Here is a 57,671-nt window from a genome sequence, read left to right as displayed (position 1 = left end):
GGCTGGTGAACTGATCGGCTTCTGGCCGCTTCAGGGCTTACAGAACACGACGACCCCTTCCGGTGCGAGCGGGGAGGGGTTTTTGTTTGTCCACCTCGTGCGCTAGGACGGGGGATATCCTGACATGAGGCAAGGATGGCGCTCTACGATACCATCGGTGTGGATTACGATCGCTTGCGTCGGCCCGATCCCCGGATCGCGCGATTGATACACGCTGCTCTTGGAGACGCTGGGACAGTCTTGAATGTCGGCGCCGGAGCGGGTTCGTATGAGCCGGCCGACCGAAAGGTGACCGCCGTCGAACCATCGCTGGAAATGATTGCCAAGCGGCCCTCGACGGCCGCACCTGCGGTTCAGGCGAGTGCCGAAGCATTGCCCTTTGGCGACGGCGCGTTCGATGCAGCGATGGCTATACTGACGGTGCATCATTGGGCTGACAAGGCCAAGGGCCTGCGCGAGATGCGTCGCGTGGCTCGTGGCCCGGTGGTCATCCTGACCTACGATCCTGCGCAACGTCCATGGCTGACGGAGTACTTGCCGCAGTTGGCGGCTCTCGACGATGCGCAGATGCCGCAGATGGCATTTTATGAGAACCAGCTCGGTCCAGTCAGCATCGCGCCGGTGCCCGTGCCGTATGACTGCGCCGACGGGTTTCTGTATGCTTTCTGGCGTCGGCCGGAGGTCTATCTTGATGCTCGGTATCGCAGGGGCAGTTCGTCATTCTGGGCGCTCGGAGATTCGTTGGCGCCGGGCCTGCAGATGCTGGAAGACGATCTGGCGTCAGGTGTCTGGCGCACACGCTATTCTGACCTGTGTGCATCCGACACGTATGATGCGGGATATCGGCTCGTGATCAGCGGGCGCTAGGGTCGGGTCGATCCCCGGATCACCAGTTTCACCGGCACGCGTCGGCCTGAGCCTTCCGTCCCGTTGATCTTCGCCAGAAGCTGTTCAACCAGCAAGGTGCCGGCCATCTGGAAGTCAGGTTCGATCGAGGTCAGGGGTGGGGTAGACCAGGCACCGGCTCGGATACCGTCGAACCCGATGATGCCAACCTTGTCCGGGACCGAAAGCCCGCGCGCCGTCAGTTCCTTGAGGGCGCCAAGAGCCATGTCGTCGCAGACGGCGAAGATCGCGTCGAACGGGGTTCCGCTCTCGACCAGGGCGATTGCGGCCCGGCGGCCCTGTTCTTCGCGGGCGAGGCCGCTTTCAACTTGTTGCAGGACAGGTTCAAGGCCGGCTGAACGCATCGCTTCGGCGTAACCTTCGTAGCGTTCCTGAAACTGGCGCTGGGGTGAAGTGGCCGAGCCGATGCAGACGATCTGGCGGTAGCCGCGCACCAGCAGGTGGCGGGTGGCCAGCGTTGCGCCCGAGAGGTTGTCACTGCGCACCCACGGCATGTCGTTGTCTGGAGAACCCCAGCAGGTCCAGTGCGTGCCATCCGGCATGTCGCGGAAGTAGTCCCACGCCTTGGTGTTGGTCGTGGTTCCGATCACGATCATGCCGTCGGCCTTGCGGCGCTCCTGGAAGTGGCCCCAGAAGTTCTCTGGTGCATCCTGGAACGAGACAAGGGTTTCGTAGCCCTTGGCCGAGGCGGCGGCGCAAGTGGAGCCGAGCAGCGAGAAGTAGAAGGGGTTGATGTCCTTGCGGTCCTGCGCCTCCCGACAGATCATCACGACGGCGAGCGTGCCGGTGCGGCCACGGCGCAAGCGGGCGGCGTTTTCGTCCACCTGGTAGTTCAGGCGGCGGGCGGCTTCCATCACGCGCTGGCGGGTGGGTTCGCTGATCGATGTGTCACCGGCAAGGGCGCGGCTGACGGTCGACTGGCTGACGCCCGCCGCTTCGGCCACGTCGAACGACGTTACGCGGATGATCTTTCTCTCGCCGGCCATGCTACCCCCAAGTCAACTGTCGCTTTAGCATGATCGGCGTCAGCGGAAAGTGTCCTTGGCCTTGCGCAGGGCTGCAAACGTCTCTGCAGGCGACGTCCCGCCCCAGCGCTCGGCCAGGTCGGCGTCGTCGGCGCGCAGGAAGGGGTTGGCGGCCAGTTCGGCGGCAAGGGTGGTCGGCACGGTCCACTCGCCGCGCGCGCGCTTCTCTTCCACGCCACGGGCATAGGCAGCCAGCGCTGCGTTGTCCGGATCGGCGAAGAGAGCGAATCGAGCGTTGGACTGCGTGTACTCATGCGCACTGTAGAGCGTCGTTTCCGGCGGTAGGGATTTGAGCCGCGAGAGGCTGGCCCAGAATTGGGGCGGGGTGCCTTCGAACATGCGGCCGCAGCCCAGCGGGAACAGCGCGTCGCCGACAAAGGCCACTGACGCGGCGGGCAGGTGATAGGCGCAGTGGCCCATGGTGTGGCCGCCGACGTCAATTACTGAGGCCGTAAAGCTGCCAAGTTGTACGGTATCGCCTTGGCTCACGGTGCGGTCCACGGCGGCGATCTTTCCGGCATCGTCCTCCGGCGCGATAACGGTGCAGCCGGTGGCGGCCTTGATCGCCTCGTTCCCGCCAGCATGGTCGGGATGCCAGTGCGTGTTCCAGATCTGGGTGATGCGCCAGCCCTTCACATCGGCCTCGCGAAGGTAAGTCTCTGCATCAGGCGTGTCGATGCAGGCGGTTTCGCCGCTTTCCGGATCGTGGACGAGGAAACCGTAGTTGTCGGACAGGCAGGGGAACTGGTGGATCTGTAGCGTCATGAGGCAAGCTTAGCGCCGCCTTCCGGACAAAGCAAAAGCCCGCCCGGATTTCTCCGGACGGGCCTTGCTTTTCGTAGCCAGAAGGCGGTGAAGCTTACTGCTTCGCCTTCAGAGCGGCGCCGAGGATGTCGCCCAGCGAAGCGCCGGCATCCGACGAGCCGTACTGTTCCACGGCTTCCTTCTCTTCGGCCAGCTGACGGGCCTTGACCGAGAAGTTCGGCTTCTTCGAACGATCGAAACCGGTAACCATGGCGTCGAGCTTCTGGCCGACCTGGAAGCGGTCCGGACGCTGTTCGTCGCGGTCGCGGCCGAGGTCGGAGCGCTTGATGAAGCCGGTTGCGCCGTCTTCGCCAGCCTGCACTTCGAGACCGCCATCACGGACTTCGAGCACGGTGACGGTGACGACTTCGCCGCGACGCAGCGAGCCAGCGCCAGCAGCCGAAACGCCACCAGCAGCCGGAGCGCCCTTTTCAAGCTGCTTCATGCCGAGGCTGATGCGTTCCTTCTCGACATCGACGTCGAGAACCACGGCCGAAACCTGCTCGCCCTTGCGGTGCAGAGCCAGCGCGTCTTCGCCCGAGATGCCCCATGCGATGTCCGACATGTGGACCATGCCGTCGACGTCGCCATCGAGGCCAATGAACAGGCCGAATTCGGTCGCGTTCTTGACTTCGCCTTCCACGGTCGAACCGACCGGGTGCTTTTCTGCAAAAGCTTCCCACGGGTTCTGCTGGGCCTGCTTGAGGCCGAGGCTGATGCGGCGCTTGTCGCTGTCGACTTCCAGAACCAGCACGTCGACTTCCTGCGAGGTCGAGACGATCTTGCCGGGGTGGACGTTCTTCTTGGTCCAGGACATTTCCGAAACGTGGACGAGGCCTTCGATGCCGGCTTCGAGTTCCACGAACGCACCGTATTCGGTGATGTTGGTGACAGTGCCGTGCAGCTTCGCGCCGACCGGGTACTTGGCGGCGACGCCATCCCACGGATCGCTTTCAAGCTGCTTCATGCCAAGGCTGATGCGCTGCGTATCCTGGTTGATGCGGATGATCTGCACCTTGACGGTATCGCCGATGGCGATGACTTCCGACGGGTGGTTGACGCGCTTGTAGCTCATGTCGGTGACATGCAGCAGGCCGTCGATGCCGCCGAGGTCCACGAACGCACCGTAGTCGGTGATGTTCTTGACGACGCCGTCGATGATCTGGCCTTCCTTGAGGTTCTGGATCAGGCCCGAGCGCTGTTCGGCGCGGGTTTCTTCCAGTACCGCACGGCGCGAAACGACGATGTTGCCGCGGCGGCGGTCCATCTTGAGGATCTGGAACGGCTGCGGCATGTCCATCAGCGGGGTCACGTCGCGGACCGGGCGGATGTCTACCTGCGAGCCGGGGAGGAAGGCAACGGCGCCGTCGAGGTCGACGGTGAAGCCGCCCTTCACGCGGCCGAAGATTACGCCTTCAACGCGCTTGCCTTCGCCGAATTCATTCTCGAGCTTGTCCCATGCGGCTTCGCGGCGGGCGCGGTCGCGGCTGAGCATTGCTTCGCCGTCGGCGTTCTCGACGCGGTCGACATAGACTTCGACTTCGTCGCCGACCTTGAGTCCGTGCGCCTGGCCGGGGGCAGCGAATTCGCGCAGGGCAACGCGGCCCTCGCTCTTCAGGCCCACGTCGATGACGGCCTTGTCGTTTTCGATGGCGGTGATGGTGCCCTTGACGACGCGGCCTTCAAAGCCACCGTTGGCGGCTCCGCCAAGCGATTCGTCAAGCAGCGCGGCGAAATCGTCGCGCGACGGGTTGGTAGCCATTATCCAAGCTTCCTGTTTCAAAGTATTCCGGCCAGGCGGTTGTTTCCGCCGGTCTTTCCTCCACGTACCGCCCCATGCGGGCCGTGGGCCAAAAAGGGCCGAACCGCCCCCGAAGCCGAATGCTGCCGAAGGCATCCGTTTGGCCAAGAGCCTTCACGGACGGGCGGCGCTTAGGCGCATGGCCTATGAAAAGCAAGGAAAATGGGCGCTGTCGCCCTATGACAGCTTTGACAATTGCTTCTCAACCAGCGCAATCGCGGTCGCCACGGCCATTTCCTTGGTCAGGGTCGACGTATCCAGCAATGCAGCACCTTCGGCCTGCCGCAGCGGCGCTTCGGCACGGTTGCGATCGCGCTCATCGCGGGCTTCGAGGTCGGTTTCGATTTCGGCGCGCTCAACGTCCTTGCCAAGCTGCTTCATTTCCACCCAGCGGCGCATGGCGCGGGCACTTACGCTGGCGGTGACGAAGAGCTTGGCGTCGGCGTGGGGGGCGATGACGGTGGCGATGTCGCGGCCGTCGAGCACTGCACCGCCGGGTTGGCTGGCGAACGCCTGCTGGCGCTGAAGGAGTGCGGCGCGGACGGCAGGATGGATCGAGACGCGGCTGGCGTAACCGCCAGTTTCTTCGCTGCGCAGTTCGGGGTCAGCCAGCAGGCTTTCCGGAAAGGCGCATGCGGCGAGTGCTGCTTCGGGATCGTCCGGGTTACCGCCGCTCAAGAACACTTGCCGCCCCACGGCGCGATAGAGCAGGCCAGTGTCGAGGTGGGGCAGACCGTAATGCACTGCCAGTGCCTTTGCGATGGTGCCCTTGCCCGAAGCTGTCGGTCCGTCGACGGCGATGATCACTTGGGATTACTCCGGTTTCGGAAGGCCTTGACCAGCCCCCATATCGCAATTGCCGCCCAGAAGAACTCCAGCACGAACGAGGCGGGATTCATGTTGAACAGCAACGAGATTGTCAGCAATGCAGCGCCGAGCAGATTCACGCCGTGCTGGACGAAGGGGTTGGGGCGGTCTTGCCGGGTGGCGTAGCCATAGGCGAAGATGATGCAGGCGGTGCCGCAGAAGCCGACGAGGTTGGCCAGATCGTGGCTGGTCAACGCGTCGCGCCCTCGAGCAGGCTCTCGAAGACCGGGAAGCTGGTGGCGATGGGGCGGGTGTCATCGACCTCGACGCCGCGCTTGCTGGCGATACCTGCGATGGCCATCGACATGGCAATGCGGTGATCGAGATGGGTGACGACGCTCGCGCCTTCCGCCGTGCCCGGAAGCGGATCGCCGCCTGTGCCGTCGATGATCAACCCGTCCTCGGTTTCGGTGACGGTGGCTCCGGCCAGTTCCAGCGCGGCGCGCATCGCGCTGATGCGGTCGCTTTCCTTGACGCGCAGTTCCTCGAGCCCGGTGGTGACTGTGCGGCCCTTGGCGAGCGCGGCGGCGACGAACAGGATCGGGAATTCGTCGACCATGCTCGGCACCACAGCGGGATCGACGTCGATGCCGGTGAGCAGCGAATGGCGCACACGCAGGTCGGCCACGGGTTCACCGCCAACTTCGCGACGGTCCAGTTCCTCGATGCTGCCGCCCATCAGGCGCAAGACGTCGAACAGCGCCGCACGGGTGGGGTTGAGGCCGACGTTCTCGACCACGAGGTCCGAGCCCTCGACCAACAGCGCAGCGACGACGAAGAAGGCAGCAGACGAGGGATCGCCGGGCACGACGATGTCCTGCGGTTTGAACTCTGCCTCGCCGCGCACCTTGATTATGCGGGCACCGTCATCGGCGACGTCCACGGTCAACTCGGCGCCAAAACCGCGAAGCATGCGCTCGGAGTGGTCGCGAGTGGGGATCGGTTCGATCACCGTGGTGATGCCCGGCGTGTTGAGGCCTGCCAGCAGGATAGCGCTCTTGACCTGCGCCGAGGCGACTGGGAGGCGGTATTCGATCGGCACTGCAGGAGAAATGCCACGCAGCGTAAGAGGCAGGCGGCCGCCGGGGCTGGCGGTAAATTCGGCGCCCATGGTCGAGAGCGGATCGATCACGCGGCCCATCGGGCGCTTCGACAGCGAGGCATCGCCGACGAAGGTCGCGGTAATCGGGTGACTGGCGACCAGACCCATCAACAGCCGTGTCGAGGTGCCCGAGTTGCCCATGTCGAGCGCCTGTTGTGGCTGCAGGAGCCCGCCAACGCCGACACCATGGACGTGCCAGGTGCCCTCGCCGTCACGCTCGATCGTCGCGCCCATCGCGCGCATGGCGGCAGCGGTGGAAAGAACATCCTCGCCCTCGAGCAGTCCGGTCACCCGTGTTTCGCCCACAGCCAGCGCGCCGAGCATGATCGAGCGGTGGCTGATCGACTTGTCGCCGGGAACGCGGATGCGGCCCTTCAGCGGGCCATTGGCAGTGAATCGACGAGGGCGCATTTGGGCTGGATCGTGGGAGGACACGGCAAGCGACTTTCGGAGGGGGGGCGGGTAAGGGCGCGCGGCTTTTGACAGCAGCGCGCCGCTATGGCAAGGCGCGCGCTCTCTTGATTCCGCGCAACTGCGGACCCATCAAGTGTGCAGTTTCTCCGCCCGGCGATCTTCCTGTCATGCCGGGCCAGTCTTGAGGAAGTTTCATGGTCAAGCCGGAATGGGGCGCCAAGCATAGCTGTCCGAAGTGTGGCACCCGCTTCTACGATCTGGGCAATGCCGACCCGGTCACATGCGTCGAGTGCAAGTATGCCTGGCATCCGGACCCGGTGCTCAAGTCCAAGCAGCCGATCCCCTATGAGGAGATCCAGAAGGAGAAGGCCGACGTCGCTCCGGACGTCGATCTGGCCGACGAGGATCTGGATATCGATGAGGACGGCGATTCGCCGGACAACGACGTCGATCTGGGCGGCGACGACGATCTTGGCGTTGCCGGTCACGACGGCGAGGACGACGAAGTCTGAGCCATCGGCTCGGCAATCGGGGCCGGTTTACGGACCGGCCCCAAAAATTTTCCGGAGACGGATTTTTTCGTCTTGCCAGTCGCAACAACCTCCCTTAGAGGCGCGGCTCCCGGCGAGAGACACCGCCGGAACGACCTGCCTCCAGCGGCAGGTTCGAATGGAAAATGGGGCCTTAGCTCAGCTGGGAGAGCGCCTGCATGGCATGCAGGAGGTCAGCGGTTCGATCCCGCTAGGCTCCACCATTCCTCAAGAAAGCCGCCTCCGGGCGGCTTTTTCATTTCTGCACGCCATTGGGCACCTTTCGTCGCTGCACCGATTGACGGACGTCACAGGCGAAGTAGCCTGCATGCGATAAGGGCCGCGCAAACATCTGATCAGATCGGAATGTCCGCCATGCGTTTCGTGCGCCGCCTTGCTGCCTCTTGTGTTCTTGCTGCATCCCTGAGCCTCGTATCAAGCCAGGCTGCTGCGCAATTTGGCGGGTTCAGCCTGCCATCTATCCCCAGTGGGGCAAAGCCGCGAACCGATGGCTGTCCCAAGGGCAAGACGAAGGATGCCGGCTCGGCAATTCTAGGCGATTTCCTGGGGCAGCGTATAAACCGCGCCGCCAGCGCCTCTGGCGTGTCGCGATTCATTCCGTCGGCCGAGTTTGCCGACACGCTCACCAATGCCATCGCATGTCGGCTTGACCCTGAGGAGCAGAAGCAGGCCGCAGAAGCCACGGTGCAAGCGACGCGCAGTGACGCGGTGGGCAGCACGGCTTCCTGGACTTCGAATACGCGTGAAAACGTGTCCGGCACTTCCACTGTTACAGCGCGCAATACCGAGTCGGCATCTGCCGCAGCAGGACCACGAGAATGCATCACCGTGACCGACGTGATCATCGTCAATGGCGAGGAGACGACCGCCAGCAAGCGCATGTGCCGCGCCCCGGGTGCTGCGCGGTACACGCTGGCAGCATGATGCGTCGTTTGCTTCTGGTGCTGGCGATTGTGGCAGCGACTGGCGCCGTCAATCCGGCGGCGCTGGATCCTCGCAACCCCACCTGCCCAGAGAAGCCCGACTGGGGCATGGCCAAAGCGATGACGTTGACGCCCGCTGAAAAGGGCGGAAAGCACGTTCTGATTGCCGATGGGATCATCGACGCGCGGCTGCCGATCAGGTTGAAGGCGGCGCTGGAAGCTGATGAGCGAATAGAGGAAATCTGGCTGAAGTCGCGCGGGGGCGACGCAACGGCCGGTAATCTGGCCGGAAAGGTAATCCGTTCCTTTCCCGGCATGTTGACCCGCATCCCGGCTGGCTGGACCTGCTTTTCGTCGTGCAACTTCGTTTTCATGGGCGGTGATCGCCGTCTGGTGGAGCCCGGTGGCGTCTTCATGGTCCACATGTTCACGCACACCGGGGATCGCGACGTGATCGAGATTTCCGTGGATGAGGGTACCGAGGAGACAACCCGGCTTATCGGCGAGATCGAGCAGGCCAGCGCCCTGCTGGCGAGCGAGGACAACGACTTCCTGATCCGCATGGGCATAAGCCGCAAGTTGCTGACCGAGGTAATGTATCGACAGCAGGCGGTGGCCACCAAGGAAAATCCCTCGACGCGCTACTGTCTGAACCAGGAAGAGGTGAGCAAGTACAACGTGATGCCGCTGGAGCAGGCAGATTGATAAACTGCCCGCTCCGGCATCGCGTTATTTCTTGAGACCGATCTCGCGCAGGCGCTCCTGCAGGTAATCGTCCGCCGTGATCGAGATGGGGTAGCGATCCGGATTTTCGGCCGTCACGCACTGCGGCAGGGTGCTGAACGGGAAATCACTGCGCAGATGCAGGAAGAAGGGCATGGAATAGCGGCTGAACTTCGCGCGTTCGCCATCGGGGTTGCGCACGCGGTGCGTGGTGGATGGCAGCACGTGGTTGGTCAGGCGCTGCAGCATGTCGCCGATGTTCACCACCAGCGCCCCCTCGGGAGGCGACACGCCAATCCATTCGCCTTGCTTGGTCAGCAATTCCAGCCCTGCTTCTTCTGCTCCGAGGAGCAGCGTGATCAGGTTGATGTCCTCATGCGCACCGGCGCGGATCGCGCCTGATTCGGCATCGGGAACCGGCGGATAGTGCAGCAGGCGCATCACCGAGTTGCCATCTTCGATGGCTGGATCGAACCAGCGCTCGTCAAGCCCCAGCCACACGGCAATGCGTGAGAGAATGCGGGCGCCGACGCGATCGAATTCGGCATAGAGCGCTTCAAAGGTTTCGCGGAAACCGGCTGGCCGCTCAGGCCAGACGTTGGGAAACATCGACATCGCAGCCAGGGGATGATCTGTTGGCAGATCGCGACCGACGTGCCAGAACTCCTTGAGATCGTGAAGCTTTGCACCCTTGGCGATTTCGGTGCCGAACGGGGTGTAGCCACGCGCGCCGCCAAGGCCTTCAAGGAAGTATGCGCGCTTTTCATCAGCTGGCAGCGCAAAGAAGGCTGCAGTCAGTTCCCACGCGCGGGCAATCAGTTGCGCATCGATGCCGTGGTCGCGGACCATGGCGAAGCCAAAGGTCTGGAAGGATTCACCCAGTTCGCGGGCAAGGGCGTCGGGCTCGCTATCAAGCGAGATCACCGGCAGTGTTTCGAGAGGCATGGTGTTCCAGTTCGCACAATTGTCGCTATGGAAACCGCCTTTAACGGGAATCGCGCGGGGTTTCATGACCAAAATCAACGCTACGCAAATCAATTGGGCCGACACGAGCGGGCGCAATCTCTGGCTGATGAAATCCGAACCTGACGTCTACAGCTACGACGACCTGTTGGCAGAAGGGGAGGGCACGTGGGACGGCGTGCGCAATCACCTCGCAGCACGCAATCTGCGGACGATGCAGGCGGGCGATCTTGCATTCTTCTACCATTCGAACATCGGGATCGAGGTCGTCGGCGTGATCGTGATCAGCGAGGGCGGTTTGACCGATCCTACCGATCCCGAAGGCAAGTGGGCCGCGGTCAAGGTGAAGCCGGTGACGAAGTTGCCAAACACGGTCACGCTCAAGCAGATCAAGGCAACGCCAGAGTTGCAGGAGATGGATTTGATCCGCCTGTCGCGGCTATCGGTGGGTGCGGTGCGGCCGGACGAATGGCATCTGGTTCTCAAGATGGCCGGTGCAATCTGATCGGAACCTCCAACGCGTTCGAACGTAGTCATCTCCGAACGGGCGGAAGGCATTTCCGCCAATTTTTCAAGGAGATCCGTAATGGGTGAACTGACCGATCGCGCAAAGGGCCTTGCCAACGAAGCCGCTGGCAACATCAAGCAGGCTGCGGGCAAGGCGACCGACAACGCAAGCCTGCACGCTGAAGGCATTGCCCAGGAGCGCAAGGGTGAAGCCCAGCAGGCCAAGGGCAAGGTCAAGGGCGCACTTGGCGACGAAATCTGATCGAGTGCGGATGTCTTGACCGGCAAGCCGGTCACACTTCGCAGTTCGTTAGGGCCGCTCCTCCAAGGGGCGGCCCTTTTGCGTTGTCCCGCAGTGATACGGGGCCGAAAATCACAGGGGAGTGGGGATACCGAAAGGTAAAAAAAGCGTTACGCCGTCATCATGACCAGCAAACTCGCCCCAGTCGCTTACGGCACCGCTCGCCATCCCTTTCGCGCCAGCCTGCCATTGCATGCGCTGCGCGAAATGCCGCGGCTCGAACCTGAGGTCATCCAGGCGATACGCCGCGCCGAGCAGCGACTGCAGGAGGCCGATATCCGGTCGCAGCCAGTGGATCTGCGCCGTATCACCATGCAGGACTTGCGCGACTTCCTGATCGCTTATTGCGCCTGTTTCCTTGCGGTAATGGCTTTCATCGCCTGACTGGCCAAGCGCACGATCTTAGCTGATTGCGCGCGCGGCTTTCTCGGCACGATAAAGCAGCCAGCCCAGCCAGGCTGAAACCACACACATTGCTGCTCCCAGAAGCAACTGGTCGACAAGCGGCACGGCCAGTGCGCTCAAGGCGCCTGCCAGCAGGGCCCCTGCGACCATTGCACCGGAGTTGACGATATTATTGGCTGCAATGGTGCGGGCCGTTTCGGACTTGTCGACGACGGTCGTGAGGAAGGCGTAGAGAGGCACGACGAACATCCCGCCAGCCACGGCGATGCCCAGAAGGCAGAGCAGCAAGGGGATGGCAAGGGGCTGCGCCACGAACAGGGCCACATCCATCAAAGGCTTTCCGTCCATGTCGGGCCATGAAGCGCAGACCAGATGGAAAGCCACCACGAACAGACCCATCACGATTACAGACGCCGGAGAATACCGCGCCGAGACCGTTCCCTTCAGGAGGGCGTTGATCGAAACCGATCCGATCGCGATCCCGACCGAGAACATCACCAGGAACAGGCTTGCGACTTCCTTGCTGGCGTGAAGCACGTTCTTGGCAAGGGGTGGGAACTGGATGAACAGCACGGTCCCGACCGTCCAGAAGAAGCTGATGGCCACGATTGCCATGAAAACCTGGCGATGCCGCATGGTATTGCGGATCAAGCGCCAGGATGCAGTGAACACGTTATGGTCGATTTTCTGCGCTTCGACCAAGGGAGGGGCAGGTGGAACCTGGCGGCCCGAAAGATACCCCAGCAAGGCAGTCAGGACGACACCGACGGCCGCAGCTTCGACAGGTATCCACCCGGCAAGGATGGTTCCGGCCAGAATGGCAATGTAGGTTCCGGCCTCGACAAGCCCTGTCCCTGCCAGGACTTCGCCATCCCGGAGGTGTTGCGGCAGGATGGCGTACTTGATCGGTCCGAAGAACGTCGAATGGACACCCATCGCCAGAAGGGCAGCGAGCATCAACGGAATGGCGACCGCTTCGACTTCGAGGTCCAGCCATGCCATGACGAGTCCCGCCCCGCCGACCACCATGATGGCGATCTCGCAGCCCTTGACCACTCTGATGATGCGCGCCTTGTCGCGCATGTCGGCCAGTTGTCCGGCCAGCGCAGACAGGAGGAAGAACGGCAGGATGAACAGGCCTGAGGCAATTGCCGAGAAACGTGCCTCGGCCGCTTCCGAACTGTAGACGTTGTAGACAACGTACAGGATCATCGCGTTCTTGTAGAGATTGTCGTTGAAGGCCCCCAGAAGCTGGGTGACGAACAGCGGCAGGAAACGGCGCGTGCGCACCAGATGCGTCGATGTTGTCATTTGGTCCGTTGCCAGCGTCTTATCGCCTGCACCCTTAGCCCGCTGGACCGCGTCGGCAAGTGCTTTCGATCAACGGGCGGCAGGGCGTGAATGTTGCGATTCCGTTTGACTCGAATGCGCGCTATGCCGTGAACCGATGCTGACTCTACCTAACCTGCTGACCTTGTCGCGGATCGTTACCGTACCCTTGCTCGCCGGATTGCTGTGGTGGCCGCAATGGCGACTGGGCTATGGGCTGGCATTCGGCGTCTATTGCCTCATGGGCATCACCGACTACTTCGACGGCTACCTTGCACGTGCGCAAGGCACGGTGAGCAAGCTCGGTGTTTTTCTCGATCCTATTGCCGACAAGATCATGGTCGCCGCCGTCATTCTCGTGCTCACGGCACAAGGCGTGCTGCGCGGTCCCTACGTCGGCGACATGCACGTGATTGCAGGCCTGGTGATCCTTCTGCGCGAAATCGCCGTATCGGGCTTGCGCGAATTCCTTGGCGGCATTCGCGTTTCGGTTCCGGTCAGCCGGCTAGCCAAGTGGAAGACGACATTCCAGATGATCTCGCTTGGCGCGTTGATTTTGGGGCAGGCCTTGCCTGGATGGCTTTTGCCGGTTGGCGGTTTGACGGTGAACGTGCCTCATACGGTCGGTTTGACGACGCTTTGGGGGGCGGCCGCGCTGACCGTCATCACCGGCTGGGATTACTTGCGCGTCGGTCTCAAGCACATGGACTGAAACTGGCTGCGTGCGGACGTTCAGCCGGCGCGCAGTTCCTTTGCAAGCATTCGGAACTCATCGGCGCGAGGGCTGTTGCGGCGCCAGACAAGTGCAATGTCGCGCCAGGCATGGTCGGCCTTCAGGGGACGGGCGACGATCTGGGTATCGTGCAGAATCCCCGCGTCGATCGCCATTTGCGGCAGCATGGTGAGCCCGAGGCCGTTGTCGACCATCTGCACCAGCGTGTGCAGGCTAGTGCCGATCATCGTCGCGCTGGCACGCATTTCGGGGCGATTGCAGGCGGCTAGCGCGTGCTCCTTCAGGCAGTGGCCGTCCTCAAGCAGAAGCAGGCGATTCTCGTCAATCAGGTCGGAGGTTATCGTTGCCGGTGGATCACGCGGATCATCCTTGGGGAAGGCGACCAGCAGTTCGTCCTTGAACAGGACCTCGGCTTCCACCTCGCCGGTCGCGTAAGGGAGGGCAAGCAGAACGCAGTCGGCACGACCGTGGTGAAGCGATTCGATGGCCGCAGCGCTTGGTTCTTCGCGCAGGAATAGCTTTAGCTGGGGACGCTCCTTGCGCAATCGCGGGAGAATGCGCGGGAGCAGGAACGGCGCGATGGTAGGGATTACGCTCATGCGGAGCTCGCCCGCCAGCGGAGCGCCGTGGCTTTGCACCAGTTCGGAAAGCTCTTCGGCTTCACGCAGAAGGCGATGCGCCTTGGCCACGACTTGGTTACCAAGCGGCGTGAAGCGGACAACGCGCCGCGTGCGCTCGACGAGGACGACGCCAAGCAGCGATTCGAGCTCGCGCAAGCCGGCCGACAGGGTCGATTGCGACACGAAACACGCATCGGCCGCGCGTCCGAAGTGCCCATGCTCGTGCAGAGCCACGAGGTATTGCAACTGCTTCAGCGTGGGCAGGTAGGTGCTCATGGTGGACTATTCATCCAATTGAACGGCAACTTCGGGCTGTGCGGGTGATCCACCGATATCATCGATGTGCGCCATTTTCAGCCTGCCGTTCACCACCGCAAATGCCAGCTTGCCTTCGACCAGTTCCAGCGCGTCTCGGCCGAACTGCTCGTAGCGCCACCCTTCCAGGATGGGGAGGTTCTTGCGCTGGCCGGCTGCCAGCAATTCGAGATCGTCGGTCCGTGCGAGCAGGCGCGCTGCGATGTCGATCTCGCGGCTGCGAATCTTGAGCAGGAGCTTGAGCAGGTCGGCGACGAGCGCGCCTTCCTTGCCGAGCGGTGCGCCGCGTGGCGCCTTGGGCGGCATCTCGGCGTCGCTCAGCGGCTTGGCATCGGCCAAGGTCTGCATCAGGCGGCGGCCGATATCGTTGTCCTTCCAGCCTGTCGAGAGCCCTCGCACCTTGGCGAGGTCTTGCTGTTCCTTCGGCGGGTGGCTGGCGATATCGGCCAGCGTTTCATCGCGCATGATCCGGCCGCGCGGAATATTCTTGTCCATGGCCTCACGCTCGCGCCATGCAGCCAAGGCCTTGAGGCGGCCAAGAACGGCCGGATTGCGGCCCGGCGCGCGAATTTTCTGCCAGACGGTATCCATGTCCGTCCGGTAGTTCTCCGGATCGGCCAGCTTCTCCATCTCGATATCCAGCCACTCGCCGCGTCCGGTCTTAATCAGGCGCTTCAGAAGCTTGGGGAAGATCTTTGAAAGGTGGGTAACATCGCCGATGGCGTATTCGATCTGTCGCTCGGTCAGGGGGCGACGCGACCAGTCGGTAAAGCGTGCGCCCTTGTCGATCGAGAAGCCGAGCCAGGATTCAACCAGATTCGAATAACCGATCTGTTCGGACTGACTGACCGCCATCATCGCGATCTGCGTGTCGAAGATGGGGTGTGGGGTCTTGCCGGTGAGGTTGTAGATGATCTCCACGTCCTGCCCACCTGCGTGGAAGACCTTCAGCACCTCCTCGTTCTCGCACATCAGCTCGAGCAACGGTGATAGGTCAATGCCCGGCGCCAGCGGATCGATCGCTGCGGCTTCCTTGTCATCGGCGATCTGCACCAGGCACAGTTCAGGCCAATAGGTGTTCTCGCGCATGAATTCGGTATCGACCGTGATGAAATCGGCCTTTGCCAGACGCTCGCACAATTCGGCCAGAGCGTCGGTCGTCGTGATCAGGGGATGTATCTTCATCGGTCTTTTCTGTATGGCGCGCCGGTAAGGGCGACCCGGTGGTGCTCCCGTCAGGGAGCGCGGCTTGACAAAAGCGCGGCCATCGCCTGTTAGCCGCCCATTCCCCCTGCCCGATTGCAGACCGATTGGAAAGAGTTTCGATGCACCTTTACCGTTCCCATACCTGCGGCGCCCTTACGCGCGGTGATGTCGGGCAGACCGTCCGCCTTTCAGGCTGGGTGCACCGCAAGCGCGATCATGGCGGCGTGCTTTTCGTCGACCTGCGCGATCACTACGGGATGACCCAGATCGTCGCCGATGCCGACAGTCCGGCGCTGCCGATCCTGGAAGCGCTGCGCGTGGAATCGGTCGTCACCATCGACGGCGAGGTCAAGGCGCGCTCCGAAGGCACGGTCAACGCCAACCTGCCGACGGGCGAGATCGAAGTCTTCGCGCGCGGAGCAACCGTGCTTTCCGCCGCCGAGGAACTGCCGATGCCGGTGGCGGGCGAGCAGGAGTATCCGGAAGACATCCGCCTGCGCTACCGCTTCCTCGACCTTCGCCGCGAGACGCTGCACGCCAACATCGTGACGCGCACCAAGGTCATTTCCGACATGCGCCGCCGCATGGAAGGTGCAGGGTTTACCGAGTATTCGACCCCGATCCTCACCGCGTCCTCGCCCGAAGGTGCGCGAGACTTCCTCGTGCCGAGCCGCATCCATCCCGGCAAGTTCTACGCGCTGCCGCAGGCACCGCAGCAGTACAAGCAGTTGCTGATGGTCGCAGGGTTCGACCGCTATTTCCAGATCGCACCGTGCTTCCGTGACGAAGACCCGCGTGCCGACCGTCTGCCGGGCGAGTTCTACCAGCTCGACCTCGAGATGAGCTTCGTCACCCAGGAAGAAGTCTGGGAGACGATGGAGCCGGTGATCGGCGGGGTGTTCGAAGCCTTCGCCAATGGCCGTTCTGTGACGCCGACCGGCAGCTTCCCCCGCATTCCCTATGCCGAAGCCATGCTCAAGTACGGTTCGGACAAGCCGGACTTGCGCAACCCGATCATCATTTCGGACGTCTCGGAGGAGTTCACCCAGTCGGGCTTCGGCCTGTTCGAGAAGATCGTCGGCGGCGGAGGGGTCGTGCGTCTTGTTCCGGCGCCGGGCACCGCGGACAAGAGCCGCAAGTTCTTCGACGACATGAATGACTGGGCGCGTTCGGAAGGCCACGCAGGCTTGGGCTACGTCACTCGCAAGGGTGGCGAGTTCGGCGGCCCGATCGCCAAGAATCACGGCGCCGACAAGATGGCTGCGGTGTTCGACAAGCTTGGCCTCGGCCCGGACGATGGCTGCTTCTTCGCCGCGGGCAAGGCCGAACAGGCCGCGAAGCTTGCCGGTTCTGCCCGCACCCGCGTCGCTGACCAGCTCGGCCTGATCGACAAGGACCGCTTCGAGCTGTGCTGGATTGTTGATTTCCCGTTCTACGAATGGGACGAGGACAACAAGAAGGTCGAGTTCAGCCATAATCCGTTCTCGATGCCGCAGGGCGGGATCGACGCGCTGAACGGCCAGGATCCGCTGACGATCAACGCTTTTCAGTACGATCTCGTCTGCAACGGCTTCGAGATCGCCTCGGGTTCGATCCGCAACCAGTCGCCCGAAACCATGGTCAAGGCGTTCGAGATCGTCGGCCTGTCGAAGGCTGACGTGGAAGAGCGCTTCGGGGGCCTTTACCGTGCCTTCCAGTATGGCGCGCCGCCGCATGGCGGCATGGCTGCTGGCGTCGATCGCATTGTCATGCTGATCTGCGGGGCACAGAACCTGCGCGAAATCACGCTGTTCCCGATGAACCAGCGTGCCGAGGACCTGCTGATGGGGGCGCCGTCGCCTGCAGCACTGAAGCAACTGCGCGAGTTGAACATTCGCGTCGTTGAACAGCCGAAGGGATGAGCCGGGACGGGCGCGCTGTGGGTTGATCCACACCGCCCCCCTTGCCAGCCCGCAATCCGTTCATTAGGGCGAAAGCCAACACAGAACACCCACCGCTTTCCTTCGAAGGGGCATTTCATGAGCGATACCGCCGACCGCGTTAAGAAGATCGTTGTCGAGCACCTCGGCGTCGAGGCTGACAAGGTCACCGAAGAAGCCAGCTTCATCGACGATCTGGGCGCTGACTCGCTCGACATCGTTGAGCTGGTCATGGCGTTCGAAGAAGAATTCGGCGTCGAGATCCCTGACGATGCGGCCGAGAAGATCTCGACCGTTTCGGACGCGATCAAGTACATCGACGAAAACAAGGGCTGATCGCCCACATCCCCCTATTGCCCTGAGCGTGTCGAAGGGCTGCCAGTGCGCTTGACGCCAGGCAGGGGAGGACTTCGGCAGGCTCAGCCCTAAACCAGGGGCTGGGCCTGTTTGCTTATTTTCCGGAGAATTCAATGCGTCGTGTCGTCGTAACCGGACTTGGCCTCGTCACCCCGCTCGGGGCGGACGTGGAAACCGTGTGGAAGAACCTGCTCGCCGGCAAGAGCGGGGCAGGGCTGATCACCAAGTTCGATACAACCGACCAGAAGTGCAAGATCGCCTGCGAGGTGAAGCCGGCAGATCACGAGTACGGCTTTGACGCCGGAAAGCGCGTCGATCACAAGATCCAGCGCCAGGTCGATCCGTTCATCGTGTTCGGCATCGATGCTGCTGGCCAGGCGCTTGAAGACGCCGGCCTTGTCGACATGGACGACGATCTCAAGATGCGCACCGGCTGCTCGATCGGCTCTGGCATCGGCGGTCTTCCCGGCATCGAGAGCGAATCGATCGTCCTGCACGAGAAGGGGCCCGGCCGCGTTTCTCCGCACTTCGTGCACGGTCGCCTGATCAACCTGATCTCCGGACAGGTATCGATCAAGTACGGCCTGATGGGGCCTAACCATGCGGTTGTGACGGCCTGCTCCACCGGCGCGCACTCGATTGGTGACGCTGCGCGCATGATCAAGGACGGCGATGCCGACGTGATGCTGGCAGGCGGCGCGGAAAGCACGATCAACCCGCTGGGTGTGGCCGGCTTTGCGCAGGCCCGTGCGCTCAACTGCAGCTATAATGACCGTCCCGAAGAGGCGAGCCGTCCCTACGACAAGGACCGCGATGGCTTCGTGATGGGCGAGGGCGCCGGCGTCGTCGTGCTTGAAGAGTACGAGCACGCCAAGGCGCGCGGCGCGAAGATCTATGCAGAAGTCGTCGGTTACGGGCTGTCGGGCGATGCCTACCACGTGACTGCGCCTCACCCCGAAGGCAAGGGCGCCGAACTCGCCATGCGCATGGCCATGCGCAAGGCCGGCATGGAGCCGGGCGACATCGACTACGTCAACGCCCATGGCACTTCGACCATGGCTGACACGATCGAATTGGGCGCAGTAAAGCGTGTGCTGGGCGATGACCTCGCGGGCGCGTCTATGAGCAGCACCAAGTCGGCCATCGGCCACCTGCTCGGCGGTGCCGGTGCAGTCGAGACAATCTTCTGCATTCTCGCCATCCGCGACCAGATCGTTCCGCCCACGCTGAACCTTCACAATCCCGACGAGGGCACCGAAGGTGTCGATCTGGTCCCGCTCAGGGCGCGTGAGCGCAAGGTTCGGGCAGCGCTGAACAACTCGTTTGGCTTCGGTGGCACCAACGCCAGCGTGATCGTCAAGGCGGTCGAGGACTAAGGACGCCAACGATGGCCCGCCGTCGTCGATCAAGGCTGCCGTTGCTTGCGGCAGCCGCCGTTGTGCTGGGCCTGTCTGGTTGGGTTGTCGGCGGCTGGTATTCGTCCGGACCGCTCGAGAAGCAGGTCGAGTTCGACGTTGCGGAAGGTGAAGGTCTGAGCCTGCTGGCTGACGATCTGCAGGAGCAGGGTGTCGTCGGCTCGGCAACCATGTTCAAGCTTCGGGCGAGGTTGCTCGGCGGCGGAACGGAAGTGAAGGCCGGCTCCTTCCTCATTCCCAAGGCCGCCAGCGAAGCGACGATTCTTGAAATCCTCAAGGGCGACAAGGTGATCCGCCGCCTCGTCACCATTCCTGAAGGAATGCCCTCGGTGCTTGTGGCGGAACGCCTGATGGCGAACAAGGACCTGACTGGCGCGGTTTCGGCACCGCTTGAAGGCAGCGTCCTGCCAGACAGCTATGACTGGCAGAAGGGTGAGCCGCGCACCGCTGTGCTCAAGCGAATGCAGGCCGCCATGGACAAGACGCTGGCCGAATTGTGGGCCAAGCGAACGCCGCGCACCGTTGCGAAGACTCCCCAGGAAGCCTTGATCCTTGCCTCGATTGTCGAGAAGGAGACCGGCAAGCCGGAAGAGCGTCGCATGGTCGCCGGGCTCTATTCCAATCGCCTGCGCAAGGGCATGCTACTTCAGGCGGACCCTACGATCATTTATCCGATCACCAAGGGCAAGCCGCTCGGTCGACGCATCCGCCAGTCCGAGATTCAGGCGGTCAACGGCTACAACACTTACACCATGGTAGGCTTGCCCAAGGGGCCGATTACCAATCCTGGGCGCGATTCGATTGCCGCAGTACTTGATCCTGCCGAAACGGACGCACTTTTCATGGTAGCCGATGGGACGGGTGGACACGTTTTTGCAGACACGCTGCAACAGCATAATTCCAATGTTGCCAAATGGTTCGCTCTGCGTAAGGCGCGCGGCGAACTTTAAGCTTGGCTATTGCAGTTGTCAGCGTCGCCGAAGTGCGAGCGAAAGTTTCTTTTCTTTTAATCGTTCGCCAGTAAGCTTCGCGGCGGAGGCACGGGGACAGAGCTTGCTCTGCCCAGTATCCGGGGGAACATTACGGCTATGCCGGGCGTCAGGCGCTAGCAAGATGCCGCGACTTTGCCGAATGTTCCCACTTCTCCCATGCTTTCGTTGTGATTTTGTCCGGTCCCATGCGACAGGCCGATCATGAACGAAAGCCCGTCTCACTCTCCTCTGATCGTCACGGCGTCTCTGCCCAAGGATCTGCAGGCGCATTTCGATCGCCTTCGTCGCGAGAATTTTCCACCTGATCGCAATGTGCTCCAAGCGCACGTGACGCTCTTTCACGCCTTGCCTTATTTCGTGCTCGACGAGGTGCGCAGCGCTCTGGCCACCCTGACAAGTCAGCTGGCGCCTGTGCCGGCCGAGATCGTGGAAATAATGGATCTTGGCGGCGGAACGGCTTTCCGCATCCACAGTCCGGGCATTGACACAGTGCGAGCCAACATCGCCGACAGATTTCATGGCCTCCTGACGAAGCAGGATCAGGCGGGGTTGCGTCTGCACGTTACCATTCAGAACAAGGTCTCAAGGGCGCAGGCGCGCGCCCTCCAGACCGAACTCGCGGCGATATTCAGGCCACGCAATTTCAACTTTGCGGGGCTGTCGGTCAATCGCTACCTCGGCGGGCCGTGGGAGCCTGCAGGGCAGTGGCGCTTTCACGGAAAGGCTGGCAGCCACCCTTGATTGGAACGGCCAACCGGGGCAGGGCGAAGCACCCTTCTTGCTAAGAGCGCTGCTGGACATGACGGATTGGTATGAAGCCGGGCAAAGGCACGTCTGGCTGCCCTATACGCAGATGCAGACCGCGCGTGCCCCCCTGGAGGTGATTTCCGCAACCGGAACGCGGCTGAGGCTGGCCGATGGTCGGGAGCTCATCGACGGCGTCTCAAGCTGGTGGTCAACCGTCCACGGGTATCGGCACCCACACATCGAACGGGCAGTGAAGCGGCAGCTCGAAACACTTCCCCATGTCATGCTGGGCGGGCTTGCGCATGAGCAGGCTTATGTCCTGGCGCGAAGGCTTGCTGAAATGCTGCCGGGCGATCTCGAGCACGTCTTCTTCAGCGATTCCGGCTCGGTCGCTGTTGAAGTCGCGATGAAGATGGCTGCGCAGTACTGGGTCAACCGCGGTCGTCGGCGAATGAAGTTCCTGTGCTTTCGCGGCGGCTATCACGGCGACACCTTTGCCACCATGAGCGTTTGCGATCCCGACGAGGGCATGCACAGCCTGTTCAAGGGCGCGCTCCTTGAGCAGCTCGTCGTCGACTTGCCACGCAATCCCGAAGACGAAGCCGCGCTCGGTCGATTGCTCGAACGTCATGCAAGCGATCTGGCTGGCATTGTCATCGAACCGCTCGTGCAGGGCGCTGGCGGCATGGTATTTCATGATCCTTTCACTCTTCAGGCTCTGCGCCGGCTTGCCGATGAGCACGACCTCCTGTTGATCTTCGACGAAATTTTCGTCGGACTGGGTCGGCTTGGGGATGCCATGTTCGCCTGCGAAATTGCCGGGGTCGATCCCGACATCGTCACGTTGTCCAAGGCTCTTACGGGAGGAACGCTGCCACTTGCAGCAACTGTCGCCAGCAAACGCATCTACGAAGGTTTTCTCTCTGACAAGGCTCAGTCTGCGCTCATGCATGGCCCGACGTACATGGGAAATGCGCTGGGCTGTGCCGCTGCGAACGCTTCGCTTGATCTGTTTGCAAGCGAGCCTCGCCTTGCGCAGGCCCGCGCCATCAGCGAGCAACTGCTTCGTCAACTTGCTCCGGCGAAAAGCTTGCCCGGCGTTGTCGATGTGCGCGTCCGTGGCGCAATTGGCGTCATTCAGTTGGACAGGGCTGCGCCGGCGGAAGAGCTCTCTGCGGCATGCATTGCTCAGGGTATTTGGCTGCGGCCCTTCCGTGACATTCTGTACACCACCCCGCCACTGGTCTCCGGCGAGGATGACGTGCGCGCGATTGCAGACGCCATGGTATCCGCGGTAAGGGAGTGGAGCATCAGAAGCTTCAGCTAAATATCAACAGTCCGACGTGCGAAAAGGGTTGCCTCTCACCGGACGCATGGCTAAACGCCGCGCCTGTCTGGAGACAGGCCGCTTTAGCTCAGTTGGTAGAGCACATCATTCGTAATGATGGGGTCACGTGTTCGAGTCACGTAAGCGGCACCACCTTCTTTAAGGTGCTTTCCCAAGGAAAATCATCGGCTTCCTACCAAAAGGCCTTAGCCTTGGAGGCCTGATTTTGCCTGCTGAAAGGACTTAAACTCGACCGACCCTGACCTGCCACGGGTAATTTCCTCCAGTTGCGATTAGAGTCCGGCCCAGACGAGGACGGACGAGATGAAGCGCAAGAGGTTTACGGAAGAGCAGATCATTGGCGTGTTGAAGGAGGCAGAGGCCGGCGTGAAGACCGGCGATCTGGCGCGGCGGCACGGCATATCCGAGGCGACGATCTACAACTGGAAGGCCAAGTACGGCGGCATGGAAGTGTCCGAGGCGAAGCGGCTGCGCTCGCTTGAGGACGAGAACGCGAAGCTGAAACGTCTTCTTGCGGATGCCATGTTGGACAACGCGGCGTTGAAGGACCTTCTCACAAAAAAATGGTGACGCCCGTCGCACAGCGGGAAGCGGTTGCTCATCTTCGGGATCACGGGATGAGCGAGCGGCGGGCGTGCCGCGTCATCGATGCCGATCGCAAGAGCGTTCGCTACCAGTCCCGGCGGCCACCGGAGACGGAGTTGCGTACGCGTTTGCGCGAGCTTGCCAATGAACGGCGCCGGTTCGGCTACCGTCGGCGGCACATCTTGCTGCGGCGGGAAGGAGAGCTATCAGGCATCAACCGTGTCTACCGACTCTATCGGGAAGAAGGGCTTGGCGTTCGCAAGCGCCGGGCCCGGCGCAGGGCGGTCGGCACACGGGCTCCGATCCTCGTGGCTGCTCGGCCCAATGCCCGCTGGAGTCTGGACTTCGTCCATGACCAGTTCGCCTGTGGCAGGCGGTTCCGGGTGCTCAACATCGTCGATGATGTGACCAGGGAATGCCTCGCCGCGATCCCCGATACGTCGATCTCCGGCCGCCGCGTGGCGCGCGAACTGACCGACATCATCGCCTGGCGCGACAAGCCGGGCATGATCGTCAGCGACAACGTCCTAGGTCGGGAAGCAGCGGCGGAAAACGGCCAGCAGGTCTCGTTGCGCCGATTGCGATCGGCGCTCATTGCGTTCTGATCCAGATGGCTTCCATCGTCAAGGAATGCGCTCTCGGCCATAGCAAACACAGGATCCAGCGGCCGTGCCGGTCGTGGTCTTCACCGTCCTTAAAATGAGATGCGGATGCCAGATGGAAGGCCCGAACATTATCTACAGGGTCGCCGCAGCGCCCTCACGGCACAACAGAGAGGGGTCCTTCCATCTGGTGTCCGCCCGTTCGACGAACGGACGGTACTCGGCTCCCGTCTTGATGACGGCGTGCGCGACGCGCGCCATCTTGGCGGTGAGTGCAGTCATCGCCTTGCGGCGGCGATCGGGGTCGTTGCCATGGCCGGCAACATAGCGGCCAAGCTTATCGCGGAAACTGTTGTCGCGCTGGCGGATGGCGACTTGGGTCGCCATCCAGAAGGTGCGGCGTAACCGGGCGTTACCGTACTTCGACAGCTTGGTCCGCCCGCGGAAAGTGCCCGACTGGCATGTGGCCAGGTCGAGCCCACAAAACTTCAGGAACTGGCGATGATGGTTGAAGCGCCGCAGATCGCCGGCCTCAGCGAGGATTGTGAGTGCATTGATCGGGCCGATCCCGGGGATCATGCGCAGGAGCTGGTAATCGCGGTTCTCGCTGAGCACGGCGTTCGCAGTCCGCTCGATCTCGTCGCGTTGCCGGATCAGCCTGCGCGCCTGCGCGATCACCATGCGGAACATGGCGATCGCGACGGCATCCTCGTCGACCGGTAGTGCGACCGAAGCGCAAGCGGTCTCGTAAATATCGTTGATTAAGCGAGCCTTGGAGACCTTGCGGCCGACCAGCGACCAGGCCTCGCGCGTAAATGCCTCCAGGCCGAGCGATGTCATGCTCACCGGGGTAGGAAACCGCTCGAGCAAGGCCAGGAACCAGTCCGACCGGCTGTTGCCGGCGAACCGCTCGATCTCCGGGAAGTACAGCGGAAGGTAGTGCGTCAGGATCCGGTGCCAGGTCTGGGTCTTTGCCTTGGAAATGGCTTCGTGTGTCTTCGACATCTCCTGCAGATCGTTGATCCCAGCGGCAAGCGGATCGACATAGCGCTGGGTGGCGCCGATCCGCAGCATATGCAGGATCACTTGCGCGTCTTTGGAATCGTTCTTGTCCCAGCCGTTGTGCAAAGCCTCACGGGTTCGGGCCAGCGCAACCGACGAAATCAACCGCAGCTCGAAACCTGCGGCCAGCAAACGGTGCGCCAGGGTGCGATGGTAGTTACCGGTGGCTTCAAAGCCGACGACAATCGGCCGCCCAATCTCTCCGAGGTCCGCTGCGAGGCGATCATAGTCCGCCTTGGTTGCCATCACAGTCATTCGCCGCCGGCGGCCGCCTTCCGGACGTTCGATCAGTACTTCTTGGCGGTGCTTGGACATATCGATGGCTACCAGCACGGCGTTGGCGGGAGTAGGGCTTCGCTTGGTCATGGTCGGTCAGTCTCCAAAGGGTTGAGTCGACAACTTCACTTTAGAGACCTGCTGGCCGATCATGGCCGCCTTGATGAAGCCTGCGGGCGCTACGCGCCCTTGCCTTCATCAAGGCAATCCGGCTCTTCGAGGGACCGGTTCCCAATTTGCTACGGGACCGAGTTCACCGCCAATGCGATTCTGGCCTGGTGCAAGGATCATGAGATCGATTGGCACTACATCGCCCCCGGAAAGCCGATGCAGAACGGCTACGTGGAATCCTTCAACGGACGGATGTGGGACGAACTGTTGAACGAGACGCTGTTCCACGGCCTCGATCATGCCCGCGCCGCGATCCGCGAGTGGGCAGAGGATCACAACGCCTGCCGCCCGCACTCCTCGATCGGATACCAGACCCCGGCCAGCTACGCGGAAACGATTTTTGCAATGGGGTCAGGCATGCCTGACCCCATTGCAAACAAGGCGCTGAAAGGCATTACCACAACCGCCGAGGCTCTAATCAGAGCTGGATGAAAGTCCCGTGGCAGGTCACACTCGACCTGCCGTGCCTCGCAAGGCTTGATCATTCCTGGCTTTGAACGGCTTCTGGATTTTGCACTTCGTTTGTGCTGAAGCCTGATCTCTGGCCGTGGCAAACAGGATCGAGCACCGATTTGACTGCATCAGCGCTGCTAAACCCAGAGACGCTATATGGTGAGCAGCTCGATCGGGAAACGATTGTGAGCATGCTGTCGCTTTTTGAAGCTTCAACTGGAGAGTTGTTGGACAAAGCGCTTGGCGCCTTGGAAGAGGGGCAGCATGAAGCCGCCGCGGCCTCTCTTCACGCGTTGAAGGGCATCGCTTTTGCAGTTGGTGCACAGCAGCTTGCCGCTGAGGTGCAGAAAGCGGAGGCCGAGCCCGATTTAGGGCCCAATTCCGGAAAGGCGGCAGCTGCCAGGCTCCGCATTGTTTATCGGGAAACTGTCGAAGCGGTCGTTAACTACCTGCGGAATGCCCGGCCACCGGCGTAGGCTAGACGCTTCGCACACCGGGGCCGTCAGCCCATTTGCGATTGTCAGCTAGCCGATCAAGCCGAGCTCTCTTGCCCTGAGAAGTGCCTGAGAGCGATTGGTCGCTCCGAGGGCCCGGAAGGTCGCAGCCAGGTGGCTCTTCACCGTCGCTTCCGCGACCCCGAGTTCGTAGGCGATGATCTTGTTGGAGTGCCCTTTGACCAACTCGTTGAGAACCTTGATTTGGGCAGGCGAGAGCAGGGCTGGTGAACTGGCCAGCAAGTGAGGTGTTTCGGTCGGCACAGGTCCTGCGGGGGAAAAGCCAGCTTTCTGCCTCAAGCTGCCAGCCTCATGCTGATTGAAGACATCCCGAAGTATGGTCTCCATCTCGGCGAGGTTTCCAGACTTGGGCCAGAAGCCGGCAGCGCCAAGTTGGAGAGCGCCATCGCGCGTCTCTGGCTTTTCGTCGGCGGTAACGACGACAACCGGCGAACCTTTCGCGATCGAGCGTATCAGCGAAACATTCATTAGACCCTGGCCATCGGGAAGGCCAAGATCGAGAAAGATTGCCCGAAGATCATCACGGTCAACATCATCGAATAAATCAGATATCTTTCCGAACTCTTTGACAATAATTGATGGATCTACCGACTGTATCATCGCTTTCAATGACATTCGGCACAGTGCATGATCATCTATTACCGCGACCTTCGTCACGGGATTGGTATTGCGCGGCACTATTTCGACCCACTTCTATCTTTTTTGCGTAGCTAGATGCTAACGGTTGGTTAACCAGAGCCCCCGTTCACTCATACTTAGGGTGGAATACGTACAAACCCGCTCCGGTTCCGAGCAAATCTGACTAGACCCCACTGCATACGGAAGGACAGGTCATGTCACACTGCACTTCAAAAAGTTTAACATCCGCTCTGGCAATCGCAGCCGCGGCCCTTGCAGCCAACGTCGCACATGCCGAAGGCGTCGAGGCTGGCACGATCATCAAGAACACCGCGCAGGCCAGTTACACCAGTGGCAGTGCCACGAAAACTGTCTTGTCGAACACGGTCGAGATCAAGGTTGACGAACTGCTCGACGTAGCCGTGTCCTCTCAGGGTGCAGCGATGACGTCACAAGATACCGCCGTGTTTACCTTCAAGGTGACCAATACCGGTAACGGAACGGAAGCGTTCAATCTCGTCGCGAATGCCGCGGTGGCAGGCAACGACTACGACATGATCGTTCAGCAGATCGTCGTCGACGACGGCGACGGCATCTACGATCCCACCAAGGACACCGTCCTTTCTACGGGCACACCGACCTCGGCGATTGTGCACGATGGCAGTGTGACTGTGTTCGTGATTGCCAAGCTGCCGGAGGGCGCGGCGGATGGTCAGACCAGCAACATCAAACTGGTGGCGACCTCTGATACCGGCACCGGCAGCGCAGGCACGGTCTTTGCCGCAAAGGGCGACGGGGGCAGCGATGCCGTCGTAGGCGCATCCACGGCAACGCAGGATGCAAGCCAGGCAATCACGGCGAGCATCGCGTCGCTCTCGATCGAGAAGTCGGCCACGACGTCTGACCCGTACGGTGGCACGCAATCAATTCCCGGCGCGGTCATTACCTACAAGATCGTCGCAAATATGACCGGCAGCGGCACTGTCGATGGCGCGTCCATCACTGACGTCATCCCAACCGGCACGACCTATCAGCCGAGTTCGCTCACCTTGCAGGGCACGGGGCTTTCCGATGCTGCCGACAACGACGCCGGCAAGGCCTCGAACACGGATGGAGTTGCGGTTTCGCTCGGCACTGTCGCTGCAGGTCAGACCCGTACCGTGACCTTCCAGGTCAAGATCAACTGAACGAGAGACACCTGACATGAGCATCAAGAAAGCCCTGCTGGTCGCATGCACTTCCCTCTCGCTCGGCATTGGCGCCTCGCCTGTTCTTGCCGAGGTGGCCGATGCAGTCACTCCCGATCCGGTCGTTCTCAAGGGCGATGTGCTGGTGGAGAAGAAGGTCGTCGTAAACGGCGCTGAAACCGTCCAGCTCGTCGAACCGGCCAGCGTCGTCCCTGGCGACCGCCTGTTGTTCCGCACCCGCTACAGCAACACCGGAAAAGCCGCGGTCGATGCATTTGTCGTCACCAATCCGGTGCCGCAGGCGGTAGCTGTCGCGGCGCCGTCAACGGATGCGCTGGAAGTCTCGATCGATGGCGGAAAGTCCTTCGCACGGCTTGCGACGCTTAGCGTTCCGGACGGCAAGGGGGGTATGCGCCGCGCCGTTGCCACCGACATCACGCACATTCGCTGGACGATCCCCCAGATTGCGCCGGGCGCATCCGGATCGCTTGAATACCACGCGGTCGTTCGCTGAGCGGACGAACTTGAGGTCGCGCCTGCCGGCCACTTGAAGCAGGCAATTTGATAACGGGGACACAACAATGAACCGCACAGCAAAGTGGCTGGGCGCGGTGAGCGGTGCTTCGCTCGTCGCGCTCAGCATTTCGCCTGCCTATGCCGCCGGAACGGCTGCGGGCACGCAGATTACCAATACCGCAACCGTCAGTTTCAAGGTTGAAGGCATCAGCCAGAACGCCGTTTCGGGGTCTGACACCTTCACTGTCGATCGCAAGGTCGACCTGCTGGTTACGGAAGTCGGCAATACGACGACCCAGGTCTCGCCGGGCCAGGCACAGGCGGTGACCACCTTCGAAGTCACCAATCTGTCCAACGCAACGCTCGACGTCGCGCTGTCGGCCGCCCAGCTTGCGGGTGGCGCTGCTCCGCATGGCGGAACCGATAACTACGATGTCACTGCCGTGAAGATCTACATCGACAATGGCGATGGCATCTTCAACGCGACGACCGACACGCTGGTCAGCTATGTTGACGAGCTTGGTGCCGACCAGAAGAAGACAGTCTTCATTGTCGCCGACGTGCCGCTTGATCGCGTGACCAACGACGTCGCTGCCGTCACGCTGACGGCGACTGCCGCAGAAGGTGGCGCAGCGGGCACGCAGGGCGCATTGGTCACAAAGACCACCACCGCAAATACTGCCGGCATCGACACCGTATTTGCCGATGGAGCAGGCGCGGCCGACTCTCAGTACGATGGCAAGTACTCGGCACGCGACGATTATACCGTGCTTGCCGCCGCGCTCAGCGTTGCCAAGAGCAGCCGCATCGTGTCTGACCCCGTCAACGGGACGACCAATCCCAAGTTCATTCCGGGCGCCGTCGTCGAATACTGCATTGCGGTCACGAACGCATCGGGAAGCGCCACCGCCAACGATGTGGGCGTCAATGACCCCTTGCCGGCGCAAATCACCTATCTGAGCACCTTCGGCGTCAAGGTCGATGGCACAGTCTCGAACGGGCAGTGCACGGCCGGAACGATCAATGGCACTTACACCTCGGCAACGACCACCGTCGCAGGGGTCATTCCGCAGGTGTCTGCAGGCCAGACAAAGACGCTGATCTTCCAGGCCACCATCAAGTAACGCTTTGCCCGGCCTGCGTCCCCTCGCAGGCCGGGCAGCCATTCGGATCGCCAGATTTCCTCATGCGCCGCTCTTCCACCCATCTCCCTGCGCTGGGGCTCTTGCTGCTCGCGTTCGTGTTGTTGATGGTGGTCGGCAAGGCGCGCGCACAGGACATCGCCAACACTGCCCGTGTTACCTACATCGTCAGCGGAGAAACGAAGGTCCGGGCCTCGAACACCGTTACTACGGCTCGCGTGTCCAATCCAGTCAGGCTTTCGACATTTCACCCGACGCTTGGTTCAGGCTCTTCGTTCTCGGCAGTGAAGTCGCAATGCAGTGCCGGCATCCGGTCGGCCGCTGCCAATGCTGCTGGCAGCACTCCGAACAAGGTTACCTACAACCTTGAACAGACAAACCAGATCCGGGTCGGCGAAACGCTTGTCTTTAGCTTTTCGTCGCCCGCTGCAAACCGTGATGCGGCCGCGATCGACACCCTGACCGCCCGCCTGGTCACAGGCTCGGATGACACCGAACTGCTTGCCATCTACGAAAGCGATGTGAATTCGGGGATTTTTGTGGGCGAGATCTCGACCACAGCCGTTCCGCCGCTGCCGGTGGCGCGCGATTGCGTGCTCAGCGTGGCGGGCGGAAGCACTGTAACCATCGAGATTCTTGCCGGCCCCGATCGCTCCAGCGTCATTTCGGTCGTCGAAGTCAACGTGCTGGCCGATCCGTTTGGTTACGTGTTTGACAGCGAGACGGGTGAGCCCGTCGACGGCGCGCGCGTGACCCTTATCGACGTTGCGACTGGCCAGCCTGCCAAAGTCTTCGCGCCAGACGGCATCACCGCATGGCCATCGTCGATCGTCACCGGCCAGCCTTTCCGCGATGGCGCGGGCAATCTCCAGACGCTGCCGGCAGGAGAATACCGTTTCCCGCTTGCCGCGCTCGGTTCGTACCGCCTTCAGATCGAGGCGCCGTCTCCCTACGCCGCACCCTCGAATTCGACACAAGAGCAGCTCGCCACCGTTGCGCGCCCAGATGGTACTCCACTGAAGCTGGGTGCTGCATCCTGGGGAGCCAGTTTTTCGCTGGGTAGTGTGGAGCCGGTCGAGATTGACGTGCCGCTCGACCGTCCGTCGATTGCGGTAAGCCTGACCAAGACGGCTTCTCGTGCCAGCGCAGCCCCCGGTGATGCCGTGATCTACGCGATCGAGGCGCGCAACATCGATACCGGCCGCGTAAAGCGTGATGTCGTCCTGACCGACCGTCCTTCCCAATGGCTGCGCCTTCGTCCGGACTCGGTCCGCGTTGATGGCAAGCTGGCGCCGGGCGCCGTCTCGGTAGCAGCCGATGGTCGGACACTGACCGTGCGCATCGGCACCCTCGCTCCTGCCGCTTCGCGGAAAGTGACTTATGCCATGACAGTGCGGCCCGATGCTCCGGCTGGCACGGCGGAAAACCGCGTCGATGCTATTGATGCGCGTGGCAACCGTTCATCTGCCGGCGCCGCGATCCGTATCGAGGAAGAAGGCATCGCCGGGCGGATGACTTTGATCGGACGCGTGTCCTATGGCGACTGCAGCGTAAGTCAGAACCGTCCCGGAGTTGCTGGCGTGCGCGTCGTGCTCGAGGATGGCAGCTTTGCCGTGACCGATGCGGATGGCCGCTATCATTTCGAAGGCCTGGTCCCCGGCACGCATGTCGTGCAGGCCCAGGACCAGACGCTTCCGGAAGGCTCGCGCTTTGTCGACTGCGCCCGCAGCAGCCGCAGCGCCGGCAAGGCGAACAGCCGCTTCGTCACGGGGCAGGGCGGAACGCTTGCCGTTGCAGACTTCGCTGTCATTCCTCCCGTGCAGGGCGTTGGCGGTCCTGCGGCAAGGCCTGATGCCAAGGATGACGAAGGCGACGCCGCGCTGGCCGCTGGTGATCGAGACTGGATCGGGCAAGGCGATGGCAAGGACGGCTTCCTCTTTCCCGACATTGCGCACAACCCCCGCGCCCCTGCCGTTCGCGCTGTCGTGCGCCATCGCAAGGGCCAGACCGTCGAATTGCTGGCCAACGGCAAGCCGGTCGAAAAGGTTGCGCTGGAAGGAACCACGGTATCCCCTGATCGTCGCTTTGCCGTGTCGGTCTGGCGTGGCATTCCGCTGCCCGATGGCGATGTCCGCCTGGAAGCGGTTATCCGCAACGTCGATGGATCCGTAGCGAGCAAGGACGAACGCTTCGTGCACTTCTCGAACCAGGCGGTGCGCGTCGAGATCGACGCGGCACGCTCGCGGCTGGTGGCCGATGGCCGTACGCGTCCGGTGCTCGCATTGCGCGTCCTCGATCGCAGCGGCCGCCCGGTTCACGATGGGGTATCGGGAGAATTGTCGATCAACGCGCCTTACGAGAGCGCCGAGGCGCTTGCGCGGATGCAGGCCAACCAGCTTTCCGGGGGCGCGGTGGCCACTCCAACCTGGCGGGTCAAGGGCGATGACGGCATTGCTCTGGTCGAACTCGCTCCGACAATGGTTTCGGGCTCGTTGCGGACGACTTTCAGGTTCGTTGACGGCGAACAGAAGCGCCAGCAGCAGCTCGAGTCCTGGATCGTCCCTGGCGACCAGAAGTGGACGCTCGTCGGCCTTGTCGAGGGAACGTCCGGTAGCCGGTCCGTGGCTGAGCAGATGCAGGCCGGAGCGCAATTCGACAGCGATCTGGGCGATGATGCCCGTGTTGCCTTTTATGCCAAGGGCCGCGTTCTCGGGCGCTTCCTTCTGACCGCTGCCTATGACAGCGCCAAGCAGAAGAACCAGCAGGTGCTGCTCGGCGCGATTGATCCGCAAGCCTACTACACCGTGTTTGCCGATGGCTCGAGCCGCCAGTTCGATGCTGCGAGCCGCGAGAAGCTTTACGTCCGGGTCGAGGCGAAAGCGTTCTATGCCATATATGGCGATATCGTCACCGGTTTCGATCAGACCCAGCTTGCCCGCTATCAGCGTACGTTCACCGGCATCAAGGCCGAGGGTAGTCAGGGCCGGATCCATGCGCAGGCATTTGCAGCGAAGGTTGGATCAGGCCTGCGTCGCGACGAGATCCAAGGCAACGGCCTCACCGGACCCTACAGCCTCTCGAGCCGCGCCTACATTCCGGCCTCGGAAACTGTCATCATCGAGACCCGCGACCGGGCTCGCTCGGAAATCATCGTCTCGAGCCGCACCCTGACGCGCTATGTCGACTATGACATCGATCCCTTGACGGCGACGATCACCTTTCGTCAGCCCGTGCTGAGCCGGGACAGCAATCTCAATCCGCAGTTCATCGTCGTGACGTATGAAATTGCCGGCACCAGCGACGATGAAATCACCGCAGGAGCGCGGGCCGACGTCACCTTTGCCAACGACAAGGTGCGCATCGGCGCGAGCGTCGTCAGTGAAAAGGACGCCACTGCCAACGCCGCTCGCAAGTCGCTTGGCGGCGCCGACCTGCGCTTCCGCCCCGACGCGGCTACCGAAATCCGTGCCGAGGCTGCCTTGTCGCGGGCCGATGGAGCCGGTGCTGACGCATCATGGCTGATCGAGGTCGAGCGACACGACGGAAAGCTCGACATGCTTTCCTACGCTCGGTCGATCGGCCGGGAGTTTGGTCTGAATCAGCAGAACATGGCTGAGCGCGGCCGTCGCAAGGTCGGATTTGATGGTCGTTATGCTGTTACACGAGATCTGTCGGTCATCGCCCGTGCCTGGATGGACGACGAACTGGGCGGTGAAAGCCATCGCCGTGCCGCGGAACTAAACGGAACACTGAAGCTAGACGACACCGATCTGCGCGCAGGCATCACGCACTACTCCGATCATCTCGCCGATGGCTCGGATACCGCATCGACCGTCCTTGAGGGCAACGTTACGCGACGCCTGCTCGACGATCGGTTCGAGCTTTCCGCGACGGGCAGCATTGCGCTGGGCCAGACCGGCTCGATAGACCTTCCGGCACGCCAGCGGATTGGTGCTGCCTATCGCATCGGCAACAGTGCACGCCTCCTGGCAACCTACGAGATCGCGAGCGGTGATGCCCTTGATGCTCGCGCCCTGCGCGCGGGCTTCGAATTGACCCCCTGGCGTGGCGCGCGCCTGACTTCGGCCATCGGTAGCCAGTCGATCGCCGAATACGGCAAGCGCAGCTTCGCCAACTTCGGCATCGGCCAGTCGGTCGAAGTAGCCAAGGGCCTGACCATCGACGCGACGCTGGATGGCGAGCGGATCCTCGGCGGTGTCGATGCGGCGCGCATCATCAATCCCGACCAACCCGTGCAGACCGGTGGGCAAATCGGCGCGCAGGGACTGGTAGAGACGTTCAGTGCGGCCACTGTCGGCGCGGTCTTGCGTCGTGACCTCTGGTCGGTCGCGCTGCGCGGCGAGATTCGGGATGGTGAATGGGCGGACCGCCGCGGCATCACTTTGGGAGCGGTGCGCCAGATGGGCGAGGGCGTGGTCATCGGATCGGGCTTCAGCTGGACCCGCGCCGTTGCAGGCGGTACAAGCAGTACGATCTTCGACGGCTCTCTCGCTACTGCCTATCGGCCGGAAAACGCCGAGCTTGCAGGGCTTGCCCGCCTTTCCTATCGCTCGGACCAGGTCGTCGGGGTAGTTGCGGGCGCGGCGAGCGCTTTGGGCAACAGCGTGTTTTCGGTCGATGGGAATGCGCTTGCGCGCCGCGTTCTGGCGAGCGTCTCGCTGAATTGGACACCACGCGATAAGGTTGATTTGCGAGACGGCGATGACCGCCACGAGTGGCTGCAACGCTCGGAATTCGAGCTGTTCCTCGGCGCTCGCTACAACTTTGACCGTCTGGTCGGGTATGATCTGTCGAGTGTTACGCTGCTGGGCGGCTTCGATGCGCGTGTCGGCATCGGCGAGCGCTTCGAGCTTGGCGGACGGGCGACGGTGCGCGCCTCGCTTTCGGAAGGTGCAACGTCGTTCGCCTATGGTCCGAGCCTTGGCTTTGTCCCCACGGGCGACGTTCTGGTGACCCTCGGTTACAACGTGTCCGGGTTCGCCGATCGCGATCTTTCGGAAGCGCGCTTTACCCGGCGCGGGGTGTTTGTATCAGGCAAGATCAAGTTCGACGCCAACAGCCTCGATTTCCTGGGATTGCGATAAGACCATGCTTTTGCGCAGATTCAGCTTGGGCCGACTGGTGGCGATTTTCGTTGCCATCGCCTTTGCAGCAGTGGCGCACTCCGGGCCAGCGCTCGCACAAAGCGCTTCGGTGGACTGGGGCAACCTGGGGCTTGCTGATCAGGCGGCGGTGCCTGCAACGTCGAATGTAACTGCAACCGACGGAACGGTGGCAACGGTCACCTGGTCTGCGACGAACAACAACGCCAACGGCACTTTCGTCCCGGCTTATGCCGCTTACGTGGTCTATGGTGCGACCCAGCTTGGCGGCAGCAGCAAGAACCTGCTCGGCAACTTCGACAACGCCTCGTTCGACACCGGCGACAAGATCACCACGACGATAACCCTGTCGCGCGCGGTCAGCAGCTTCGCTTTTCGTGTGACGGATATCGACAAGGGCAGTTGGACCGACGCGGTCGAAGTGGCCTACGACACCGGCAACGGCACGTTCGTGAACGCAGCCAGCTTCGCCACGATCGTCGGCAATGCCGCGCGCACCAACAACACTGCCGTCAACGGCTGGATCGGCACGGCGAGTGCGGCCGCGACCTCAACCACCGGCGACATCACCTTCAATTTCGGTACGACTGCGGTGAAGCGCATCCGTGTAACCTATTTCAGCTATACCGGCAGTGGCGATCCGGGCGGGCAGGTGATGGGCATTTCGGGCCTGACGTTTGCAGCCGCAACGGCCGATCTTTCGCTTGCCAAGACCTTGCTCACGGCTGCGCCCTTCTCGGGAGGGAGCGTTACATGGCGGCTTGCGCTGACGAATTCCTCCGCGAGCGCTGGCACGCCTTCTTCGGTTACGGTCAAGGACACGCTTCCCACCGGATTTACGTTCACTGGCTCTTCCGGCAGCGGAACCTTCTCGTCGTCGACTGGCGTGTGGACAGTGGCAAACCTTGCGCCGGGGCAGACCGTTACCCTTGACTTGACCGGCACACTGACCGCCAGCGCCGGGACAGCCGTGAACAATCGCGCAGAGGTGGCCTCCAGCTCGCTCGCCGATCCGGATTCCACCCCCAACAACGGCGTCACCACCGAAGACGACTATGCCGCCGTCAGCTTCACGACGGCCTCGGGCAGCCGCTTCGTCTGCGATGCCCGGCTTTTCGCCTCGCAGTCGAACCTCACGCAACTTGTTGCCGCCTCGGTCGCGGCCAGTCCTTTGACCGCAACCAACTTTGGCACGGCAACGCGCTACTATAACGCGCTTGGATACAACCCCGCCGACAATTTCATGTATGCGCTCGACAGTAACGCGGCGACCTCGAACAGGTTGCTGCGCATCAGCGGCGATGGTGCTGTTGCCGAACTCGGGTCGGTCTCCGGCCTGCCGACATTGGCGAGCGGAAGCTACAACGCGGGTGCGTTCATCGGAAACGACACGTTGCTCGTCCGGGCCGGCAGCACGGCTTCGAACTTCTACCTGGTCAATGTCAGCACAATGACCGCAACGATGTTGGCCCAGCCAGCGGGCTTCACGTCCGACGTCGGCGATCTTGCCTTCAGCCCAGTCACCGGCAAGGTTTACGGCGTTGGCAGTGGAATTCTCTATGAATTTACCGTGGGCGCCTCGACCGTTGCCAAGCGCGATATCGGCAGTGTCGGGGTTGCGGGCCAGTTCGGGGCAGTCTTTTCCGACAGCCTTGGCAACATCTATGGCGCCAACACCGCAGGGGGGCTCTACGGCTTCGATCTTGCGACCGGTGCCGCCATCTTGGTCGCCAGCACGTCGGCGCTGACCGATCTCGACGGCGCGAACTGCTATTCGGCGACGATCACCACGCCCGCTGACCCCAGGATCAGCAAGACCGATGGCACCGCATTCTATCAGGCTGGAGCAGTCCAGACCTACACCATCGTGGTGGGCAACACCGGCCCATATGGCATCACGCGGGTCAGTGTCAGCGATCCCCTCCCGACCAACGTTCCGGCTGCCAACGTCAAGTTCACCGCAGTGGCCGCTGGCGGGGCGACAACGACCATAACTGCTGAGACCACCGGCGCCCTCAGCGACACCGTGAACCTTCCGGTAAACGGCACGGTGACCTATACGGTCAAGCTCACGGTCCCCGCGAATTATACCGACGCGCTGGTCAACACGGCGACCATCGTGACCGGCGGCAACGTGGCGGACAGCAACACGGCGAACAACTTCGCGACCGACACCGATACTGCCAAGGCCCAGCTGACCCTTGCCAAGACATCGTCGCTCGTCAGCGATCCTGTCAACGGCGCAAGCAATCCCAAGCTGATCCCCGGTGCGATCGTCGACTACTTCATCACCGTGACCAATTCGGGCAACGGCGCAGTCGATGCCGACACCACGCTGGTCATCGACGCGATGCCTGCGAAGGTCTCGTTCCTCAATGGTGATGCCAATGGCAGTGCTGCCGGGGCGGATGCCGTGAACTTCTCCAGCACCGCATCGGGTCTGACATTCGCCTACGGCAGCGATGTCCGGTTTTCCAACGCGGCAAGTGCGCCTGCGGACTTCGCTGCGTGCACCTACACCCCGACGGCAGGCTTCGATGCAAATGTCCGCTATGTATGTTTCAATCCCAAGGGTACCTTTGCGGGGGCGAGCGGCGGCACACCCGCAAGCTTTACGTTGCAGTTTCGCGCGAGGGTCAACTAGCCTGCCGCAACCTGCCGCAACCTGCCGCAACCTGCCGGTTTGGCTCGGGCACCAGGATGCCTGCCATCTATATGAACGGAATTTCGGATGCCAGCCAACCACACGCGGAATGACGAAAGCATCCGTCTTGCTTCGCTTCGGGAGCACATGGTTCTCGACACGCCCGCCGAGGACCGCTTCGACCGCATCGCTGAAATGGCAAAAGCCTACTTCCAGGCCCCCATCGCGCTCGTTTCCCTGATTGACCGTGAACGTCAGTGGTTCAAGGCTTCCATCGGTTTGCAGCCGCGGGAAACACCCCGGGAATGGGCATTTTGCCATCATGCCATCCAACAGGCAGCCCATTCCGTTTTCGTCTTGGAGGACACTCTCTCGGACGCGCGGTTCTGCCAGAATCCTCTCGTCACTGGCGATCCTGGCATACGGTTCTACGCCGGCGCCGTCCTGACCGCTGCCGACGGGCAGAACCTCGGTACCCTTTGTGTGATCGACACCAAGCCTCGGCAGCGTCCGCAAGATGTCGACCTCAATTTCCTTGTGACGCTGGCCAAGATGGTTGTCGATCAACTCGAGCTTTCCAAGGCTCGCACCATTCTCGATGAGCACAGACGACTGCTCCAGAATGCTGAAGCCATGTCGGGGGTAGGGCACTGGCGCTTCGACCTGATCTCGCAATCGATCACGTGGTCAGACGAAGTCTATCGCATCCACGGCTTTCCAATCAGCGAGAAGGTGCCAAGCTACGAGGAACTGCAGCAGTATTACCACGAAGAGGATCGCGCCCAACTGGTTGCAGCGATCGATCGTGCGACCGCATGCGGCGAAGGGTATTCACTTGGACTGAGGATAATGCGTCCTGACGGTCAGGTCCGGCATACCTTGGCCATGGCTGAGTGCGTGCTTGACCATACCGGACGGACGACGTCCATCTTCGGAGTTTTCCAGGACGTGACGGCGCATCACATTGCGGCCGCCGAACTGGCCAAGAGCGAAGAAAAATACCGCCTGCTGGCCGATAACGCCCGCGATGTCATCGCGCTCTACGGCGTGGATGGCGTCTTTCGCTATGTCTCCCCTTCGGTGCTGGGCTTGCTTGGCTATTCCCCTGCGGAGTTGCTGGGCAAGACTCCTTTTGTCTTCGTACACGTCGATGATCGCGCCCGCGTCATCGAAGAATTTCGCGCTGCCGCTGAAATCGGCAAGGAGATGACGATCGAATATCGCGCTCTCACGAAGGGCGGCGATGTTCGATGGCTTGAAGCCAAGCCAAGGTTCCAACGCGACAATGACGGTAACCTGATCGAGATTTCGGATTCCGTCCGCGACGTGACCGAGCGTCGTGTGCGCGAAGCGGCACTGCATCAGGCTCGTCTTGAAGCTGAAAAGGCTGCCAAGGCGAAGACCACGTTTCTCGCCAACATGAGTCATGAAATTCGCACGCCGATGAACGGCGTCATTGGGTTTGCCGAGCTTCTTGCGCAGTCTCAGCTGGATGCAGAGCAGCGGCGTCAGGTGGAATTGATCGTCGATTCCGGCAGATCGATGATGCAGTTGCTCAACGACATTCTCGACATTTCCAAGGTCGAAGCCGGGCAGATGCACCTGGCTGACGAGCCGGTCGATATCCGCGCAAAGATGCAGACCGTAGCCCATCTCCTGGAGCCGGCCGCCCGGGCAAAGGGCGTGGCGCTTTCCGTCCACGTTGCGGAAGATGTTCCACCGATGCTCTGGGGCGATACGCTCAGGCTTCGGCAGGTGATGCTCAACCTTGCCGGCAACGCTGTGAAATTTACCGAGCGGGGAGCGGTATGGCTCAACGCGTCGGTTGACGAAGGCGCAGATGGCAAGTCACTGCGTATCGATGTCGGCGATACGGGCATCGGCATCGCTGCCGACAAGCTTGAATCGATCTTCGAGACCTTCGGCCAGGCCGACGCCACGATCGCCCGGCGATTTGGTGGTACTGGCCTCGGGCTTGCCATCACCAGGCAACTCGTCAACCTGATGGGCGGGCAAGTGCGGGGTGCGAGCGAACTTGGCAAAGGCTCCGTCTTCTCGTTGTTCCTGCCGCTGCGCACGGACAGGGACAGGCCTCTTATCGCAGAGTCGCCGTCCCACGCCGATCGTTCGAACGACACTGCGTCGCAACTCGGGAAGCCGAGAGTGCTCCTGGCCGAAGATCACCTCATCAACCAGGAACTGATGCGCGGCCTGACGCGCAAGATGGAGATCGAACTCTCGATTGCCACGACGGGCCAGGAAGCCATAGACATGGTCAAGGATGCTCTTGCGCAAGGCACCAGCTTCGACCTTGTCTTGATGGACATCCAGATGCCGGAAATGGACGGTCTTGAAGCCACGCGTCATCTGCGCGCGCTGGGGTTCGGGCCCGAGGCTTTGCCGGTCATAGCGCTGACAGCCAATGCCTATGCCGAAGACGTCGCAGCTTGCCTTGCGGCAGGCATGCAGGGACATCTCAGCAAGCCGGTACGCGTGGCAGAGCTGAAGGAACTGATCGACCGCAATTGCAGGGCCGGGTTCAACAACGTGCCAGCCTGACAGGCAGCGAGGCTCGCAACTCGCTCTCCAATGTGCGCTTGCGTCTTATGCAATTGACCTTGCGCGCTTAGCACTTGTCTGTGGCGAGGCTTGCGGCGAATGAGGTGACGCCTTTCAGGCATCCTCTCCCAAACTTTCAAAGGGTCGGCGCAAGCCGGCCCATTTTTTTTGTCTCGCGCGCATCCCGGGCGAGCGTTGGACAAGCAGGCCATGCGAAAGTCATTGCCTTTCACGACTTTGCGCGCCAGCCTTTACCGAATTGGGAGACCTTTTCGATGACCTTGAAATCACTTCTCTGCCTTTCGTTGCTGTGCGGTTCGGCCCTTTCCGTCGAAGCGTTGGCCAAGGATACGAGCTATCCCGCCGCCGAAGCGCAGACCCTTGACCTCGCACAGAAGGCGATCGCAATCCGCTCGGTGCGCGGCGAGGGCAATCGCACGGGCGAGGTGGCGAAGCTTTTCGGAGATGCTCTCATCGCGGGCGGCTGGAACGCCAGCGACATCGAGATCACCCCGGTTGACGATACGGCCTTTATCGTGGCGACCTGGAAGGGAAGCGATCCTACGCTGAAACCGCTGGTGATCTCCGGCCATATGGATGTGGTCGAAGCGCGCCGTGAAGACTGGGAGCGCGACCCGTTCGTGCCGGTGGTGGAGGACGGCATTCTCTACGGTCGTGGGGCCAGCGACATGAAGTTCGATGGCGCACTTGCCGTGTCCAGCCTGATCGAACTGCGCCGGCAAGGTTACAAGCCGCGCCGAACCATCGTCATCGAGTTTTCTGGCGACGAAGAGACGACGATGAAGACCAGCGCGATCATCGCGGAAAAGCTCAAGAACGCCGAATTGGTGATCAACGTCGATGGCGGTGGCGGCGCGCTGGACGAAGCCACCGGCAAGCCGCTTTACTGGACATGGCAGGGCGCTGAGAAGACTTACGCCGACTACCGGCTCGAAGTGACCAACCCCGGCGGCCACAGCTCCGCCCCGCGCCCTGACAATGCCATCGTGCAGTTGTCGCAGGCATTGCTCAAGGTCGGCACCTACAAGTTCAAGGCCGAGCAAAATCCGATCACGAAGGATTATTTCCAGAAGGCAGCGGCTTTTGCGGACAAGCCTGATATCGCGGCAGCCATGCGCGCGTTTTCCGCGAACCCGAATGACGCGAAGGCGCTTGCCACCTTGCGCGCCGACCCTTCGATGGTCGGCAAGGTCGGCACCACGTGCGTACCGACCATGCTGGGCGGTGGCCATGCGGAAAATGCCCTTCCGCAGCGCGCGTTTGCCAATATCAATTGTCGCATCTTTCCCGGCCACACCAAGGAAGAGATCATGGCCGAATTGGGCACGGTAATTGCGGATCCTGCGGTCAGGATCACCGACGTGACCCTCGGCTCGGTCGCGTCGCCGGCTTCCCCCCTTCGGCCAGACCTCATGACCGCGGTGACCAAGGCGATGGGCAAGGCTTATCCGGGCGTGCCCCTGATCCCTTCGCAGGCGTCGGGCGCTTCGGATTCAATGTGGTTTCGTACGCTTGGCGTGCCAAGCTATGGCCTGAGCCCGAGCTTCTCGAAGGACAGCGAGGACTTCGCCCATGGCTTGAACGAGCGCACGCGCCTGTCCAACATCCGGCCGGGCATTACCTATTACCTGAGCCTGTTCACCGACCTCACGAAATGATCGTGGCGAGGAAGCTGCGGGCAATGTCCCGCGCTTCCTCGGCCGTGAAGCAGCCCGGTGAAAGGCAAAGCTCCAGCCACAGCCCGTCGACAAGCGCCGTGATCGCGATAGCGTGTCCTCGGCGGCGGGCAGGGCTTACGCCGCATTCGGCCAGCAGGCCTTCGAGCCGCGCGCGATAACCTGCGTATTGCTCGTCGTGCTGCCGGGCAATGTCTGCCCGCGCCGTGACCAGGCTCCAGAACGCGACCCAGGTGGCGAGCAGGGCCGGGTCGGCAATGGAGGGAGCAAAACTGCCGGTTACAAAGGCTTCGAGCCGGGCGCGGCTGTCATGGCCGGCCGCGGCGACCTCGGCGTCCAGCGTGGCAGCGACCTTGCCGTCGACATGCGCATAAGTTGCCGCAATCAACGCATCGATCCCGCCGAAATAATGCCCGACGAGGCCCAGTGACACACTTGCCTCTTGTGCAATCGCACGGACGCTGGCGCCGGCACCACCATTACGCGCCAGAACGCGGGCGCAGGCTTCGACAAGGCTGAGCCTCCGTTCGTCGGGCTCTGCACGCCGGAATGCGGGGGAGGGTTGGGCGGGACTCATCGCTTGCGCATTCTGGCAGTTGTTATACGATCGTTCAACAAGTAAGATCGGGTGTAACTTGCAATCTGGATTCGGGACCATGGGCGATCTTTCCGGCGCATTCCGGCAAATTTCATCGGACGAAGTCGATCCGGATGCTGACTGGAGCTTGCCCGGGTGGCTCTACACCGACCCTGAATATTTCGCGGTCGAGATGGACCGTGTAATCCGCCCGTCATGGCAGATCGTCTGCCATGAAAGCGACATCGCCTCGGCTGGTGAGTATCGCACGCTCGATTATCTGAACGAGAGCATCATCGCGATCCGTGGCGATGATGGCGTGATCCGCGCGTTCGCCAACGTATGCAGGCATCGCGCGATGCGTCTGGTGGAAGGTCCTGCAGGCTGCGCGAAGAAGCTGGTGTGCCCTTACCATGCGTGGACATTCGAGCCCGATGGTCGATTGTCGGGAGTGCCGATGAAGGCCGACTATCCAGCCCTGAAGCTGGAGGACAACGGTCTTGTGCCCGTCGCGGTGGAAGTGTGGCGAGGCTTCGTCTTCGTGCGCCTGATCGACGGCGGCTTTCCCAGCGTATCCGAGATGATGGCCCCGTTCGAAGCCGAGGTCGCGCCCTATCGCTTCGAGGACATGCGCCGTATCGGCGATGTGCGGCTGCGCGAGCGGGCGGTCAACTGGAAGAACGTTGGCGACAATTACTCCGACAACCTGCACATTCCTGTCGCGCACGATGGCCTGACGCGCATTTTCGGCAAGTCCTACGAAATATCAGCGCATGGCTGGGCCGATCGGATGAAGGGCGATCTTGTCGACAAGCCTTCGGCCAACTTCTGGGAACGCTTCTACCAGACGCACTTGCCCGATGTGCCGCATCTGCCCACGGCATCGCAGCGGCGCTGGCTCTATTACAAGCTCTGGCCGAATATCGCTTTCGACATCTACGCCGACCAGATCGATTTCATGCAGTGGCTGCCGCTGACGCCGACAACCTCGGTCCTGCGCGAAATGTGCTTTGCGCTGCCCGACGAGCGACGGGAGATTAAGCTGGTCCGCTATGCCAACTGGCGCATCAACCGCGTGGTCAATGCCGAAGATACCTGGCTGATCGAGCGCATCCAGCAAGGCATGGCTTCGCAATCATATGGTGCAGGTCCGATCGGCCGGAGCGAGGTTTGCCTGCGCAGCTTTGCCAGGAAGATCCGTGCGATCACGCCCGAGGCGCGCCTGCACAAGGCACCGCCATCCGGATGGTCAAAGAAGTAAAATCGGGAATACGGGGAGTAATCGCATGTCCAACCGTTACGACGCGCTGATCATCGGTGGTGGCCACAATGGCCTTGTCTGCGCCTTCTATCTGGCCAAGGCAGGCATGAAAGTGCGTGTGCTTGAACGTCGCGACATCGTCGGCGGTGCTGCCGTGACCGAGGAATTCCACCCCGGCTTCCGCAATTCGACCGCGAGCTACACCGTCAGCCTGCTGCGACCCAAGGTCATTGCCGACATGAAGCTGCACGACCACGGCTACCGCGTGATCGAGCGGACGATCAGCAACTTCTTCCCGTTCCCCGATACCTATCTAAAGCTCGGCGGCGGTCCTGGCCGTACGGAGGCGGAATCTGCCCGCTTCTCCAGGAAGGATGCCGAGGCGTACCCCAAGTATGACGCCGCGCTGGAGAAGGTCGCCAACGTGCTGCGCGACATTTCGCTGCAAACGCCGCCCAACGTCGGCGGAGGCATGGCCGCCCTGAAGTCTGCGGCCATGCAGGGTTGGCCGATCGCCAAGCTGGACATTGCCACCCAGCGCGACTTGCTCGACATCTTCACCAAGTCGGCCCGCGACTTTCTAGACGGTTGGTTCGAGGACGATCACGTCAAGTCTGCCTTCGCGTTCGACGCTGTCGTGGGCAACTATGCCGGCGTTTCTACGCCGGGTTCGGCCTATGTGCTCCTGCACCACGTCTTCGGCGAGGTGAATGGCAAGCTCGGCGCATGGGGCCATTCCGTCGGCGGTATGGGCGCGATCACCCAGGCCATGGCCAAGGCCTGCGCCAAAGTCGGCGTCGAGATCAGTCTTGAAGCCCCGGTCGCAAACGTGCTGGTCAACAACGGCAAGGCAGCCGGGGTAAAACTTGAAGGGGGCGAGGAGATCTATGCACCCATCGTCGCCGCCAATGTCGGGCCGGCGCTGCTTTACCGGAAACTGGTCGATTCCTCTGATCTCGACGAGGACTTCAACCGCCGGATGAAGAGCTACAAGACCGGTTCCGGCACGTTCCGCATGAACGTCGCCCTTTCCGAATTGCCGGACTTCACGGTGCTGCCGGGCAAGGATCTGGCGGAACACCACACCGCAGGCATCATCATCGCGCCCGGCATGGACTACATGGACCAGGCATTCATCGACGCCCAGCAGAAGGGCTGGTCGAAGAAGCCAATCGTCGAGATCAAGATCCCCAGCACCGTCGATGACAGCCTTGCCCCACCGGGCCAGCATGTGGCCAGCCTGTTCTGCCAGCAGTTCGACCCTGCGGTCGACTGGGACAAGCACCGCGAAAAGGTCGCCGATCTGATCATCGACACCGTCAACGATCACGCGCCCAACTTCAAGGCCAGCGTCATCGCCCGCCAGATCCACTCGCCGCTCGACCTCGAACGCAAGTTCGGCCTGATTGGCGGCGATATCTTCCATGGTACAATGGGCCTCGACCAGCTTTGGGCCTCACGCCCCGTGCTGGGGCACGGCGATTACCGCTCGCCGATCAAGGGGCTCTATATGTGCGGCTCGGGCACGCATCCCGGCGGCGGCGTCACTGGTGCGCCAGGCCACAACGCCGCGCACGAGATCATCCGCGATCGCTCGGTCCTGTGGAAGCTGCTGCATCGCGCCTGACCCAAAGGTAGAATGGCAGGCCGAGCACGATGAACCCGGCGCCATATGTCAGGGCTTCGACCCCGAGGCCCCATGCCGCCCAGGCAATGAACGCTGCGCCGACTAGCGCGGCGATGATCACTGCCGGCTCGCGGGGTAAAAGGCGCACGGCAGCCAGCATCGCCAGAAAATAGGAGAGCAAGCCGGCCGCGAGGCTGACCGAGGCGATGAAAGCGAAGAGATCGCCCATGCCACGGCCGAAGTTGAGCAGCGTGACCACGCTGACCAGCGCGCTCGAGACGAGGTGCGACCGGACCGGCGTGCCACGCGCCCCCTCGGACGCGAACCAGCGCGGAAAAACACCGCCCTTGGCCATCGCCCAAGGCACTTCGCCCTGCAGCAGGATGAACCCATTGAGCGTGCCGAACGCGCTGATCGCGGCGAATACGGCGACTATCTGCCCCACTCCCGAACCTAAAAACCGCGCCAGGAAATCGGCGACCGGCGCCGGAGAGGCCGCGGCTGCCTGCATCGGCATGTACAGCGCAAACGCTGTCGAAATGCCGATATATACCAGGCCCGTCAGAGCGACGCCGATCAGCGTGGCGCGCGGAACGATGGCGCTGGCATTCTCGACCTTGTCTGCCGGAACAGTGGCCGATTCCAGCCCGAGGAACCCCCAGAACGTGAGGCCTGCCGCCGTCGCCACAACAGAGCCAGAAAGTGCAACCTGCGGCTGTGACACATGAGGCGCGCCCATCAGCACCAGCCACAGCGTCAGGCCGATCAGCCCTACCAGGGGCACGAGCTTGAGCGCCGTAGTGACCACCGAAACGTCGCCCGCTGCCCGCACGCCACGGATGTTCACTGCGGTGAGCAGCCACACGAAAGCCACCGAGAGCAGCGCGGGCAATCCTGGTACCGCGCTGATGCCCGGCGCGATGAGGCTGAGATTGGACACGACCGCAACAGCCACCGCGCCGTTGCCGGCCCAGACCATCGTCCAGTAGGACCAGGCCGTCACGAAGCCCGGCACCGGTCCGAACGCTGCCTGAGCGTAGGCGTAAGGGCCGCCAGCCAGCGGTAACCTTGCCCCGAGCCTTGCAAAGGTGAATGCCAGGCACAGCGCGCCGCCAAGCGTGACTGCCCAGCCGATCAGCTGGTTATAGCCCAGTGGGGCCAAGGTTGCCGGCAGGATGTAGATCCCCGAGCCAATCATGTTGCCGACAACCAGCGCCAGCGTCATCCAGAACCCGAGTTTGCCTGCACTCGTCATTCTGGCCCTGCTCCTTCGGCTATCGCAGGGGCAGACTAACGCTTGATCGCGGGCCGTCACCATGTTTGTGATGCAGGCAATGGCAAACGTAACCACCAGCACCACCGCGGCATCGCCTTTCGCAGCCTATGATCCGCGGCTTGTCCGCGCCGCGCTGGCGATGAACGAGAATGATCTGCCTGCAGCCGAGCCGTTGCTGCGCGCGCTGCTCAAGGACGATCCTTTCGATGTTCGTGCGATCCGTCTGTTTGCTGAACTGGCGGGGAGGATCGGGCGCTACACCGATGCCGAGAACCTGCTCCGCCGCGCGATCGAGCTTGCGCCGCACTTCACGCCGGCGCGCGCCAACCTTGCACTCGTGCTCTATCGCACCAACCGCGCGCCCGAGGCGCTCGAGGAACTGGCAAAGGTCACCGCCGACGATCCCGACAACGTAGGACACGCCAACCTGCAAGCCGCGGCCTATGGCCGCCTTGGCGAATTCGACGAGGCGCTGGCGCTTTACGAGCAGGTCCTGAGACAGGCGCCCGACCAGCCCAGGGTGTGGATGAGCTATGGCCACATGCTGAAGACAGTGGGCCGCCAGGCCGATGGAATTGTCGCCTACCGCCAGGCTATCGCCCTGCTCCCTGTTCTTGGCGAAGCTTGGTGGAGCCTGGCCAATCTGAAGACAGTGCGCTTCACCGACCAGGACATTGCCGCCATGGAAGCCGCGCTCGCCCGTGACGACCTGACGCCCGAAGACCGCTGGCACCTCGATTTTGCGCTGGGCAAGGCCTTCGAGGACCGCGAACAACCGGAGGCGGCTTTCCGCCATTACTCTGCCGGCAACGAACTGCGCCGCCGCCGCATGCCTTACAATGCTGAGGATACGACGCAGAATGTCGATGCTGCTATCGCAACGTTCACGCCAGCAATGCTATCGGGGCTGGCAGGGCAGGGCTGCGACGCCCCGGACCCGATCTTCGTCCTCGGCATGCCCCGCGCCGGATCGACGCTGGTCGAGCAGATCCTCGCCAGCCATTCGCAGGTCGAAGGAACCAGCGAACTGGCTGACATCGGCTTCCTCGCGCGCCAGATCGAAGGCTACCCGGCAGCGACAGCGAGCCTGCCGATGGGTGAACTGCGAAAGCTGGGCGAAGCCTACTTGTCGCGTACAAGGGTGCAGCGGCACACTTCGCGGCCCCTGTTCATCGACAAGATGCCCAACAACTGGCTGCACGTGCCGTTCATCCACCTGATCCTGCCCAACGCCAGGATCATCGATGCGCGGCGCCATCCGCTGGCCTGCTGCTTTTCCAATTTCAAACAGCACTTCGCCCGCGGGCAGGGCTTCAGCTACTCGCTTGATGACATGGGCCGCTACTATCGCGACTATGTGCGGGCCATGGCGCATTACGACCGGGTCCTGCCGGGCGTGGTGCACCGCGTGATCTACGAGCGTATGGTCGAAGACACCGAAACGGAAGTGCGCGCCCTGCTGCACCATTGCGGCCTGCCATTCGAGGAAGCTTGCCTTGCCTTTCACAAGACCGAGCGCGCGGTCCGCACGGCCAGTTCCGAACAGGTAAGGCAGCCGATCTTCCGGGATGGCACCGAGGCGTGGAAAGCGTTCGAACCATGGCTCGGTCCGTTGAAGGCGGCGCTTGGCCCTGTGCTTTCTGCCTATCCGGAAGCCTTATAACCGACACCGTTGTAAATTGGCCACGGTCGGCGATTAACAACGGTTTGCCGCGCTCTGCTGCTTGACGGCAAGTCGTGCGGCGGCGCAGCATGATGTCGCAAAACAGAAATATGAGGGTAAATTCTGGTATGCGTCAGATCTGCAAGGCGATCACGAATGTGAACCGCAAGGGGCGTTTCGTACGCCTGCTCCTGCTGGCCGGCACGGCGATTTCAGCACCGGCACTGGCGCAGGAAGCGCAAACCGATGCGGCCGATTCCGACCCCAACGTGATCATCGTGACCGCACAGAAGCGCAGCGAAAACCTGCAGAACGTGCCGATATCGATCCAGGCTCTGGGTACGCAGAAGCTTGAGCAGCTTGGCGTTGCCAACTTCACCGATTACGCACAGCAACTTCCCGCAGTGACGTTCCAGGCGCTTGGCGGCACGCCCGGCACCAATGTCGTCTACATGCGCGGCGTGGCATCGGGCGGCGATGGCAACCACTCCGGCTCACTCCCGTCGGTTGGCGTCTATCTTGACGAACAGCCCGTTACCACGATCGGCGGCAACCTTGATGTCCATGTCTATGACATCGCCCGGATCGAAAGCCTGTCCGGCCCGCAGGGCACACTCTATGGCGCCTCGTCCGAAGCTGGCACGATCCGCATCATCACCAACAAGCCCGATACTTCCGGCTTCTACGGAAGTGTCGACGGTGAAGTGAATACGGTCCGCAAGGGCGGACAGGGCTACAAGCTCGAAGGCATGATCAACGCACCGCTGTCACCCATGGCTGCACTGCGCGTGGTCGGCTGGTATCAGCGCGACGCCGGTTTCATCGACAACGTGCCGGGTCGGCGGACCTTCTGCGGCACTGCCACGGTCGATGGCGAAGGCAATACCAATGGCTGCCTGCTTGACGGTATCAGCGTCACCAACACCGCCTTCGTCAAGGAAGACTACAACTATACCGATATTTACGGCGGTCGTGCTGCGCTCAAGGTCGATCTCGACGAAAACTGGACGGTGACGCCCCAGTTCATGTACCAGGAAACCAAGAGCCACGGCTCATACGGTTTCGATCCGTCGGTTGGCGATCTTCAGGTCCAGCACTTCTTCCCCGAATTCCGCAACGACAAGTTCTGGCAGGCGGCGCTGACCATCGAGGGCAAGCTCGGCAACTGGGACATGACCTACGCCGGCGCTTATCTCGATCGCAAGACCTACCAGTCGAGCGACTATACCGACTACGCCGAAGCCTATGACTCGCTCTACCAGTCATACGGCGGTCTTGCGAACTACTTCTATTATCAAGATTCTCTTGGTCGCACGATCGATCCCCGGCAGAAGGTCATCGGCTCCGACCATTTCAAGAAGCTGAGCCAGGAACTGCGCGTGGCCTCGCCGGCAGACGAAGCCTTCCGCTTCGTCGGCGGGTTCTTCTACCAGTACCAGTCGAACCTGATCCACCAGGATTATCAGATTGCAGGTCTGGCGCCGCTGCTTTCGGTCAACGGCCAGCCCGGCACACTGTGGCTGACCCAGCAGAAGCGCGTTGATCAGGACTATGCCGCGTTCGGCGAGTTCAGCCTGGACATCTCGCCAACGGTGACGCTCACCGCCGGTGGCCGCGCCTTCGTCTATGACAACACGCTGATCGGCTTCTTCGGTTTCGGTCGCAATCCCGCCTTCATCCAGGGCGCAGACGACAATCCGCCGCCCAATGCCGCAGGTTCCTCGCGCACCGGCGTGGCAGCGTGCTTCACGCAGTCTGGCGTTCGTCTTCGGGAGGCGCAGCTTGCCGGACAAGCCAACACCTCCCTGCTGCCGCCTGCAGTAGAGGGCAGCCCATGCACCAACCTTGGTGTTTACACCAATGATGGCGTCAAGCCAGTCAAGGCCTCGGGAAGCGGCGGAACCTACCGCTTCAACGCGACGTGGAAGCCCAACAGCGATCTCTTGGCTTATGCGACCGTATCGCGCGGTTTCAGGCCGGGCGGCATCAACCGTCGCGGCGACTTTGGCGCCTATCAGCCTGATTTCCTGACCAACTACGAAGTGGGCTTCAAGTCCACGTTGGCAGGCGGGATTTTGCGCCTGAATGGTGCGATCTATCAGCAGGACTGGAAGAACTTCCAGTTTGCCTATCTTGGTCCGAACAGCTTCACCGTGATCACGAACGGGCCGAGTGCGCGTATTCGCGGCTTTGACATCGATGCTTCGGTGTCGCTTGATCGGTTGAGCCTGAACGTGTCGGGCGCATATGCCGATGCCAAGATCCGCAACAACCTGTGTGCGGCCATCGACCCGACGTTTACCTGCGCAGGCGGCGGAAACGAGATCCTTGCACCCGTCGGGACACGGCTTCCGATTACTCCGCAATGGAAGATGAGCGGTACCGCGCGCTATACCGTGCCGACAGGGACGGGCAAGGTCTATGGTCAGGTGAACGGCACTTATCAAAGCTCGGCCAGCTCTGACCTGCGCGTCGATTTCGCTGCAGCGCAAGGGCGGCTCGAAGGGTTCGGTCAGGTCAACTTGGCGCTCGGCGGCGAGTGGTCGGCCTTCTCGATCGAGGCGTTCGTGCGCAACCTGTTCGATGAGCGAGGGCAGCTTTCACGGTTTGTCCAGTGCGGTCAGTGCACGCAACGTCCCTATATCGTCCCGACGACGCCGCGCATGATCGGCGTTCGGGCAGGGGCCAAGTTCTGACGACAAGGGGCACGGGGCGGCAGCAGTCCGCCCCTGTTGCTCGCTGACCTGCTCTTGCGCTGATCGAGCCAAGCCAACATAACCCGGTCATGACCGAACACCTTGTCCTGCATGGCTTCTGGCGCTCCACGGCTTCGTGGCGCGTGCGCATCGCACTCGCGCTCAAGGGGCTGGAGTGGACCGGCATTGCCCATCACTTGCGGCTGGGCGAACAGGGCGCGCCCGCTTACCTTGCAATCAACCCGCAGGGGTTTGTCCCGGCGCTGGCGGTCGGCGATGACGTGCTGACGCAGAGCATGGCCATCTGCGAGTATCTCGACGAGGTCCATCCCGAGCCGCCGCTCCTGCCGCGTGAGCCGATGGCCCGGGCAAAGGTGCGGGCGGCTGCGCAAGTCATTGCTTGCGACATCCATCCGGTGCAGAATCTCAAGGTGTTGAAGATGCTCCGCCATCGGGGCCTGGATCAGCCAGCGATCGATGCCTGGGCGGCCGAAGTGATCGAAAGCGGCCTTTCTGCATTTGCCGGCCTGATTGCCGCAAACGCGGGACCTTACTGCTTCGGGGACAAGGTTACTCTGGCCGATGTCCTGCTCGTTCCGCAACTGGGCAATGCCCGTCGCTTTGGCGCCAGCTACGACTTCGGGCGCATTCCCGACATCGAGGCGGCTTGCATGGCAAACCCTGCCTTTGCTGCGGCTGTCCCCGAACTGCAGCCCGACGCCGAAATCTAGCGCTGTTCCTGTAGGGGAGCGGAGACGAGCGGCAGGTCCTCGTACGGGGGCTGGAAGCCAAGCAGGCGATAGAGATCCGGGCGAAGATAGGGAAAGGCATCGCCCGCATCTTCGTGCACGCGCGCGCATTCGCCGAGGAAGGTGTCGGTCGTTCGGAACAGGCCGCGTTTCATGTTCGACCATTTCTTTGCGGAAACATGGTCTGCAGCCCTTGCGCGCGCATCGCTGAGTCGCCCCAACAAATTCCCCGTTCGTCAAAATGCTGCAACGTGGCGCGCGATTTCCCCTGTAAACGCGGCTCGTCCAACGCGCCGCGCAGCCTTACGTCGACTGCTGCCTCCACGCCAACGGCCCGGACCCAGCCGGCGTTCTGCACCGTATTGATGGCGCCCACGATGCCGACCGAAGTCGGGATGACCTGCAGGCGATCGCGGAAGTTCACCTGATATCCGGCAAGCGTCGCGTTGATGATCGCATCCCGTGATGTTTCGGCGTCAGATCAGCGACACACACTTGACGATCGGTTGACAGCAATCATCCGCCACTTGAGTGTCACGTGGGTGTAACCTGACATGCGTTATGGGCATGGAGAGATGACAGGGGACCGAACTTGCTGATTTCTGACCTGCCTCCTGTTCAGGAGCGGTTTTTCAATCGTGAGTTGAGCTGGCTCGCGTTCAACCGCCGCGTGCTGGCCGAGGCGGTCAACGCCGATTATCCCCTGCTTGAGCGCCTGCGTTTCCTGTCGATCAGCGGGAGCAATCTTGATGAATTCATGATGGTTCGCGTTGCCGGCATTGCCGCGCAGGTGCGCCGCCAGATCGACGAACTCTCTGTCGACGGACAAACGCCGCAGCAACAGCTTGGCGCCTTGCTGGAAGCGGTAAAGGGTTTGATCGATTTACAGCAGGACGTGCTTGCCGGGCTCAAGGACGATCTCGCCAAGGCCGGTATCCGCATCATCGATAACGACACCTTGACGAAGGTCGAGGCAGACTGGTTGCGCGACTATTTCGAAGAACATGTCGTGCCGGTGCTGACCCCGCAGGCCATCGATCCGGCGCATCCGTTTCCGTTCATTGCCAATCAGGGCAGCGGCATTCTCTTCCAGTTGCAGCGCAGCGCCGATGGTGCGCCGGTAACCGAAATGATCCTGATTCCCCCGGCGCTTCCCCGCTTCGTGCGGCTACCGGGCGACAAGGGGTCATGGGTAGGGGTCGAGGAACTGGTAAGGCGCCATGCCACCTTGCTGTTTCCCGGCTTCAAGATTCTCGGCAACGGTACTTTTCGCGTGCTGCGCGACAGCGACATCGAGATCGAGGAAGATGCCGAAGACCTGGTGCGGTATTTCCGTACGGCCATCCAGCGGCGGCGGCGCGGCAAGGTCATCCTGCTGCACTTGCAGGAGAACTTCGACGCGGCGGCGGAAAAGCTGCTGCGTGAACAATTAAGGCTCGACCATGCCCTGGTAATCAAGAGCCGGGGTCTTCTGGCCATCGGCGGCCTTGCTGCCGTGGTGGAAGAGGACCGGCAGGATCTCAAGTTCGATCCTTACAATCCCCGCTACCCCGAGCGCGTGCTGGAACACGACGGTGATTGCTTCTCCGCCATCCGCGAGAAGGATCTGGTCATCCACCACCCTTACGAAAGCTTCGAGGTAGTTATCGATTTTCTGCGCCAGGCCGCGGCAGATCCCGATGTCGTCGCGATCAAGCAGACGCTTTATCGCGCCGGCAAGCAATCGGCAGTCATCGCCGCGCTGATCGCCGCTGCCGAGGCGGGCAAATCGGTCACTGCCGTGGTGGAACTCAAGGCTCGTTTCGACGAAGAGCAGAACCTGATGTGGGCGGCCCAACTTGAACGCGCTGGCGTGCAGGTGATCTACGGTTTCGTGGACTGGAAGACGCATGCCAAGGTCAGCATGGTCGTTCGCCGGGAGGGCGGCGGTTATCGCACCTATTGCCACTTCGGCACCGGCAACTATCACCCGGTCACCGCGCGGATCTATACCGACCTGTCGTTCTTCACCGCCGATCCGCGCATGGGCCGCGATGCCGGGCAACTGTTCAATTTCGTCACGGGGTATGTCGAGCCCAAGCAGACCGAACTGCTGGCGATCAGCCCGATCAATCTGCGTGAAAAGCTTTACGACTGCATCGCTCGCGAGGTGGCGTTGGCGCAAAAGGGCCGGCCTGCCACGATCTGGGCCAAGCTCAACCAGCTTACCGATCCCGATCTGATTGATCGCCTCTATCTGGCAAGCATGGCAGGCGTCGAGATCCGGCTGGTTGTTCGCGGGATCTGCTGCCTCAAGCCCGGCGTCCCCGGCCTGTCCGAGACGATCGAGGTCAAGTCGATCATCGGCCGTTTCCTCGAACACAGCCGTATCTGGGCCTTTGGCAACGGTGCAAACCTGCCCAACAAGCGCGCCCGCGTGTTCATATCCTCGGCGGACGGAATGAGCCGCAACATGGGCCGCCGCGTCGAAGTGCTGGTGCCGGTCAAGAACCCTACCGTGCACGATCAGATTCTCGATCAGGTCATGCTCGCAAACCTGCTCGACACGGAACAGAGCTGGGCACTTAGGCCCGATGGAGAGTACGAACGGCTCGAGAAGGGCGATCCGTCATTCAACCTGCACGGCTATTTCATGACCAACCCGTCGCTCTCAGGGCGCGGGGCGGCGCTTTCTCGTGGGAGGAAGGTTCCAAAGCTTGCGTTGCGGCGTGGCGCGGCTAACCGTGCCTGAGTGAAAACACCGCAGACCATCTACGATTGGGCGCATTCACGCGCGATCATCGACATCGGTTCGAACACGGTCAGGCTCGTGATCTATGGCGGACCGCTACGCGCCCCGACCACTTTGCTCAACGAGAAGGTGACAGCACGCCTTGGCAAGCATGTCGCCGAAACCGGTCGCCTGTCCGACAAGGCCGTGGCCAGCGTGCTGGCGGCCCTGCGCCGCTACAAGGCGCTTCTCGACATGGCAGGAGTCCCCCGGGTCGATGTAGTGGCAACTGCTGCGGCGCGGGATGCCGAGAACGGCCCTGATTTTCTTGATCGCGTTCGCGAGATCGGGTTCACGCCGCGGCTGTTGTCAGGTGTCGAGGAAGCCGAGACCAGCGCCACGGGCGTGATCGGTGCATTTCCGCATGCCGCGGGCATCGTCGGCGATCTGGGTGGTGGCAGTCTCGAACTCGTGGATGTTGCCGATGGCGGCACCAGCCATGGGGTCAGCCTGCCACTCGGCTCATTGCGGCTGCCTGCGTTGCGCGCGCGGGGCGACCGGTCGTTCGTGCGAGAAATAGGGCGCATGCTGGCCAAGGCCGACTGGGCCGCCGAACCCGGCGTCACGCTCTATCTGGTCGGCGGATCGATGCGCGCGCTCGCTCGGGCAATGATGGTGCGGCTCGACTGGCCATTCGAGGATACGCACGGATTTTCGCTCGCGGCCGAGGATGCGCGCAAACTCGCTCGACAACTGGCACGGCGCGGTCAGGTTACCGGGCCGATCGACGGCGTTTCGGCAAGTCGGCTTGCCAGCATTCCCGATGCTGCCGCATTGCTGGTCGTTCTGCTCAACCGGCTCGAACCTGGCCGGGTGACCTTTTCGTCCTGGGGCCTGCGAGAAGGCTTGCTCTTCGGCTCGCTTTCGGATGCCATGCAGAAGCAGGATCCGCTGGTCACGGCGGCCGAGGCCTTCGTCGCACCGCTCGGCATCGATCGAGCGCTGATTGATGCAGCAGTAAACTGGATGCGACCGGTACTGCCACAGGCCGCGGGCGCCACGCAGCGCTGCGCCATAGCGCTGTGCCTTGCTGCTGGACGTACGGAGCCCAATCTGCGGCGTGACCTCGCCAGCGATTGGGGCATGCGCAAGCGTTGGGTGGGAATCGATAGCGCTGGCCGCGCCGCCTTGGCTGAAGCGTTGCAAGCCAATACCGGCGAATCTTCAGCGCCTGCTCCATGGATGCGGCTGGCAGGGCCGCAGGTCTTGTCCGATGCCCGCGCCGTAGGCCTTGCCGCGCGGCTATGCCGGAGGCTTTCAGCTTGTTCGCCGGCAGTCCTGGGCAAGACCGCACTGATATGCGAAGACGGCAGGCTTGCCATCAGGTCCGATGTGCCCGCCCTTGTCGGCGATGGCGCCCAGCGCGATCTGAAGGAACTGGCGCGCCACCTCGGTGTCACCGTGGCGGGCGCGCCGGATAAGTGAAGGTGGGCAGGCTCAGGGCTGCCGTCCCAAAGTTTTCAGGACATCTGCCCAGGGCACCAGCTTGAAGTTCTGGGCTTGCGGTGCGTTGTCGCCGTCCTGCGCCACGAAGACGCCGCCCGGAAAGGCCGGGCCGAAATCGCCGAGGACTAGCTCTATCCCATCGGTGTCGCTCGTGGCGCCATAAGTGCCGGCCGCTATGCGAAAGCGTCCCTGCGGTTCAGCGGTTGCGAGGTCAAACAGTGCATAGGCGTTGTCCCCCTGGCTCGAAGCCACGAGCATCCCCGCGCTTTTGCCCACCGGCGCAAGTGCCAGGCCCTCGACATCGTCTACAAGGCCCTTGTCCCTGCCGACCAGGGCAAAAGGCCTTACCTGAAGCGTGGGCGCACGCAGGTCTACTTCCCAGATACCGATGTCTTCCTCGGCCAGATAAAGCCGACCTGTCCGGTCATCGACCACGCACCCTTCGGATTGCGTGCCGAACTTGATCGAGCGCAGATAGCTGGCGGCAATCGATGCACCTTGTTCGATCAACGCGCTCTCTGCCACCGTCCCATCCTTGAGCACCACGTATGCGCGGGCAAGTTCGCCCGCGGCCATCGCCTTGCCCATGCAGAAGCCGTAGGCTTCGGCCGGCGCATGGCCTGCAGGCAGGAAAGGGACTGCTCCGAGCGCGGCCAGCTTGCCTGTCTGTCCGTCCAGCCTGAACAGCGCGATCCTGGGCTCCACCAGATCGCTGCGATCGCTTGCTGCAACAAGCACGAAGCCTGGCCACACTTCACGCAGGTCCACGTTGTTGAGCGCGCCCGCCGCGACAAAGTCCCTTGTCTTGCCATCGAGACCATAGACGTAAAGCCCGGCCTTCTTGTCGGTGCCGACGATCAGGCTCGAAGCGGGATCGGCCCGATTGCGCCAGATCGCGGGATCATCGGCTGCATCGGCGCGGACCGAACCGACAGGCGCGGTCTCTGCGGTGGCGAATACCTGCACTGCCGGATAGGCCGGGCGCGGTGGCTCTGTCATCCCGGCGCATGCGGATAGCAACAGGGCTGGGAGCAACGCCCCCGGTCCTGCGATCTCTTTCTTGCCGAAGGACGCCATCAGAAGTTGATCCTCATGCCCGCCGCGTAACGACGGCCGAAGCGCTCGTATTCGATCGTATAGATGTCCGTACGCGGCGTCGGCGTGCCGGTTGCGCTCAGCAGGTTGCCCGGCTCCGAATAGCGGCGGCCCGGTTTGTTGAGCAGGTTCGAGGCATCGAAGTAGATCTCGAAGTTCCGGTTGATCGCGTAGCGGGCCGAGAAGTCCATCTCGTCATCTGCGGCCCAATAGGTGTCGCCGGCATCGGTCAGGTCATCGGCGTAACCATCAAGCCATGTGCTGCGGCGCTGGTACTGCAGGCGCAGCGACAAGCCGTACTTCTCGTAGTAGCCACCCAGGTTGTAGACGACATCGGAAGTGCCGGGCAGACGGACCTTGCGGGCGGGAATGGCGCCCACGGCGGGCTTCGTCACTTCGCTGTCGTTGTAGGTAAGGTTTGCACTTACGCCGAAACCACCCATCCAGTCGGGCAGTCCAAGGCTCTGCGTCCAGGGTTCAAGCTGCAGCTGTGCGGCCACTTCGAAGCCGAAGATCCGTCCGTCGCCGCCATTGGCGATGCCGGTAAAGGTATATTGCGAGCGATCGATGCCGTTGCTGTTGAGCGCATCCGAGCCGAAGGTGCGCCGCTGTGAATAGAGCACGTCTTGCACCTTCTTGTAGAACGCGCCAGCCATCAGGTAGCCCTGCGGACGCACGTACCATTCGAAGTAGCCATCGACGCCATAAGCCCGCTCCGGTTTCACGCTGGGATTTCCGCCCGAAACCGTCAGGTTGGCATCGTTCACCGTCACGTTCGGGCGCAGCAGGTCGTAGTCGGCCCGCGCCGCGCCGCTGTTGAACGAGAGCCTGAACTTCTTGTCTTCGGCCAGATCGTAATTGATGTGCAGGCTCGGGAAGGCGAGGGTCTGGCTCGCCTCGGCCGTGACCAGCGCGGTTGTTGAACCGATCGTCGCTTCGGCGATGCCGCGATTCTTCACGTGCTCAACGCGGACGCCACCGATGATCGAACCCCAGTCATAGCGCACCGTGCCCATGGCAAACCCGGCATAGACCTGTTCGCGCACGTCATAGATATTGCCGGTGTTGGGCGTGAAGCTGAACGCCCC

Annotated in this window: 47 protein-coding genes, 2 tRNA genes and 3 pseudogenes (2 of these 52 running past the window's edge); 34 read left to right on the top strand and 18 right to left on the bottom strand. The window is 62.1% G+C overall.

Annotated elements, in window-relative coordinates; all coding sequences use genetic code 11:
- Positions 1-14, top strand: partial view of a F0F1 ATP synthase subunit B family protein gene (locus tag B9A23_RS10730; protein WP_084278887.1) — the final stretch only. 541 nt of this gene lie to the left of the window's left edge; the window shows 14 of its 555 coding nt (coding positions 542-555); the start codon falls outside the window, past its left edge; it ends in the stop codon at positions 12-14.
- 121 nt (positions 15-135) lie between these two features.
- Positions 136-867, top strand: a complete 732-nt coding sequence (locus tag B9A23_RS10725; RefSeq protein ID WP_084278886.1) for a class I SAM-dependent methyltransferase — start codon at positions 136-138, stop codon at positions 865-867.
- Here the strand turns inward: B9A23_RS10725 and B9A23_RS10720 are convergent.
- The 6 genes from B9A23_RS10720 to aroA form a co-directional block, all read right to left on the bottom strand.
- On the bottom strand, positions 864-1,892 hold the full coding sequence (locus tag B9A23_RS10720) for a LacI family DNA-binding transcriptional regulator (protein WP_176217959.1): 1,029 nt from the start codon (positions 1,890-1,892) through the stop codon (positions 864-866). The two genes, B9A23_RS10725 and B9A23_RS10720, sit on opposite strands and share 4 nt — an antisense overlap.
- Positions 1,893-1,931: 39 nt before the next feature.
- A complete protein-coding gene (gloB, locus tag B9A23_RS10715) occupies positions 1,932-2,696 on the bottom strand; it encodes a hydroxyacylglutathione hydrolase (RefSeq protein WP_084278885.1) in 765 nt (254 codons plus the stop codon).
- Between the two features lie 94 nt (positions 2,697-2,790).
- The gene (rpsA, locus tag B9A23_RS10710; RefSeq protein WP_084278884.1) at positions 2,791-4,497 is read right to left on the bottom strand and encodes a 30S ribosomal protein S1; all 1,707 of its coding nucleotides are present in this window, start codon (positions 4,495-4,497) and stop codon (positions 2,791-2,793) included.
- A 216-nt stretch (positions 4,498-4,713) separates the two neighbouring features.
- Positions 4,714-5,343, bottom strand: a complete 630-nt coding sequence (locus B9A23_RS10705; RefSeq protein WP_084278882.1) for a (d)CMP kinase — start codon at positions 5,341-5,343, stop codon at positions 4,714-4,716.
- Complete coding sequence (locus tag B9A23_RS10700; protein ID WP_084278880.1) at positions 5,340-5,597, bottom strand: CBU_0592 family membrane protein; 258 nt, start codon at positions 5,595-5,597, stop codon at positions 5,340-5,342. Before B9A23_RS10700 ends, B9A23_RS10705 begins: the two co-directional genes overlap by 4 nt.
- Positions 5,594-6,916, bottom strand: a complete 1,323-nt coding sequence (aroA, locus tag B9A23_RS10695; RefSeq protein ID WP_084278879.1) for a 3-phosphoshikimate 1-carboxyvinyltransferase — start codon at positions 6,914-6,916, stop codon at positions 5,594-5,596. The genes B9A23_RS10700 and aroA overlap by 4 nt, the downstream gene beginning before the upstream one ends.
- Before the next feature lie 197 nt (positions 6,917-7,113).
- On the opposite strand from aroA, the gene B9A23_RS10690 reads away from it, so the two are divergent.
- From B9A23_RS10690 to B9A23_RS10675, 4 genes are all read left to right on the top strand, one after another.
- On the top strand, positions 7,114-7,431 hold the full coding sequence (locus B9A23_RS10690; protein WP_084278876.1) for a TIGR02300 family protein: 318 nt from the start codon (positions 7,114-7,116) through the stop codon (positions 7,429-7,431).
- Between the two features lie 166 nt (positions 7,432-7,597).
- Positions 7,598-7,673 (top strand) — tRNA-Ala (locus tag B9A23_RS10685).
- A 142-nt stretch (positions 7,674-7,815) separates the two neighbouring features.
- Positions 7,816-8,394, top strand: a complete 579-nt coding sequence (locus B9A23_RS10680; protein ID WP_084278874.1) for a hypothetical protein — start codon at positions 7,816-7,818, stop codon at positions 8,392-8,394.
- On the top strand, positions 8,394-9,098 hold the full coding sequence (locus B9A23_RS10675) for a COG3904 family protein (protein WP_084279227.1): 705 nt from the start codon (positions 8,394-8,396) through the stop codon (positions 9,096-9,098). The genes B9A23_RS10680 and B9A23_RS10675 overlap by 1 nt, the downstream gene beginning before the upstream one ends.
- 24 nt (positions 9,099-9,122) lie before the next feature.
- Here B9A23_RS10675 and B9A23_RS10670 read toward each other — a convergent pair whose 3' ends face one another.
- Positions 9,123-10,061, bottom strand: coding sequence for an isopenicillin N synthase family dioxygenase (locus B9A23_RS10670; protein ID WP_084278872.1), 939 nt, complete (start codon positions 10,059-10,061; stop codon positions 9,123-9,125).
- 64 nt (positions 10,062-10,125) lie between these two features.
- On the opposite strand from B9A23_RS10670, the gene B9A23_RS10665 reads away from it, so the two are divergent.
- The 3 genes from B9A23_RS10665 (at position 10,126) to B9A23_RS10655 (ending at position 11,271) form a co-directional block, all read left to right on the top strand.
- Positions 10,126-10,584, top strand: a complete 459-nt coding sequence (locus B9A23_RS10665) for an EVE domain-containing protein (protein ID WP_084278870.1) — start codon at positions 10,126-10,128, stop codon at positions 10,582-10,584.
- Positions 10,585-10,665: 81 nt separating this feature from the next.
- Positions 10,666-10,848: a CsbD family protein gene (locus B9A23_RS10660; protein ID WP_084278869.1), complete on the top strand. Its 183-nt coding sequence runs from the start codon at positions 10,666-10,668 to the stop codon at positions 10,846-10,848.
- Positions 10,849-11,010: 162 nt separating this feature from the next.
- Positions 11,011-11,271, top strand: a complete 261-nt coding sequence (locus B9A23_RS10655) for a hypothetical protein (RefSeq protein ID WP_084278868.1) — start codon at positions 11,011-11,013, stop codon at positions 11,269-11,271.
- 18 nt (positions 11,272-11,289) lie between these two features.
- Here B9A23_RS10655 and B9A23_RS10650 read toward each other — a convergent pair whose 3' ends face one another.
- A complete protein-coding gene (locus tag B9A23_RS10650) occupies positions 11,290-12,603 on the bottom strand; it encodes an MFS transporter (protein WP_084278867.1) in 1,314 nt (437 codons plus the stop codon).
- Positions 12,604-12,739: 136 nt separating this feature from the next.
- On the opposite strand from B9A23_RS10650, the gene pgsA reads away from it, so the two are divergent.
- Positions 12,740-13,333, top strand: coding sequence for a CDP-diacylglycerol--glycerol-3-phosphate 3-phosphatidyltransferase (gene pgsA, locus B9A23_RS10645; RefSeq protein ID WP_084278866.1), 594 nt, complete (start codon positions 12,740-12,742; stop codon positions 13,331-13,333).
- A 20-nt stretch (positions 13,334-13,353) separates the two neighbouring features.
- Here the strand turns inward: pgsA and B9A23_RS10640 are convergent, their stop codons facing one another.
- Together B9A23_RS10640 and rnd are read right to left on the bottom strand one after the other, a co-directional pair.
- Complete coding sequence (locus B9A23_RS10640) at positions 13,354-14,250, bottom strand: hydrogen peroxide-inducible genes activator (RefSeq protein WP_084278864.1); 897 nt, start codon at positions 14,248-14,250, stop codon at positions 13,354-13,356.
- Between the two features lie 6 nt (positions 14,251-14,256).
- Positions 14,257-15,474: a ribonuclease D gene (gene rnd / locus B9A23_RS10635; protein ID WP_084278863.1), complete on the bottom strand. Its 1,218-nt coding sequence runs from the start codon at positions 15,472-15,474 to the stop codon at positions 14,257-14,259.
- A gap of 140 nt (positions 15,475-15,614) precedes the next feature.
- Here rnd and aspS point away from each other — a divergent pair, with 140 nt between their 5' ends.
- The 8 genes and pseudogenes from aspS to B9A23_RS23285 all read left to right on the top strand — a co-directional run.
- Positions 15,615-17,396, top strand: coding sequence for an aspartate--tRNA ligase (aspS, locus tag B9A23_RS10630; protein WP_084278862.1), 1,782 nt, complete (start codon positions 15,615-15,617; stop codon positions 17,394-17,396).
- 117 nt (positions 17,397-17,513) lie between these two features.
- Positions 17,514-17,750: an acyl carrier protein gene (locus tag B9A23_RS10625; protein ID WP_011444997.1), complete on the top strand. Its 237-nt coding sequence runs from the start codon at positions 17,514-17,516 to the stop codon at positions 17,748-17,750.
- Between the two features lie 134 nt (positions 17,751-17,884).
- Positions 17,885-19,147 (top strand): beta-ketoacyl-ACP synthase II, encoded by a 1,263-nt coding sequence (gene fabF / locus B9A23_RS10620; RefSeq protein ID WP_084278860.1) that lies wholly within the window; start codon positions 17,885-17,887, stop codon positions 19,145-19,147.
- An 11-nt stretch (positions 19,148-19,158) separates the two neighbouring features.
- On the top strand, positions 19,159-20,136 hold the full coding sequence (gene mltG, locus B9A23_RS10615; protein WP_084278859.1) for an endolytic transglycosylase MltG: 978 nt from the start codon (positions 19,159-19,161) through the stop codon (positions 20,134-20,136).
- Positions 20,137-20,379: 243 nt separating this feature from the next.
- A complete protein-coding gene (locus tag B9A23_RS10610; RefSeq protein WP_084278858.1) occupies positions 20,380-20,919 on the top strand; it encodes a 2'-5' RNA ligase family protein in 540 nt (179 codons plus the stop codon).
- Between the two features lie 58 nt (positions 20,920-20,977).
- Positions 20,978-22,252: an adenosylmethionine--8-amino-7-oxononanoate transaminase gene (locus tag B9A23_RS10605; protein ID WP_084278856.1), complete on the top strand. Its 1,275-nt coding sequence runs from the start codon at positions 20,978-20,980 to the stop codon at positions 22,250-22,252.
- Between the two features lie 77 nt (positions 22,253-22,329).
- Positions 22,330-22,405: transfer RNA gene (locus B9A23_RS10600), tRNA-Thr, on the top strand.
- A gap of 171 nt (positions 22,406-22,576) precedes the next feature.
- A pseudogene (locus B9A23_RS23285) lies at positions 22,577-23,382 on the top strand (IS3 family transposase); the annotation flags it as partial.
- 209 nt (positions 23,383-23,591) lie between these two features.
- Here the strand turns inward: B9A23_RS23285 and B9A23_RS10590 are convergent.
- Positions 23,592-24,888: pseudogene (locus B9A23_RS10590) on the bottom strand (IS110 family transposase).
- Between the two features lie 153 nt (positions 24,889-25,041).
- On the opposite strand from B9A23_RS10590, the pseudogene B9A23_RS22250 reads away from it, so the two are divergent.
- Both B9A23_RS22250 and B9A23_RS10580 read left to right on the top strand, forming a co-directional pair.
- Positions 25,042-25,401: pseudogene (locus B9A23_RS22250) on the top strand (integrase core domain-containing protein); the annotation flags it as partial.
- A 92-nt stretch (positions 25,402-25,493) separates the two neighbouring features.
- Positions 25,494-25,898, top strand: coding sequence for an Hpt domain-containing protein (locus B9A23_RS10580; RefSeq protein ID WP_084278853.1), 405 nt, complete (start codon positions 25,494-25,496; stop codon positions 25,896-25,898).
- A 48-nt stretch (positions 25,899-25,946) separates the two neighbouring features.
- On the opposite strand, the gene B9A23_RS10575 is transcribed toward B9A23_RS10580, so the two are convergent.
- Positions 25,947-26,615 (bottom strand): response regulator transcription factor, encoded by a 669-nt coding sequence (locus tag B9A23_RS10575; RefSeq protein ID WP_139797422.1) that lies wholly within the window; start codon positions 26,613-26,615, stop codon positions 25,947-25,949.
- A 155-nt stretch (positions 26,616-26,770) separates the two neighbouring features.
- Between B9A23_RS10575 and B9A23_RS10570 the strand changes: the two genes are divergently transcribed.
- From B9A23_RS10570 to B9A23_RS10540, 7 genes are all read left to right on the top strand, one after another.
- A complete protein-coding gene (locus tag B9A23_RS10570; protein ID WP_084278850.1) occupies positions 26,771-27,742 on the top strand; it encodes a DUF11 domain-containing protein in 972 nt (323 codons plus the stop codon).
- A gap of 16 nt (positions 27,743-27,758) precedes the next feature.
- Positions 27,759-28,256 (top strand): hypothetical protein, encoded by a 498-nt coding sequence (locus B9A23_RS10565; protein ID WP_084278848.1) that lies wholly within the window; start codon positions 27,759-27,761, stop codon positions 28,254-28,256.
- A 67-nt stretch (positions 28,257-28,323) separates the two neighbouring features.
- On the top strand, positions 28,324-29,382 hold the full coding sequence (locus B9A23_RS10560; protein WP_084278847.1) for a DUF11 domain-containing protein: 1,059 nt from the start codon (positions 28,324-28,326) through the stop codon (positions 29,380-29,382).
- Between the two features lie 62 nt (positions 29,383-29,444).
- On the top strand, positions 29,445-34,505 hold the full coding sequence (locus B9A23_RS10555) for a DUF11 domain-containing protein (RefSeq protein ID WP_084278846.1): 5,061 nt from the start codon (positions 29,445-29,447) through the stop codon (positions 34,503-34,505).
- A 37-nt stretch (positions 34,506-34,542) separates the two neighbouring features.
- A complete protein-coding gene (locus tag B9A23_RS10550) occupies positions 34,543-37,167 on the top strand; it encodes a beta strand repeat-containing protein (protein ID WP_176217958.1) in 2,625 nt (874 codons plus the stop codon).
- Between the two features lie 87 nt (positions 37,168-37,254).
- The gene (locus B9A23_RS10545; protein WP_084278843.1) at positions 37,255-39,726 is read left to right on the top strand and encodes a PAS domain-containing protein; all 2,472 of its coding nucleotides are present in this window, start codon (positions 37,255-37,257) and stop codon (positions 39,724-39,726) included.
- 275 nt (positions 39,727-40,001) lie between these two features.
- Entirely contained in the window at positions 40,002-41,405 is a 1,404-nt protein-coding gene (locus tag B9A23_RS10540) for a M20/M25/M40 family metallo-hydrolase (RefSeq protein ID WP_084278842.1), read from the top strand.
- Here B9A23_RS10540 and B9A23_RS10535 read toward each other — a convergent pair.
- On the bottom strand, positions 41,395-42,000 hold the full coding sequence (locus tag B9A23_RS10535; RefSeq protein ID WP_084278841.1) for a TetR family transcriptional regulator C-terminal domain-containing protein: 606 nt from the start codon (positions 41,998-42,000) through the stop codon (positions 41,395-41,397). The genes B9A23_RS10540 and B9A23_RS10535 overlap by 11 nt on opposite strands.
- A gap of 79 nt (positions 42,001-42,079) precedes the next feature.
- On the opposite strand from B9A23_RS10535, the gene B9A23_RS10530 reads away from it, so the two are divergent.
- Together B9A23_RS10530 and B9A23_RS10525 are read left to right on the top strand one after the other, a co-directional pair.
- Positions 42,080-43,261: an aromatic ring-hydroxylating oxygenase subunit alpha gene (locus B9A23_RS10530; RefSeq protein WP_084278840.1), complete on the top strand. Its 1,182-nt coding sequence runs from the start codon at positions 42,080-42,082 to the stop codon at positions 43,259-43,261.
- Positions 43,262-43,286: 25 nt separating this feature from the next.
- Positions 43,287-44,888 (top strand): phytoene desaturase family protein, encoded by a 1,602-nt coding sequence (locus tag B9A23_RS10525; protein ID WP_084278839.1) that lies wholly within the window; start codon positions 43,287-43,289, stop codon positions 44,886-44,888.
- Here the strand turns inward: B9A23_RS10525 and B9A23_RS10520 are convergent.
- Positions 44,842-46,143: an amino acid permease gene (locus B9A23_RS10520; protein WP_139797421.1), complete on the bottom strand. Its 1,302-nt coding sequence runs from the start codon at positions 46,141-46,143 to the stop codon at positions 44,842-44,844. The genes B9A23_RS10525 and B9A23_RS10520 overlap by 47 nt on opposite strands.
- Before the next feature lie 79 nt (positions 46,144-46,222).
- Between B9A23_RS10520 and B9A23_RS10515 the strand changes: the two genes are divergently transcribed.
- From B9A23_RS10515 to maiA, 3 genes are all read left to right on the top strand, one after another.
- Positions 46,223-47,827, top strand: coding sequence for a tetratricopeptide repeat-containing sulfotransferase family protein (locus B9A23_RS10515; protein ID WP_254895073.1), 1,605 nt, complete (start codon positions 46,223-46,225; stop codon positions 47,825-47,827).
- Between the two features lie 128 nt (positions 47,828-47,955).
- Complete coding sequence (locus B9A23_RS10510) at positions 47,956-50,523, top strand: TonB-dependent receptor (RefSeq protein ID WP_084278835.1); 2,568 nt, start codon at positions 47,956-47,958, stop codon at positions 50,521-50,523.
- Positions 50,524-50,612: 89 nt separating this feature from the next.
- Positions 50,613-51,254, top strand: a complete 642-nt coding sequence (maiA, locus tag B9A23_RS10505) for a maleylacetoacetate isomerase (RefSeq protein WP_084278834.1) — start codon at positions 50,613-50,615, stop codon at positions 51,252-51,254.
- Here the strand turns inward: maiA and B9A23_RS22780 are convergent.
- Positions 51,251-51,427, bottom strand: a complete 177-nt coding sequence (locus B9A23_RS22780) for a hypothetical protein (RefSeq protein WP_176217957.1) — start codon at positions 51,425-51,427, stop codon at positions 51,251-51,253. The genes maiA and B9A23_RS22780 overlap by 4 nt on opposite strands.
- On the bottom strand, positions 51,424-51,696 hold the full coding sequence (locus tag B9A23_RS22775) for a hypothetical protein (protein ID WP_084278832.1): 273 nt from the start codon (positions 51,694-51,696) through the stop codon (positions 51,424-51,426). Before B9A23_RS22775 ends, B9A23_RS22780 begins: the two co-directional genes overlap by 4 nt.
- 168 nt (positions 51,697-51,864) lie before the next feature.
- On the opposite strand from B9A23_RS22775, the gene B9A23_RS10495 reads away from it, so the two are divergent.
- Together B9A23_RS10495 and B9A23_RS10490 are read left to right on the top strand one after the other, a co-directional pair.
- The gene (locus tag B9A23_RS10495) at positions 51,865-54,003 is read left to right on the top strand and encodes an RNA degradosome polyphosphate kinase (RefSeq protein ID WP_084278831.1); all 2,139 of its coding nucleotides are present in this window, start codon (positions 51,865-51,867) and stop codon (positions 54,001-54,003) included.
- Entirely contained in the window at positions 54,004-55,467 is a 1,464-nt protein-coding gene (locus B9A23_RS10490; protein WP_084278830.1) for a Ppx/GppA family phosphatase, read from the top strand.
- Between the two features lie 12 nt (positions 55,468-55,479).
- Here the strand turns inward: B9A23_RS10490 and B9A23_RS10485 are convergent, their stop codons facing one another.
- Together B9A23_RS10485 and B9A23_RS10480 are read right to left on the bottom strand one after the other, a co-directional pair.
- Entirely contained in the window at positions 55,480-56,565 is a 1,086-nt protein-coding gene (locus B9A23_RS10485) for a phytase (protein WP_084278829.1), read from the bottom strand.
- Positions 56,565-57,671, bottom strand: the end of a protein-coding gene (locus B9A23_RS10480) for a TonB-dependent receptor (RefSeq protein ID WP_084278827.1). Its footprint extends 1,689 nt past the window's final position; 1,107 of the gene's 2,796 nt are visible here — the last part of the coding sequence; its start codon lies off the right edge, out of view — the gene reads right to left on this strand; the stop codon is at positions 56,565-56,567. The genes B9A23_RS10485 and B9A23_RS10480 overlap by 1 nt, the downstream gene beginning before the upstream one ends.

It is taken from the genome of Novosphingobium sp. B1 (assembly GCF_900176395.1).
Classification (GTDB): domain Bacteria; phylum Pseudomonadota; class Alphaproteobacteria; order Sphingomonadales; family Sphingomonadaceae; genus Novosphingobium.
The sequence above is the reverse complement of the archived record's forward strand: the minus strand, read 5'-3'. Positions and strand labels throughout refer to the sequence as shown.

Coding starts and splice junctions, on each gene's coding strand:
- B9A23_RS10675 (WP_084279227.1), top strand. CDS start 8,394: ATGCGTCGTTTGCTTCTGGTGCTGGCGATTGTGGCAGCGACTGGCGCC.
- B9A23_RS10555 (WP_084278846.1), top strand. CDS start 29,445: ATGCGCCGCTCTTCCACCCATCTCCCTGCGCTGGGGCTCTTGCTGCTC.
- B9A23_RS10655 (WP_084278868.1), top strand. CDS start 11,011: ATGACCAGCAAACTCGCCCCAGTCGCTTACGGCACCGCTCGCCATCCC.
- B9A23_RS10520 (WP_139797421.1), bottom strand. CDS start 46,143: ATGACGAGTGCAGGCAAACTCGGGTTCTGGATGACGCTGGCGCTGGTT.
- B9A23_RS10665 (WP_084278870.1), top strand. CDS start 10,126: ATGACCAAAATCAACGCTACGCAAATCAATTGGGCCGACACGAGCGGG.
- B9A23_RS10530 (WP_084278840.1), top strand. CDS start 42,080: ATGGGCGATCTTTCCGGCGCATTCCGGCAAATTTCATCGGACGAAGTC.
- mltG (WP_084278859.1), top strand. CDS start 19,159: ATGGCCCGCCGTCGTCGATCAAGGCTGCCGTTGCTTGCGGCAGCCGCC.
- B9A23_RS10640 (WP_084278864.1), bottom strand. CDS start 14,250: ATGAGCACCTACCTGCCCACGCTGAAGCAGTTGCAATACCTCGTGGCT.
- B9A23_RS22780 (WP_176217957.1), bottom strand. CDS start 51,427: ATGAAACGCGGCCTGTTCCGAACGACCGACACCTTCCTCGGCGAATGC.
- gloB (WP_084278885.1), bottom strand. CDS start 2,696: ATGACGCTACAGATCCACCAGTTCCCCTGCCTGTCCGACAACTACGGT.
- B9A23_RS10535 (WP_084278841.1), bottom strand. CDS start 42,000: ATGAGTCCCGCCCAACCCTCCCCCGCATTCCGGCGTGCAGAGCCCGAC.
- B9A23_RS10570 (WP_084278850.1), top strand. CDS start 26,771: ATGTCACACTGCACTTCAAAAAGTTTAACATCCGCTCTGGCAATCGCA.
- B9A23_RS10690 (WP_084278876.1), top strand. CDS start 7,114: ATGGTCAAGCCGGAATGGGGCGCCAAGCATAGCTGTCCGAAGTGTGGC.
- rnd (WP_084278863.1), bottom strand. CDS start 15,474: ATGAAGATACATCCCCTGATCACGACGACCGACGCTCTGGCCGAATTG.
- B9A23_RS10610 (WP_084278858.1), top strand. CDS start 20,380: ATGAACGAAAGCCCGTCTCACTCTCCTCTGATCGTCACGGCGTCTCTG.
- B9A23_RS10565 (WP_084278848.1), top strand. CDS start 27,759: ATGAGCATCAAGAAAGCCCTGCTGGTCGCATGCACTTCCCTCTCGCTC.
- B9A23_RS10680 (WP_084278874.1), top strand. CDS start 7,816: ATGTCCGCCATGCGTTTCGTGCGCCGCCTTGCTGCCTCTTGTGTTCTT.
- B9A23_RS10560 (WP_084278847.1), top strand. CDS start 28,324: ATGAACCGCACAGCAAAGTGGCTGGGCGCGGTGAGCGGTGCTTCGCTC.
- B9A23_RS10545 (WP_084278843.1), top strand. CDS start 37,255: ATGCCAGCCAACCACACGCGGAATGACGAAAGCATCCGTCTTGCTTCG.
- B9A23_RS10540 (WP_084278842.1), top strand. CDS start 40,002: ATGACCTTGAAATCACTTCTCTGCCTTTCGTTGCTGTGCGGTTCGGCC.
- B9A23_RS10485 (WP_084278829.1), bottom strand. CDS start 56,565: ATGGCGTCCTTCGGCAAGAAAGAGATCGCAGGACCGGGGGCGTTGCTC.
- B9A23_RS10660 (WP_084278869.1), top strand. CDS start 10,666: ATGGGTGAACTGACCGATCGCGCAAAGGGCCTTGCCAACGAAGCCGCT.
- B9A23_RS10525 (WP_084278839.1), top strand. CDS start 43,287: ATGTCCAACCGTTACGACGCGCTGATCATCGGTGGTGGCCACAATGGC.
- B9A23_RS10515 (WP_254895073.1), top strand. CDS start 46,223: ATGGCAAACGTAACCACCAGCACCACCGCGGCATCGCCTTTCGCAGCC.
- fabF (WP_084278860.1), top strand. CDS start 17,885: ATGCGTCGTGTCGTCGTAACCGGACTTGGCCTCGTCACCCCGCTCGGG.
- B9A23_RS10605 (WP_084278856.1), top strand. CDS start 20,978: ATGACGGATTGGTATGAAGCCGGGCAAAGGCACGTCTGGCTGCCCTAT.
- pgsA (WP_084278866.1), top strand. CDS start 12,740: ATGCTGACTCTACCTAACCTGCTGACCTTGTCGCGGATCGTTACCGTA.
- maiA (WP_084278834.1), top strand. CDS start 50,613: ATGACCGAACACCTTGTCCTGCATGGCTTCTGGCGCTCCACGGCTTCG.
- rpsA (WP_084278884.1), bottom strand. CDS start 4,497: ATGGCTACCAACCCGTCGCGCGACGATTTCGCCGCGCTGCTTGACGAA.
- B9A23_RS10670 (WP_084278872.1), bottom strand. CDS start 10,061: ATGCCTCTCGAAACACTGCCGGTGATCTCGCTTGATAGCGAGCCCGAC.
- aroA (WP_084278879.1), bottom strand. CDS start 6,916: ATGCGCCCTCGTCGATTCACTGCCAATGGCCCGCTGAAGGGCCGCATC.
- aspS (WP_084278862.1), top strand. CDS start 15,615: ATGCACCTTTACCGTTCCCATACCTGCGGCGCCCTTACGCGCGGTGAT.
- B9A23_RS10625 (WP_011444997.1), top strand. CDS start 17,514: ATGAGCGATACCGCCGACCGCGTTAAGAAGATCGTTGTCGAGCACCTC.
- B9A23_RS10650 (WP_084278867.1), bottom strand. CDS start 12,603: ATGACAACATCGACGCATCTGGTGCGCACGCGCCGTTTCCTGCCGCTG.
- B9A23_RS10725 (WP_084278886.1), top strand. CDS start 136: ATGGCGCTCTACGATACCATCGGTGTGGATTACGATCGCTTGCGTCGG.
- B9A23_RS10510 (WP_084278835.1), top strand. CDS start 47,956: ATGCGTCAGATCTGCAAGGCGATCACGAATGTGAACCGCAAGGGGCGT.
- B9A23_RS10720 (WP_176217959.1), bottom strand. CDS start 1,892: ATGGCCGGCGAGAGAAAGATCATCCGCGTAACGTCGTTCGACGTGGCC.